Source organism: Armatimonadota bacterium (assembly GCA_016789105.1).
Taxonomy (GTDB): Bacteria; Armatimonadota; Fimbriimonadia; order Fimbriimonadales; family Fimbriimonadaceae; genus UphvI-Ar2.
On the sequence record JAEURN010000003.1, the window covers coordinates 57,672 to 115,342 of the forward strand.

Below are 57,671 nucleotides of genomic sequence, written 5' to 3' on the forward strand. Positions count from 1 at the left end.
CGGGAGCGTCCTTTTCGTCGGCACCAAAAAGCAAGCCCAATCGGCCGTTAAAGAAGCCGCTTCCAAGTCTGGCCAATACTACGTGACCGACCGCTGGCTGGGCGGCATGCTCACCAACTGGGAAACGATCAGCCAACGCATCGTCCGGCTCAAAGAACTCGACCGGATGGAAGAAGAAGGCTACCTGGCCCGGCTCCCCAAAAAGGAAGCCTTGAAACGACGGGAAGAACGCGAAAAGCTTTCCCGCTACTTTGAAGGGATCCGCGAGATGGACCAGATGCCCAAGTGCATCTTCATCGTCGACCTGAACAAAGAATCTATCGCTGTCCAAGAAGCCCGCAAGCTCCGGATCCCGGTCGTTGCCATTGTCGACACCAACTGCGACCCGGATGACGCCGACATGGTCATCCCGGGTAACGACGACGCCATCCGCTCCATCCGGCTTGTGACCAGCAAGTTCTGCGAAGCAATTTTGGAAGTCAAGCCGATCGAAAAGGAAATCGAAGACGAGTTCTTGGCCGGGGATAGCGAGGGCGAATCACAATCCGAAGTCGATGGCGAAGACTCGGCGCCCGTCCACTTTGGCGAGGTGGAGCAAGAATTCCTGAGGTCGTTCGAAGAATCGGCCAAATCCGCTTCCAAAGCCGAAGTCGCGCCGACTGAGGCGAAAGCCGCAGAGGGAGAAGTTACCGCTGCTGCAGACGTCAAAGAGGAGGCGCCTGCCGAAGCAGCCGCCGAAACCACGGAGGAAACAAACTAAATGGCTATCACCGCACAAGATGTCAAAAAGCTGCGCGATCTTACCGATGCGCCGATGATGGATTGCAAAAACGCCCTGACCGAAGCGGACGGGGACATGGATCGCGCCAAAGAAATCCTCCGCGAGAAAGGGGCGGCCGCCGGGGCCAAAAAGGCCGGCCGAGCCACCAAGGAAGGGATTGCGAAATTCGTAGTCGCTGCTGACGGCAAGACCGCCGCAGGGATCGTCGTGGAATGCGAAACCGACTTTGTGAGCCGGAACGATGACTTCAAAGCCATGGTCGACAGCCTGGTCAACGGGATGCTCCAGGCCGGCCGCGCCGGCGGTGACGTCGTCGTTGACGGCAAGAGCGTCGATGAGCATATCGCCGATGCCGTCGGCAAAATCCGGGAGAACATCCAACTCCGCGCGTCCGAATTCGTGACGGCGGAAGGGGATGCCAAACTCGCTTCTTACAACCACCACGACGGCAAATGGGCCAGCGTCGTTGCCTATACCGGAGGCGAGGAAGCTGCCAAGCAAGTGGCCGTCCATGTCGTCGCCTTCAAGCCGTCTTTCCTTTCGCGTGACGACATTTCAAAAGATGTGATCGACAAGGAATACAACTTCCAAAAGAAGCGTGCCCTTGATGAAGGCAAGCCGGAAAACATCGCCGAAAACATTGCCCAGGGGCGGATCAACAAGGAGTTCTACCAAGAGAACGTCCTGCTTGAGCAGTTGATTTACCTGGACAACAAAACCAAGGTGAGCGACTATCTGGCGCAAAACGGCGGCGGAACCATTCTGGCTTACACTCTCCTCGCCGTCGGCCTTTCCGGCGAAGGCACCGAAGAGGACTGAACCGCCATGGGCGATGGAGTCAAATACCGCCGCGTCTTGCTTAAGATCAGCGGGGAGATGTTGGGTGGCGAGTCCGGATTTGGGCTCGACACCGCAACGTTGGACTACATTGCCCAAGAAATCAAAGCCGTCCACGCCTGTGGCGCTCAAGTCGCCGTCGTCGTCGGCGGGGGAAATTTCATCCGGGGTTCCGCGTTCAGCGAAACGGGCGGCATCAACCGCACCGTGGCTGACCACATGGGGATGATGGGAACCATCATGAACGGGCTAGCCCTGCAGAGCGCCATAGAAAAAAGCGAAATCCCAACCCGGGTGCAATCCGCCCTTGGAATCAGCGAAGTCGCCGAACCGTTCATCCGGCGCCGGGCAATCCGCCACCTCGAAAAAGGGCGAGTCGTCGTTTTTGCCGGGGGCACAGGCAACCCCTACTTCACCACCGATACCGCCGCGGTTCTCCGCGCGCTCGAAATCGATGCCGACGTGTTGCTCAAAGCCACCAAAGTCGATGGCGTCTATGACAAAGACCCCCGCAAACACGCCGATGCCACAAAGTACGACTCCCTCACATTCGACGAGGCGATCAACCAAAACCTCGCCGTCATGGATCAGACCGCCTTCACCATGTGCCGCGAGCATGGGCTGCCTCTGATTGTGCTAGATTTACTCAAACCAGGAGGAATGGCCAGGACAGTTAACGGCCAAACCGAAGGAACGCTTGTCCAAGCAGGATCAACAAAACCATGAGCGAAGTGCTGAAAGACGCCGAACACAAAATGCAGAGCGCGGTGGAAGCCACCGTCCACGATTTTGGCCGGATCCGAACCGGGCGGGCCAGCGCACAGGTTCTCGAACCGATCATGGTCGACTATTACGGCACCCCAACGCCTATCACCCAATGTGCCAACGTCAGCGTGCCCGAGCCGCGACAAATCTTGATCTCGCCCTACGACAAATCCATGACGGGTGCCATCGAACGGGCTATCCAAAACAGCGACCTTGGAATCAACCCCAACAACGATGGAACTGGGATCCGGCTCAACTTCCCCCCGATGAACGAAGAACGCCGCAAAGACCTTGTCAAAGAAGTCGCAAAACGGTCTGAAGAAGGGTGCGTCGCCATCCGGAACGTGCGGCACCATGCCCTCAACGCTCTGCGCGACCAGCAGAAAAACAAGGAAATCACCGAGGACGACCTCAAAGGGCTCGAAAAGAAACTTCAAGACCTCACCGACAAGTACGTCGCCAACACGCACGAGGCTCAAAAGAAGAAAGAAGCCGAAGTGATGGAAATCTGAGGGGTTGTATACTCCCCCACCCACCGTGGCCCAAAGTAGCCTCAACCCGGTACAAGAACGCGCCCGACAAGCCGGCATCGACTTGAACGGGCTTCCCAACCACGTTGCCATCATCATGGACGGCAATGGCCGGTTTGCCCAAGGGCAGGGTCTCAAACGGCTTTGGGGCCACCGACAAGGCTACAAAACCCTCAAGAATGTTCTCCTAACCGCCGCCCAACTCGGCATCGGCTACCTCACCGTCTACGCCTTTTCAGCCGAAAATTGGCGGCGGCCTGAAGACGAAGTGGGCGGCCTCATGACCTTGATCGAAGAAGCGGCACGTCACGAGCTTAGGGGCCTCAAGGAAAACAACGTCCGCGCCCAAGCCATCGGCCGACTCAGCGAAGTCCCCATCGGGTTAAGAAACGCTTTGAGTGAAATGCGCGAAGACACCGCCGGAAACACCGGAATCGTTTTCACGCTGGCCATCAATTATGGCGGAAGGGCCGAAATCATCGATGCGGTCAAAAGGCTTTTGGAAAACCCACCCGAAATCCTCACGGAAGAATCCCTGTCCGAGGCGCTCTACGACCCTTCCCTGCCAGACCCCGACTTGATGATCCGTACGGCTGGGGAATTAAGGTGGAGCAACTTTCTGATTTGGCAGGCCGCCTATGCTGAACTCTTCGTCACGCCCGTCACCTGGCCGGAGTTTGGAGAAGTCGAGCTGCTGGAAGCCGTTCTGCAATTCCAAAAAAGGACCCGAAAATTTGGCGGGCTCGCCGACAGCAAATAGGTTCAATCTACAACTTTTGTCCCTGGCATCCCATCGTTTTCGGCCCGATTCCCGTATCATTCGAGTAGAGGGGGTTTGAAATATGGGTGCAAGCCGCCGTTCTGGGGAGCCGATGAGCCGCCCGAAGCACAGCCGCCGAACTGCCGCAAACCTGGCGAAAGCAGGGTTGATGGCGGGGTTTGTCGCGCTGACCCCCATGCTCCGGCTGACCGCTTCGGCCGAGTCTGAAATGACCCTCCCACCGGAAGAGATCCAGGCGATTCAGTTGGCCCAATCCCAATCTGGCGGTTCCTTGCAGACGCCCCGCGGGCCCGTGAAGGAGTTTTTGCAGTCGCTCGATTACAACCGGGATGAGGCGACTGAAATTGTGACGCGCAATGCCGAGTCCATCCGGGCCGACGCCAAGCTCTACAACGTCCCCGATTGGATGATCGCCACCGTCATCTATGTCGAAACCGCCCAGGGATTACCCGGGGCCTGGCGGTGGAACGACGCCGCCAGCCGCGACCTTTTCGTCAACATCGGCCGGCCAACAAGCATGGGGGTGATGCAAGTCCGCCAAGACCCCGAAGAACTGGGGCTGGAAACCCACTGGCAACGGATGATGTTTGCCAGCGATTATGAGCAAAACGAATCCTGGCAGATTGACGACGGGGCGCGGCACCTGCAGGCCGTGCTCAACCAGCAAAACCGGCTCGGTGGGCGGGATGCCACGGCTTTTCAATGGAGCACCCACAAGCTTGCCGTGGTCGCCCATGAATACAATGTCGGACCTAGCAATTGGCGCGGCACCGAATGGGAAGAAGCGATCCCGAACGACTACGGCGAGCTCTTCAACAAATACCTCCCGACGGCTTACCGGGCGCTTTACGGCGAAGACCTTTCGGCATGGCCCTTGATGGAAGTCCCGGAGGAACTGTTGACCCCGGCAAAGTCCGAGCCGGATCGCCTTTAACCGGCTTGTGGGCTGGGCGAAACCGCTGGGACTTCCGTGTTTTCGCACACCCCAGATTCTTCGGCAGCCAAAACGGCCTTTAAACTCCGGATTGCGACTTCTACATGCTTAGCTTCAGGTTCTTCGGTGGTGATGAGCTGAGTGGCCAAGCCCGGCTTGAGCAGGATTCCAACCCACTTCTGGTCCTTCATCTTGCCCGCCGCGCGAATCACTTCGTAACTGATCCCGGCGATCACCGGCATCAGAACAAAAAGCTCTAATGTTAATCGGGTGACAACGGCGGCACCGCCCGTGACTTGGTATCCGAACAAAGTTGGGTAACGCGGGATCCAAACCGACATCAAGAACCCCAGGATGACGACGATGATCGCGAAGTTGGTGCCACAACGCGGGTGGAGACGAGTTTGCGCCAAGCAGTTGGCTTCGTTCAACTCCACATTGGCTTCAATCGCATTGATGGCCTTGTGCTCGGCCCCGTGGTACTTGAACGTATCCAAAATCGCCGGGATCCGCCTGATCAACAACAGGTAGCCCACAAACATCACAACCTTCAGCGACTCGGCCACAAAGTTCGTCCAAACCCCTTGCAGATAAGTGGCATGGCCCAATGACGAAGGCCGGTACCCGGTTACAAACTCCGCCGACCCTTCTGGTACCGCTTTGAAAAGGACAAATCCAAAACCCAGGCTAAAAACCACGGCGACACCGATGGCCAGCTTCTCGTTGGTGCTCAAGGCCCGTTTTATGGGCGCCCAGAAGAGCGTGAAAACAAGACAGATTCCGGCTGCGATAGGAACCATGATTGGAGCCAACATCTTGTTGGCGTCAAACGCCTCGCCCCGGGTCAGGCCAGCCCAAAAGGGGTAGAAGACGAACGAAAGGATGGCCAACACCAGGGTTGCAACCACCAAGTTGCGGTACTCCTTGGCCGTCGGTTTCAACATCGCTTCCGACTCTTCGCGGGCCTTGGCCCGGTCATCTTCGTGCAAATAGCGTTCGTCGAGTTGGACTTGGCTCGCAAAGTTCATTGCCCGCATGCCGAGTGCCATCGTGTCCAGCAAGGCCAGTGTTCCCCGCGAAAACGGCTTCTTGAGGAATTCGAGTTTGCCAATCCACGTCTTTTCCAGCGGTTCGGTTTTGACGATGATCTCGCCATTTGGGGCCCGGCACGCCACCGCATAAAATTTCGGCGACCGCATCATCACGCCCTCGGGCACGGCCATCCCCCCGAATTGCAAATACTCCGCCTGCGGCTCCTTCGACATGCTGTTCCAGTCTACCTACGCCCTTTAGCGCGGCCCTTGATGCCATTGTCGGCAAATGGCCCCCACATACTAACCAGAGACCGCCACCTTTGGCCGGTATCCCCAGCGAACCCAAGCGGCAAAGCCTCCGGCCGCCGCCGCACCGGCCACAACCCACGCCCAACCCACGGTTTCAACCAACAGATAAACGTTCAGACCGCCGATGATCACGGCAAGCAAATAACCCAACGACTTCACCCACGGCTTGTTGACGTGCCGGCCCATCCGCCGCCGGTCGCTGGTGACCGCCACCAACGGGAAGATGGCGAACGGGAGCTGCATTGACAGGACGACTTGCGAGACGACCAGCAGGTGGACCGTTCCCTTGCCGCCGGAAAGCAGGATCACCACGACGGCCGGGACGATCGCCAAACTGCGGGTGACAAGGCGCCGGATCCACGGCTTGACCCTGATTTTCAGGAATCCTTCCATGACGATTTGGCCCGCCAAAGTCCCGGTCACCGTCGAGGACTGCCCCGAAGCCAGCAAAGCCACCGCAAAAACTGTCGCCGAAGCCCCGCCCAAAGTTGCCCGGAGGAGTTCGTGGCCCTGCTGCAGCTCTTCCACCACCGTTCCTTTTCCATGAAAGACAGAGGCCGCCAAGATCAGGATTGCCGCATTCACAAAAAAGGCAAGGCTCAGGCTGACAACGGTGTCGATCGTGTTGAACTTGATCGCCTCATCAATCCCGCTCTCGCCGGACTCGACCTTGCGCGTTTGGACGATGCTGGAATGCAAATAGAGGTTGTGCGGCATCACCGTTGCGCCCAAAATTCCAAGCGCAATCAAAAACGCCTCGTTATCCGGCATCGACGGGACAAAGGTGCCCCGGGCAACGCCCGCCCAATCCGGCTGGGCCGCAAACATCTGGAACGCAAAGCACGCAAAGATCGTCGCCACCAAAGTGAAGATCACCGCTTCGATCTTGCGGAAGCCGTAATGCATGAATGCCAACAGGAGAAGCACGTCAAAACCGGTGATCAGAACTCCCCAAACCAGCGGGATACCGAACAGAAGGTTCAGGGCGACGGCGCTCCCGACGACCTCGGCCAAATCACAAGCCACAATGGCGATCTCGCAGAGGATCCACAAGGCGAATGCTGCCGGTTTGGCGTAGTAATCCCGGCACGCCATGGCCAAATCCTTGCCCGTCACCAACCCCAAGCGAGCACAAAGGATCTGCAGAAACTGCGCCATGAAGTTGCTGAGCAAAATCACCCACAACAGCGAGTATCCGAACTTGCTCCCACCGGCAAGATCCGTGCCCCAGTTGCCGGGATCCATGTAGCCCACGCTGACTAGCAGACCGGGCCCCGCAAAGGCAAACAACTTCCGCCACCATCCCTTTGCCTGGGGCAATGGAACCGACCGGTATGCCTCGGGCAGCGATCGGAAGGAATCTGGTAGGTCAGCCGGCTTATCCATAGCCTCGGCTATTATAGCACAGGCTATGTTCTGCTAAACTAGTTCCTGTGGCAAAAGAGCGCAACCCGTTTGCCCGGACAAGGCTTGACCACCAAACCGAGGTGGCCGAAGACTATGTCGAGTTGATCTACCGGCTCGGGCAACCTGAACCCGGCGGCCCGGTCCGCACCGTGGATCTCGTCCATGCTTTGGCGGTTTCCCAACCCACGGTCACAAAAGCCCTCGACCGCCTTCAACGCGAGGGACTTGTCACGGTCATTCCCCGCCAATCCGTCGCTCTCACCACCGCCGGCATCGCCTTGGCACAGGCTAGCCATGATCGGCATGAACTTATCCTCGAGTTCCTCGTTGCCATCGGTGTCCCAAAAGCCCAGGCCGAACTCGATACCGAAGGCATTGAGCACCACGTCAGCAGCGCCACGTTGGAGGCATTCCGCAAGTTTCTGGAGAAATAGTCCCCTCCCGGAAACCTACTACTGATCCATATACGTCATTTGAGTGTAAGAGACTCATATATGAGATTCGACAAGCTGACCATCAAGGCCCAAGAAGCTTTCCAAGCTGCACAGCAGGCCGCAACCGAATTCCAACAGCAATCCATCGAACCCGAACATATGCTGGTTGGGCTTCTGACGGATCGGGAAGGTATTGCCACTTCCCTGATCGAAAAAGCGGGGGCCAGCCCCGAGTCCGTCCTGAGTGAGGCCAGGGCCGCCTTGGGCCAAGCCGCCAAGGTCAGCGGCTCGGCCAACTACGGGGCCAGCGTGGGGTCGCGCACCCAAACCGCCTTCAACGCCGCATTCGATGCCGCCGGAAAGCTCGGCGACGAATATGTTTCTACCGACCACCTCCTCCTTGCCCTGGCCGACGACAAAGGCAACGCTGGACGCATCCTCAACGGCTCTGGGGCAACCAAAGACCGCCTGGCCAAAGCCCTAGAAGAAATCCGACAAGGCCGGCGCATCAGCGATCCCAATGCCGAAAGCAGCCTCCAGGCGCTGGAGAAATACGGAATCGACCTGACCGAGCGCGCCCGGCAAGGCAAACTCGACCCCGTCATTGGCCGCAACGAGGAAATCCGCCGGGTCATCCAAGTCCTCAGCCGCCGCACCAAAAACAACCCTGTCCTCATCGGCGAACCAGGCGTTGGCAAAACCGCCGTCGCCGAAGGCCTGGCCCAGCGAATTGTGGCCGGAGACGTCCCCGAGGGGCTGCGCGGCAAATCCGTCGTCGCCTTGGACATGGGGGCGTTGGTTGCCGGCGCCAAGTTCCGGGGCGAGTTCGAAGAGCGGCTCAAAGCCGTCCTTGATGAAATCAAGCAGGCGAACGGCCAAATCATCTTGTTCATCGACGAGATGCACACCCTCGTCGGAGCCGGCAAGGCCGAAGGATCACTGGATGCCGCCAACATGCTCAAACCAATGCTGGCCCGGGGCGAACTGCGGTGCGTCGGAGCGACTACCCTTAACGAATACCGGCTCTACGTGGAAAAGGACAAAGCCCTGGAGCGGCGGTTCCAAACCGTCATCGTCGATGAACCGACGGTTGGCGAAGCCATCAGCATCTTGCGGGGTCTCAAAGAACGGTACGAAATCCACCACGGCGTCCGAATCACCGACAGCGCCATTGTCGCAGCGGCCACTTTGAGCAACCGCTACATCACCGACCGGAAACTCCCCGACAAAGCCATCGACCTGATCGACGAAGCCGCATCGCGCCTCAAAATCGAAATCGATTCGGTTCCCCATGAACTGGACGTGCTCGAACGTCAGATGCGACAGCTCGAAATCGACCGGGAAGCCCTGAAGAAGGAAGAAGACGAGGCCAGCAAATCAAGGCTTTCTGAAACCGAGTCGCAACTCAGTGACCTTAAAGAACAGGCCGATGGCATGCGGGCCCGGTGGCAAGCCGAAAAGGACAAGATCGAATCCCTCCGAGAAACTAAGGAGAAAATCGAACAACTCCGCTCCGACCTCCAAGCCGCTGAACGCGATTCTGATTGGGGGCGGGCTGCGGAAATCCAGCATGGCCAACTCCCCAAGTTAGAAGCCGAACTTGCCGAAGCCACCGAGGCCGCCCAAAACAACCTCCTCAAAGAAGAAGTCACCGAGGAAGACATCGCCGCCATTGTCAGCCGCTGGACCGGTATCCCCATAGCCAAACTCATGGAAGGCGAGTTGCAAAAACTCGTCGAGATGGAGTCGTTCTTGCAAAAGCGCGTTGTTGGGCAAGATGAGGCGCTGACGATCCTCAGCGATGCCATCCGGCGCAACCGGGCGGGAATCAGCGACCCGAACCGGCCCATCGGGTCGTTCTTGTTCCTTGGCCCAACCGGGGTTGGAAAAACCGAGACCGCCAAGGCGTTGGCCGAACTGCTGTTTGATGACGAGCGCGCCATGGTTCGCATCGACATGAGCGAATATGGCGAAAAGCACTCTGTCGCGCGGCTCATCGGAGCCCCTCCCGGCTATGTGGGATATGAAGAAGGCGGCCAGCTCACCGAGATTGTCCGCCGCCGGCCCTACAGCGTCATCCTGCTCGACGAAGTGGAAAAGGCTCACCCGGATGTGTTCAACGTGCTTTTGCAGCTGTTGGATGATGGCCGGTTGACCGATGGCCAGGGGCGCACCGTGGACTTCAAGAACGCGGTGGTGATCCTCACCAGCAACATCGGCAGCCACTATTACGGCGACGGCTTTTTAGAAGGCGACAAATTCGAGGAGATCAAGGGCAAAGTGCTCGACGAACTGCGCTTGCACTTCCGGCCGGAGTTCATCAACCGATTAGATGACATCGTGGTTTTCCGGTCATTGGGTGTGGCGCAAATCAAACAGATTGTCGAAATCCAGTTGGCCTCGCTCGCCGACCGGCTAAAGGATCGCCGGATCACATTGGAACTCACCGATGCCGCCCGGACGCAGATCGCCACCGCCGGCTACGACCCGGTTTACGGGGCGCGCCCCCTCAAGCGTGCGATCCAGAAGGAGGTCTTGAACCCCCTGGCCATGCGGGTTTTGAGCGGGGAGATCCGCGACGGCTCGCACGTCGTGGCGGATTACGCGGATGGGCGGTTCACGTTCCGGGTGGAGTGACATCGTCTGACTCAGGAATTCAATGTTGGCTGGGCTACGTGGCAACGTAGCCCGGGCGGGACGCCTAACCCACTAGGCCTCGTACCCCTCGACCGCCCCTAGCTCGAAGTCGTACAAAGACGCCATGCCGAACCCATCCAAGTCAGCGATGCCTTCGAACCGTCCGACAAACTCGGCGACATCCGCCTCTTCCGGCAACGCCAACCGACCCAAAAGGGCCCACTTGTGCCGCAAGATGTCCCCCAAGTCAGCGGAGGTATTGCGGGCGTGGCCGGCCGGATACATCACCAGGCCAGATTCTTTGCCGTCGATTGAGATCGAGGTCGGGATCCCGTCCGGATACTTGGCGTCATAGTCGGGCCCCCCGTGCTGGAAGTCGATCCGTTGCATCAGGGCCCGCACTTCCGGATTGAAAATGGCCGAATCCGACTCTTGGTAATCCCACGGGTCAAGCATCAGCGCCTTCCAAATGGCATCGTGGTCGCCCGATGACACCGGCAGCCCTTCCCCGCTATACAAATCGCACGCCTTGCGCAAAAGGGTCGCCACGATGTAGGCCATCGAGTGGTCGGCGCTTTGGCGGGTCTTGGGCTCCTTCTTCATTGGGTTGCCGATGATGCCGAATGCCGGCTCGTAGGCAAGGATCGTGATTTTGCCAATGCCGCCCAGACCCTTGGCCAAGAGGTCGGGGTGGTTGGCAATCAAGTTGATCGCCCCTTGCAACGCTCCCGCCGATTGGTGTTCGTAGAGCCCCAACTTGAAGTGCATGCCCATTACGGCAAAATCGTCGCCACTGTGTGAAAGGATCAAATCGAACGGGGAATCCCCTTGCTCCTTCCAGCGCTCGGCGCCTTGGGTCGTGGGTTCAAAGAATCGCCAAATCGCCTCGGGGTTACGGAAGATGTCCCGGGGACCGCGGAACCCAGCCATCGACCGTTTCATGCAGACAATTGCGGCTTCGGTGCTGATGGCCGCGCTTGCCCCTTTGGAGTCGCTGAGTTGCTTGCCCGCGCGGATCGCCCGCCAGGGGATGTGGTGGGCCACAAACATGCCGATGGCACTTTCGATCTGCTCGGCATCCGCCCCCATCAGCGCGCCATAAACGGCCGCGCTCGCGATGGCCCCATGAACCACGTGGTCGATCTTGTAGGTTTTGAGGCTAAACACTTCGGCCAGCCGCCCCCGGATCTCGTCGAGCAGCACCATCGCCTTGAGGGCGGTTGCCCCGTCTAGCCCCTGTTGCTGGCACGCGGCAATCACCACCGGATAAAAATCGTTGTGGCCGAACTCGCCGGCAGTGTGCCCGGTCTCCGGCCGGAACCCGAAGTTGGTGCCGTTGCTATCCCACTCGCGCACCGCCGCCGAGTTAGCGAGAATCGCTTTTTCCGGCATCACCCCTTGGTTGCTACCAAACACCATCGCCGCGTGGCCGGGGTCGGCGCTTGGGTAGCCTAACGCCTCTTGCCGGAGGACTTTGGGGGCGTTGGTACCCATCGCCAGGGCGCTCACTCCGCACAGCACCGCATCGGTGTGGAACCACCGCACCCGCTCCAATACCTTTGCGCTCGGCCCCGGGCCAAGAGTTCCGGCCAGGAAGTCGATGGCAAACTGCCCGATCCCCAGGGCCTGGTTGGTGTCTTTGGCAAGCGTGACGGAGGTCGGACTCATGCCCCTGAGTTTAGCTCAGCGGGCCGTGCAGACTGTTAAGGGCGGCGGGCCAATAGACATGTGAAGCCGCCGACCCCCAGCCCCGCATGGGGCCACTCCCGGTATCCCGGGCCAAACGGGGATTTATACGGCGCATATGGCGCAAACTCCGCCTCGGCGAACCCAGGGTTGCGGGCCAGGAACCATTCAATCAGCCGTTCGTTTTCTTGCAAAGAGTATGTGCAGGTCGAATACATCAGCCATCCGCCGGGGGCAACCATCCGCGCCGATTCGCTGAGGATGCGGCGCTGGCGCATGGCGTTGCTTTCAACAGTGCGGGGGTTGAAGCAGCCCGGGTTTTCGCCGCCTTTGACGAGCACGCTCTGCCCGCTACACGGGGCATCGACGATGACGACATCGGCCTGGCCTTCGAACTCCTCAGCCAGCCGTCCGGGGTCGAGGTTGCGGGTTTCGGCAGCAATCCCACATCGCTCCAAGTTGGATTTGAGCATGCCGAGTCGCTTGCCGATCGCCTCGTTGCAAATGAGGATTCCCGGCCTTAGGATGGCATGGGCAAGCATAGACTTCCCACCGGGCGAGGCGCAGACGTCAATGACTAAAGTTTTCCCCCTGCAAACCCTTCCCAACCCCTGCCCAAGTCTGGGGAGGGAATCTTGGCCAGATTCACCTCTTTTTGCATCGGGGTTTGCCTCTCGCGCCAAACCCTCCCTACCCTCCCCAGACTTGGGGAGGGAATCTTGGTAATCACTTTCATCTTCTGGCCAAAAGCGGGAGTCCACCGCCTGAAAGCCGGCCAGCACCCCTTGCAAAATCCCGCCTTCGAAGACCGAACTCGGGTCAAGGGAATAAACGCGCCCGTCCGTATGCTCCGGCAGATCCCCCATGCGAACCGAGGCATCCACCAACTCGCAACAATCCGGCCACCAATCCGGCCCGCGCCCACCCACGGAACCTGACCGCCCTTGCGGCCACACCACCGCCCGATGGCGCGCAGGCATTCCGGAAAGGCAATCCAAGAATGCCTGGCGTGCAACAGGGTTGGGGAAAAGTGCTTCCGCCTGCTTGAGGGCAAATCGCCCGATCCCTTTCCCCACCACGGACTACATCTTATCCAACGCCTGAGCCAAGTCGGCAATCAGGTCGTCGGCATCTTCGATCCCGATGCTCGCCCGGACAAGGTTGTCGGTGATCCCAACCGCCTCCCGGACATCCTTGGGCATTTCGAAATGGGTCATCGTCGCCGGTTGCTCGATCAGGCTTTCCACACCCCCGAGGGAGACCGCTAAGGTGAACAATTCCGTCGAAGTCAGGAAGCGCTTTGCCTGCTCAAGGTCTCCTTTCAAATAAAACGAGACCATGCCCCCGAACCCCCGCATCTGCCGCTTGGCCAACCCATGGTGGGGCGAGGAAGGCAACCCCGGATACAGCACTTTTTCGATCTTCGGATGGCTCTCCAACCAAGTTGCCACTTTAAGGGCGTTTTCGGCATGTGCCCGCATCCGAACGCCCAGCGTTTTCATGCCACGGATCGCCAAAAAGCAATCAAACGGGGAACAGGTGGCCCCTACCGCGTTCTGCACGAATTTCAGCCGCTCATAGCAATCGGTGCGGTTGGTCATTATCGCTCCCATAATCACATCGCTGTGGCCGTTGAGGTACTTGGTCATGGAGTGCATCACAAAGTCGACACCAAAGCTGAGGGGCTGCTGGAAATAGCTGCTCATAAAGGTGTTGTCGATCGCTGTCCAGGTCCCCGCTTCTTTGGCGCAACGGACGACCATCTCGATATCGACCAGGTTTAAGAGCGGGTTGGTTGGCGATTCGAACCAAACCAGTTTCGTTTTTGTACGCGAGAGGGCTTCCTTCAGATTGGCTTCGGTGAGCTTGATAAACTCGAACGTCACCCCCCTGGTGGCCGCAACATCGGTCAAGTAGCGGTAAGTGCCCCCATAGATATCGTCGCCAGTGATGACGTGGTCGCCTGCCTCCAGCAAACCAAAAATGCAATCGACGGCTGCCATTCCGCTGGCAAAGGCTAACGCGTGTTCTGCCCCCTCGGCGGCCGCGAGCATTTTCTGCAAAACAGACCGCGTCGGGTTGTCGGTCCGCGTGTAATCGAACTCACGGTACACACCTGGGGCTTCTTGGGCAAAGGTGGACGATTGATAGACCGGCGGGCAGACGGCACCGGTCAATGGGCATGGTCGCGTACCCAGATAGACAAGCTCGGTGTCAAGCGAACGGGTGGGCATTCACTTATTGTGAAGAATCACGGCCGCAAGATGGCGAATCGGCCCAAGCTTCAAAAGAATTCCATGCAGCAAACCGGCATGGGGTTCAGGATCGTTTGCAAATAGCCCAAGGCGCGTTCATCCCCGCCCACTTCTCCCCACCGCACCATCTCGGCCAGGCTCGGCGACCCCATCACGGCCTGCGCAAGTTGCAGGCGGTTTAATTCCACTTTGGAACCGGTGCCAATGGTTTCACCCATGAACTCCAAGCTGAATTGGTTGAAATCTGCTCCCATCCTCGCGAGGGTTGTTTGGGCATCCACGATGGCAAACATGGTCGGTCGGTGCCGGACCATCTCGACATTCCCGTCCAAAAACCGGCGGGCAAATCCGCTCTCGGGCGGCTCGCTCCAAACCGCGTTCGACTTGTTGATCCCAAGGGTACGCATCAGGCCGAGCAACGCCTCGTAGCCCCGGGGTGTGGACCAAGCGATCTCGCCGATTTCCAAGTCGTTCCAAAATCCGTGGGGATTGCACCACAGGTAACCCTCGACCGGGTCACCAACCGCATAAATTTGGGGCGGCTTCTTCCCCAACCGGCGAACCCAATGCGGGCCAAACCGCGCACAGCTCCCGTTGAACCGCTTGGCAAACTTGACATAACACTCTTCGACACACCGGATATCCCCCGGCGCGACCTCGCGGACTGGCAGGGTGCATTCGCACTTGGGGAGTTGGTGGATCGGGCATTTGATTTGCCAGCGCCATCCACTGGCCTCAAAGCCCGATTTGCGATAGAACGGCTCGCGAAAAGCGTATAGGGTGGCAATTTGGTAGCCGGCCTCCCGGATAAGGCCCACCGTGGCGTCCATCATCGCTTGCCCGGTTCCGGAACCGCGGAATTCCGGCAGGGTTCCCACGGCGGCGATCCCGGCGCAATCCAAAACTTGCCCCCGGACGTAAGTTGGGTAATCGCAGACCACGGCGGCAAATGCGACCTGCCCATCGACCCGGCCAATCAAAAATCGCTGGAATTCTGCCGGAGTGCCCCAGTCATCGGCAAAGACTTCGGGGCTGTAAACCTTTTGCCAGACCCGTAGGCAGTCCAGGTACTCCCCCTTTTCGGCCCACTTCAGTTCTGAGGCTTGATCCACCTAGATTGGCAAGACCTCGGATTTTTTGTTCACGTTCAAAACAAAGCAGCTATGGATTTTGCCGACGACCTTGATCGCGGTGAGATGTTCTTTTACGATCCGCTCGTAGTCGTGCATATCTTTGGCGACGATTTTTAGCATAAAGTCATAGTCACCGCTGACGTGGTAGCACTCGAGGACTTCCGGGAGGTCGGAAATCGCGGCCAAAAACTGGTCGATCGGCTGGTCTTGATGCATCGAGAGGCTCACCTGGGCGATGATCACCAAGTTGAAGCCCAATTTCTCGGCGTCCAACACGGTGCAATAGCCGCGGATAAACCCTGAATTCTCCAGCTTGCGCACCCGTTGGAGCATCGAAGGCGGGGAAAGCCCAACCTTTCGTGCCAGGTCGGCATTCGAAATCCGCCCATCTTGTTGAAGCAAACGCAGGATTTGCCGATCTGCCTTATCTAGTCGTTCTTTCACGGTCGTTCCCTGAGAAACTATCCCCCTCAGTATAGAGGGACTTCGGCGTTAGGTACAAGTCTGGCACTATTCAAGGTTCCGGTCAAAATCAACAAATGGCATCCGTTGCAAATCCTGAGTTGAAATGGGATCTGACCCCGTTCTTCCCTTCCATCACAAGCCCAGAGTACCGGGATGCCGTGTCGGCGCTGCCCGCAACCATCGGCGGCTTGGAGCAAGGCCTCGCCGAACTTGCCTCAGGATGCACCGCGTCAAAGCTCGCCCGGTTCCTGGAATCCTATGATTCGTCATACCGCTCGATCTACCTCGTCGCGGCCTATACCAACCTGTCGCTTTCGACCGATGCGAACGACCAAGACGCCCAAAAGGCGCACGGCGCGCTGCAACCGCTTATGGTTCGGCTTGGCAAATTCGGCAAATCCTTCGATGCCTTAATCGGTTCGCTCGATCCTTCGGTTTGGGAATCGGATGAGGGATTGGCCGATTTCCGATTCGTCCTCGGCCGTATCCATCAGGCGGCGGCCCACCTGCTGAGCCCGGAGATGGAGGACTTGGCCGCAGACCTTGCCGACTCGGGGAACAACGCCTGGGGCAAGCTCTATGACGATTTCTCATCCAACATCCAAGCGGAGGTCAACGGCAAATCCATGTCCGTCAGCGCCATCCGCGGATTGGCGTATTCGGAAGATGCCGATATCCGCCGCCGGGCCCACGAAGCCGAGCTTCAGGCATGGAAAGTCAACGAAATCCCCCTTGCGGCAGCCATGAACGCTATCAAGGGCGAAGGCAACACGCTTGCCCAACGCCGGAACTGGCCAGACCTCATCGACGAATCGTTGTTCCGCGCAAACATGGACCGGGCTAGTTTGGAAGCCATGCTTGAAGCTGCCCGGGAATCGTTCCCCCACTGGCGGCGCTATCTCAAGGCTAAGGCCGGATTGCTCGGCCACACTTCCGGATTGCCCTTTTATGACCTATTCGCCCCGGTCGGCGACTCCAAAGCTTGGAGCTGGACGGAAGCTGAAGATTTTGTCGAAGATGGCTTCAGGAGCTTCAGCGACAAACTCGCCGACTTTGCCCGCCACTCGTTCGACCATTCCTGGCACGACGTCTATCCCAAACAAGGCAAACGGGACGGGGCGTTTTGCGCCGGCGTAACTCCTGGGGTCAGCCGGATGCTCTACAATTTTAAAGAGTCTTTCAACGGCGCATCCACACTCGCGCACGAACTTGGGCACGCCTACCACAACTTGTGCCTCAAGGACCGTCATGCCATTCAAAAGCGGACGCCCATGACCCTGGCCGAAACTGCCAGCATCTTCTGCGAAACCATCATCAAACGCCGCGCCATCGCAGAATCATCGGGCGGCGAAAAGCTCGCCATCCTAGAAGCGTCACTCCAAGGCAGTTGCCAAACCGTTGTCGACATCACCAGCCGGTACATCTTCGAATCCGAAGTCGTCAAGCGGAGGAAGGAGCGCGCCCTCACACCGGCCGAACTGTGCTCGATCATGGAAGAAGCCCAAACTGCCACCTATGGCGATGGGCTCGACCCCCAAAAACTTCACCCGTACATGTGGGCCGCCAAGCCCCACTACTACAGCGACCGGGCGTTCTACAACTTCCCTTATATGTTCGGCTTGTTGTTCTCCTTGGGCCTCTACCGGGTTTACGAGGAGTCGCCGAATGGTTTCCACGACCGGTATGACAGCCTCTTGTCCCGGACGGGGATGGGCATGGCTGCCGACCTGACTCAAGAATTCGGGATCGACATCGGTGACAAGGCGTTTTGGCAAGGGTCGCTGGCTGTGTTGATCGAAGACATCGACATCTTCTGCTCCTTGGCGAGTCAAAGCTAGTCATTGTTTTGGGTGGCTCCCAGTCTTAACACGATCCTAACTGAACCATAAAGCACCGTTAATCAATTCGGTTCAAGTTTTAGACTTGGAGTTGTCCAAGCTATGAAACGCGCCTTCACATTGATTGAGCTTCTGGTCGTCATCGCGATCATTGCGATCCTGGCCGCCATCCTGTTCCCGGTGTTTGCCCAGGCCAAACAGTCCGCCAAGAAAACGGCCTCGTTGAGCGGCTTGAAGCAGATCAGCCTTGGATTGCAGATCTACAGTGCCGACTACGACGACAAAACGGTGTTCGAATACGGCACGGACTATTTGAACCACGACACTTGGGTTGGCGACATCTATCCTTATGTCAAGAACCGCTCGATCTTCTTCGACAAAACCATTGCGGAACCGCAAGCCTCCAACGACCCGGTTCTTGGCGAGGTTTATCCGGATCCGTTCTATCCGGGCTATTACTACCGCTGGGAGTGGATCACCAACTTCTCGCTCAACACCGATGGATATTCCCGCTACTGGGGAGGCACCAGCTGCACCAACGCTTATGCTGGTTCGAGCAATGTCCGCAGCCTGAGCGCCTTTGAGGACATCTCGAAGCGGCTCGCCGTCTCCCCGATGCGCTATGCCAACCTGCCCTACGGTTGGATGCGCTTCTACGGCTATGACGCCGCATGGCCGACCATGGACCGGTACGCCACTGGTTGGAGCTGGAACCAACTCATTTGGGATACCCGCCGCGAATATGGCAACCGCTTCTTTGGCGCTTTTGCCGACGGCCACGCCGGCAAGTACGGCAAAGAAAAGTTCGTCGCCTATTACGCCGACACGCCATCCCAAAATGAGGCGAACACCACGGCTGAGTTCTGCGCCGCGATGGACAAAAACGACCGCTGGCTGCACTGGGGCAAACCTTGGTCTGGCGACTAGTTGTTGCCGGACTGGCGGTTGCCGCCGGTTTGGCTGCGTGCGCTCCGGCCGAAGACCCGGACATGCACCTCAACGCCAAATCCATGAGCAGCCAAGAACAAAAGCAGATCGACGACAAGAGGTACGACCCTCAAACCCGCGAGATGCTCAACAACCGGCCCCGGTAAGGCCGATCAGCCACCTCCCCAACCTGGGGAGGTGGCCTTGTTTATGGCTACTTTGTGGTCACTACCAACGGTCCGGTGGTTCGGGGCAACGTCCTACCTGTCAGGAACCGTCCGTAATCGTCTACCAGCGCCAAGTTGGAGATCCCTGTGTCCGGCCCGTATTTCGTCTTCCCTGCCCGCAGCAGTACCCACTTGCCACCCCCCAGATCGACGGTCGCCAAGACTGCGCCATGGTTCAAATCAATTGAGACCCCGTTCCATTGCGCTTTGCCGCCAGAAAACTTGACACCCGCCTTAGCCCACAACTTGGCGGATTGGGGGATCTCGGCCGGCGTGCCGACGAGCATGGCGTTGCCCAGGTCTTCGGGAACCTTCTCCACCCGGTTCCGGGATTCCAGAATGTTCTTTGGATCGAACACCTGTCGGCCCCGCTCCGTCTCGGAAATCCGCTCAGCCGCCTTCGGGCGGCGTGGTTGCATCAACCGGTCATAAGGGTCGAAGGAGATCATTTGAACAGCCCCCTTTGCCGGAAGCGTGACAACGCATTCGCCTCCTGCATCCGGTAGGACATCGACCGCGCCTTGGTGCCAGCCGGAAGCGTCGGACAGGGCATACTCCAACTTCAACCGGTAGTAGGGTTGCTTTTGGCTGATCTTGATCTTCACTTGCGATCCCGCCTGCGACGGCGTTCCGACGGCCAGGACGGGCCAACCTTTGCCCCGGATCCATTGGTCAAAAAACCACTTCCACTCGGGCCCGCAGGCCCGTTCAAACTGGGGCCAACCTTCGGGTTCGCCTTCGGGGCGGTTCGCCAGCCAACTTTTCAGGATCGCCATCAGTTTCGCGGTTCCCATTTCCAATTCAAGTTGCTGCAACACATCTCCGCCCTTGCCATATCCCAGGGCGTTGGCGGCATTCCCGTTGTCGGAGCCCGTGTCCCAGGCGGCGAATTGCTGGTAGACGGGGCTGCTGTTGGCTGAGCTCACAAAGGCCAGACGCTTGGCCATTTTGTCCCCGATTGCCCCTTCCCGGCGGTAAAGGCCCTCGCTGAAAACGGCGAAACTCTCGTTCCAAAACGAATCCAGATACGTGTTGGGCAATATGCCTCCCCACCAGGTGTGGCTCGGTTCATGAGGGTCTTCGGCCGGGAGCCAACCGGTGCCGTAAGTTGCATAGCTGTAAGCTTCCAATGCGCCACCGCCGTAAAGCCTGGTGTCCACGGCGCCATAGGTCGAATACGGGTGTTTGCGCAGAGTGCTAAAGAATTGAATGATCGGCGGGATGTATTCCAGCTGGTCGTCCATCTGTTCAACGCTGAGTTCCCGGCTGGCAACAAAGTAAGTGATGTCGCCGACTTTCTTCTCCCGGTAGAGGAATTTCCCGGCGCTCAAACTCATGTAGCTCACCGGGAGGTTGTTTTCAAAGGTCACAACCCGTTCGTCGCCGATCCGGTCGGCGAGTTTTTCCCCCTGAGCAACCACCGTCCACCCTTTTGGGACGTGGGTCGTCGTCGTCAACTTCATCGGCAGCCTAGCAATGTGGGGCCACCAATAGTCGTTTGTCAGCATGACCTCGTCATCAACGATCGCGCCAGCAAACCGCGGGCGGTTCACGGTGCCTTGATAGACCAACTGATAGGTGAATTGGGAATCTCCGGGGGTTGGCAGGCTAATGATGCCTCCGGCCTGCCGGAAAGGAACCCGTTCCCCTTTCGCATCAAACACCGAAGCGACGGTGTAGTTGTCGCCCAACCGGATGAAGAAGGCTTTGCCCGCCGACGCAGATTTTTCGCATTCGACACGGGCAGCGATGCTCGCCGATTTTTGGGGGATGTCGAACCGGATTTCCAAAGTGGCCTTGCGGATTTTCACGCCGCGGGCATCCCGCTCGTGAACCAGTGAAACCAAAGTTTCTCCATCCCATTCAAAGACCTGCTCCCCAATGTCCTGCGTGGTCAGCGCACTTGAAAAGACGATGTATTTCTTACCGGTTTCCGGTTCATTTAGTTCAAGGGCGTGCCAGCCCGTCCGCCCCACACCGAATGCGCCGGATCCCTTGAGGAAGCTGAACTTGCCGGCCAAGGCCGGCGACGCATGCGCCTCGATAGCGGCAGAATCCCGGGCTTGGGCCCATGCATCGAATTCGGCCGGCCCAACCGCGAGGAAGGACAGATAGGCAGCGAAAAGGCCAGTCATCGACGCATTGTACGGCACGACCCATGCGGTTGCGCGACGTCTCGCCAAATCCGCCATAATAACAACCCGTAGCGTGGCGACGTAGCTCAGTTGGTTAGAGCGAACGGTTCATACCCGTTAGGTCCCCAGTTCAAGTCTGGGCGTCGCTACCATCCACTGCTTTTCAATTCCCAGGTGGGTAATTTTCTAAAAAAGTGTTTGGCCAGTGCCCGGATTTGCCCTATACTCTGGGGGATCGTTCCTCCAAACCGATCACCCGTACATCAAGTGCCATTCAACACCCCGGCTCCGGCCGGGGTTTTTTGCTATTGAGATCGAACTGGCTTTCCCCAAACCCGAAACGGAACCCGCCGGCAATCCTTGATCTTTGCCAGCGGGATCCTCCCGTTCAGGGCCCTACCGGATCGCCACGTCTTGTTCGAACTTCTTGCCGCCGACTTCCAGCACCAACTTGTAATCTCCCTTGGCCACATATTGAGCCCGGCGGGCCGCGTAGGGGTCGTTGAGTGCGGTTTTGGGGTCGTTCGGGTCGCCGTTGACGGGCGGGGCCTTCGGGTCGCCCGCTTTAAGCAACAAGTTCACATTCATGAAGTTGTAGCCTTTAACCACATCGACCCGTTTGGAAACCACGTCCTTGCCGTCTTTGTCCACCAGCCGCAAAACGCCAGGGCCCGAAACCGTCGTCCACACCTCGGTTGACACCAGTTGATCTTGGTATGTGTCGTCGGCATACTCCGGCGATCGGCGGTAAGGCCAGCGATCCCGGCCAGAAGGCACGGACAGGTCAAAGGAATGGAATTCCTTCTCCATGATCTCCTTGGTCAGTTTGTGGATCGGCTTGGTGCTCACCGCCCAGACAGACCGGGCGTGACTGGCCACGACGATCTCTTCGGCCTTGTCTTGGACCGCGATGTCATGAACGGGGGTATTCGGGATCCCCGACCCGTAGGCCATCCAACTCGACCCTCGATCCAGAGAGACATAGACGCCCATATCCGTGCCCACATAAAGGACATCTTCGTTCCGCGGATCCTCCCGAATCGTGTTCACCGGTTCGAACGGCAGGTTTGCCGCGATGGAGCGCCAGGTATGGCCGTTGTCTTCGCTCACCCAGACATAAGGTGTCCATTCATCTTGGCGGTAACCGTTTTGGGTGCAATAGATCCGGTTGTCTTTGTGAACGCTGGCGATCACACGGGTCACCCAGCGATCCGGGGCCGGAGTTGAGATGTCTTCCCAAGTCAAGCCGGTATCGGGCGTGAACTTCAACGAACCGTCATCCGCGCCGGCATAGATCTTCCCAAACCGGAACGGGCTCTCGGCGATTGAGGTCAACGTGCTGAATGGCACGTCGCCATTCGGCAGATTTTTCGTCAGGTCGCCGCTGATCGCTTCCCAAGTTTTGCCCTGGTCAAACGAGCGGTGGAGTCGCTGGCTCCCCACATAGATAATGTCTGGCTGGAACTTGCTGATCAGGATCGGCGCAAGCCAGTTGAACCGGAGCGGGTCTTGGCCCTGGACATCCCTGGGACGGATTCCCCGGCGTGCCCCGGAAACGAGGTCGAAGAAGTAGAACGCACCGAATTGGCTCGCACCATATCCCGAATCCCCATCGCCACGGGGGTCGATCGCCACCGCGCTGCCGTCGCCGCCCCCGATGTCCGTCCACGAATCCGGGTCGCTGAAACCAGGTCGATAGCTGCTTGGCCCTTTCATCGTCCCGTTGTCTTGCAGGCCGCCAAAAATGTTATAAGGAGTCTTGTTGTCCACGGCAATCGTCGTGAACTGGCCCACCGGGATGTTGTTCCAATGGGTCCAGGTTTTGGCACCGTCGAAGCTGGCATAGATCCCGCCATCATTGCCGTTGAGCATGAAGTCGGGATTTTCGGGGTCGATCCACAACGCGTGGTGGTCAACGTGGTTTCGCCTTCCCACTGATTCCCACGAATCGCCGCCATGCGCAGACTTCAGCAAGAGCAGGCCCAAGGTGTAAACCTCCATCGGGTCTTTGGGACTCACCACCACTTCGTTCCAGTAGTAGCCCCCATGATCGCCCAGGTCTTGCCGAGTTTCTATCCAATGTTTGCCGGCATCGTCGCTCCGCCACACTTGAGCCTGGTTCACATCTTGGTCAAAAACGTTGGGATCTCGTTTAAGCATCAAGTCGGCGAGTCCCTCTTTGGAGAGTTCCCCCTGCACCACCGCTTTGGCGACGTCATCGGGCTTTGAATCTTGTGGCAAATACGGCCTCAAAAACCGGCTGAGCTCCTTTTCATCCAGCTTGCGGATCGCTTCCGCCGACATCCGGCGGAACCGGTTCAAGGTCAAGGTGGCGTCCGGTTGGTATTCGTCCTTGTCGCCTGTGCCTTCATCTCCCCCTTGGTTGTCGATGAAGACATAAACCGTGTCGGGGCGGCTCGGAGCGACCGCCAACGCCGCCCGGCCCATGGCCTCGCCATTTGGGAGCCCGGCCATCTTGGTCCAGGTCTTTCCGCTATCCGCCGATTTGTAGACCGCGCTTCCCGGGCCAGATTCAAGCATGTTCCAAGCGCGGCGGTCGCGTTCCCACATCGAAGCGTAAATCACCCCGTTGCCCCGGGGGTCGAGGACAACATCTTTGCAGCCCGTACGGTCATCGCCTTTCAAGATACACGTCCACGATTTTCCGCCGTCGGTAGTTCGGTAAAGCCCGCGTTCCCCTCCTTGGCTGTAAAGCGGCCCAAGCGCCGCTACGTAAACGGTGTCCGGATTTTTGGGGTCGATGACCACCCGGCCGATGTGGTGGCTCTCGGTGAGGCCGACGTTTTTCCACGAATTGCCGCCGTCCCGGCTGACAAAGACCCCGGTGCCCGCATAACTGGTTCGCTGGCTGTTGGCTTCGCCGCTCCCGACCCAAATCGTTTTTCCATCGGGGCTGATGTCGAAATCGCCGATCCCATAGGCACTCTGGTTGTCAAAGATCGGCGTCCACGATTGCCCGAGGTTCTCGGTTGTCCACAGGCCCCCGGTGGCAAAGGCGACAAAAATCTTCTTCTTCGCCTTTTGCGCCACCGCGATATCGACCACTCGGCCCCCTTGGACTTCCGGCCCGACGTTGCGCCAGGAGATTTGCTGGAAAATGGACGACCCCAGCATTTGGACTCGCTGGTCGAATGCGCTCAAGCGAACCGACATTGGCATCGCATGGACATCGGGTTTGTGGAACCGATCCCTTTCGTCCGTTTTTGGGGGCAAGGGCCGGAATCCCATCGGATCCTGCTGGATATGGTTGAGCGCGATGAAAAACGCGGCGGCAAGAGCCATAACGCCCATTATCCCACTGGCCGGACTCCGGAATGCAAAGCCGGCGTCCTAGTCAAGCGCAATCATCCTAGTCAACAGCCGACTCGGAGCGATCAGATTTCCGTTGGTTTCAGTTCAAATTGCCAGCAAAATGGTCAACAGGCCGTCAAGTTTCCCATCGGGACATTCACCGCCGAAACTCAACATGAATTCATGCGGCGCGCATTCACCCTGATCGAACTCCTTGTTGCCATCGCGATCATTGCGATCCTGGCGGCCATCCTCTTCCCGGTCTTCGCCCAGGCCAAACGTGCCGCGAAGAAGACGGCGAGTCTGAGCAACGTCAAACAAATCGGAACGGCGGCTCAGCTTTACATGGGTGACTACGACGATATGACCCCGCCCGTCTTTTGGTACGATCCGAACGCTGCAGATTTTCCCAGCAGCTACGGGTTCCACTATTATCCGCTTTTGATGCTTCCCTACACCAAGAGCGAAAGACTCTTCCTTTGCCCGGCCGACACCGCGTCCGATCCGACGATGGCGGACTCCAAAGGCCGGGGGAGATTTGACCCCGAAAACGACCTCTACGACTATTTCTTGGGGGCCAACCCCAGCTATGGCTACAACTACCGGTATTTGAACACCTACCTGGGTACTGCCACGATTCAAGGAATGCCGACCCGCATGTTCAGCGGAGTGTCTGCCACATCCATTGGCGACACCGCCCAAACCGTGATGTTTGCCGAAGCGACTATGAAAAACCTGCGGGGCGTGACGGCCCCGGTCGGCTATGCCCTCATCGAACCGCCTTTTGCGATCGCCCAGGTCGGATATCCGGGCTGGACGGGCAGTTTCCCCGACGCCCGATCACAGGGCCAGCTCTGGGGGAGGTTCGACAAAAACGCGGTGCTCGTCGCTTGGTTGGACGGCCACGCCAAAAACACCCGGATCGCCACCCTGAAAGCGCCCGGAGACAACGAGGAATCCGTCAACAAGTTCTGGAACGGCAAAGCAGGCGGATAGCCATAACCTTCATTTGAACTTCTTTGTAATGCCCAGGGGCGTACCCCCGTCAATCCCCTTGAGGACAGACATGGGACGCTCTGGGATCTGCCACCTGATTTGTTGTTGCACAGTAATGGCGGGGGCCGCCGCTGCCCCCGCGGCCGACTTCTATACTGAGGTCGTCGATCAGATGAACCGGATGTTCGGGGGTCTTGGCGGGCTCAAAGAAAACGGGACGTTCCTGAACCCGCTACGGGTAGGACAACTCCGCGTCTTCAAACGCGAAGGGGGAACGCTGATCCCATTGCAAAGGAACCCCAACGACTTCCGCACCGCCGAACTCCAGGCCGACCCGCTCAGTTGGGTCTCGCCACCGAACCTCCCCGCCGTCCGCGCCGAACTCGTCCGCGAACAACGCCTGGGGCCGGGCAAAGTCGATTTCTGCCGGGAGAACACCAACGAACGGCGGCTTGACGGAATCCTCCAGTCCCTGGCCCGGATCTTGGACATCGATATCGCCTCCAAAAACACCTCCGGTTTTAAATTGGCCGTGTCATGGGATGACATGGTCTTGGAGGAATTTGTCCCCAATTTTTTGACCCGGGTCACAGAAGACCTCCGACGCCAGGGGCAAGACCCTTATCAATACTTCCGGGGAGTCGATTCCACCCACGAAAGCTGGATGGTGACAAAAACCCTGACCGTCACCGGGCTCACCGTCAAAGTCGCATCGGACAACCCGTCCAACCACGTCGACTTGCATTTCCGCAACATCGTGAGTTTCGGCCGGACTCATTCGACCGACGGGGCCTTCTGTTTCGAATTCTCAACCCCGGTGACCGTCGCCAGCTCAGCGGTTAACGTGTCGCGGGGGAGCATTTACAAATACGCCGGGTTGCCCATGCCCCAGCGGTAAGGCGCATCGCCCGGTTCAAACCCCGCCCCGGTAATCGACAGGGCGCAGGTAGTACTCGTTGATCGAAGTTGTGCTTACCATGGCAACGGTTGAGAGTTTGCGCTTCCAGTGGGTGCCGGCCACTTTGGCAGAGACCAGTTCGATGTCCCGCCGAGAATAGCCCATGCGTTCCAGCCGGTCGGCCGGAACGCGGCGCATCAAAAGCACCAATATCTCGTCCGCAAGGGCATAAGTGATCCCAAAATCGCCTTCGTCGGTCTGCCCCGCAATCAAATCGGCCGTTGGGGCCTTTTCGCAAATGGCCGCGGGCACGCCCAAATACCTCGCCAGTTCGAACACTTGCGACTTGTAAAGGTCGCCCAAGGGGTTGATGGGGGGCGCATCGTCACCATGCCACGTGAAATAGCCGAACATGCGTTCGGTTTTGTTGCCGGTTCCGAGCGGGATCGCGCCCAGCCTCGCCCCTTGGTCATAAAGGATCGTCATTCGGGCGCGGGCGCAGACATTCCCCAACCGGTGAGGGGTCATTTCCACTCCATCGGCCAATGCGTACCCATCGACCATCGCCGTGATCCCGATTGTTTGGGCGGGAACCCCCAATTGATCGATCACCGCTTGGGCGTCGTCCAAGGAGGATTGGGAACTGATCTTGTAAGGCATGCGCACCACATGCACGTTTTCCGCCCCCAACGCCCGGACGGCAAGGAACGTGGTCACTGCAGAATCCACGCCGCCGCTCAGGCCGACCACCGCTTTGTGCGCCTTGCGCTGGCAAACCAACTCCTCCCGGAGGAAACCGGTGAGGAACTCGGCCAACAGGGCCGGATTAACATCCAAAAGGGCACGGGCCGGACTGATCCCCTCCCCGCGCACAACCGGCAAAGGCATTGCAGAATTTTACTGCTGAAATCGAGGGGGGCCCGATGCAGGGCAGTTCTGGGCCGAGCTTTGGCGGGACTGAGCGGTCGGCCGGCGCTTCCAAAGGCACCGTCGGACACCGCCCTCTGAATGTAGGCAAACTCCTGCAACGCGTCCAAAACTCCAAAGATCCGCAAGCCGCAAGGAGTCCCAAACCCGCAACCCCCCTCCTGCCTCAACCGTCTCTGCCCATACAGGGGTCGCACCATGAACAGAAACTCCGTCGCCAAAACCATTTTCATCGCAATCGCCGTGGTCATCGGGGCATTCATCGGCATCAAGTTGGTCGGCGGGCTTGCCCTGGGTTTGCTGGGGTTGTTGGTGAAGTTGGCCATCCCCGCGGCCGTCGTTTTGGGCATCCTCTACGTGGTTTACCGGTTCACCGGAGGTGACAAATCGTTGCCCGGTTCAAACCGCCGCCTCCCGTGAATGCTCGCGGCTGGTAAAACCCAGGCATGCTTGCGCTGGGAATCGCCGCATTCGCCTTCCAATCCGCAACGGTCATCCGGGACGGTTTCGGCGTCCCCATGATCCATGCGGGATCGACGGTGGACGCTTTTCGATTGATGGGGAGGGCAGTTGCCGAAGACCGCCTATGGCAGCTGGAAATGTCCCGCCGAACCAGCCTCGGCCAAATGGCGGAGGTGCTCGGACCCGCCTATGAAGCCAGTGACCGGGCCACGCTGGCCAAACAGTACACCGCCGATGAATACGATGTGATGGTCGGTTCCGTCCCGCAGCCCATCCAGGAAGCTTGGCGGGCCTATGTTGCCGGTATCAACGACACGATCGACAAGCGGACAGCCGAAGGCACCCTCCCAGAGGGTTACCAAGCGAACGGGTTCCAACCCAGGCCATGGACCATGACCGACACCGCCGCGATCATGGTCAACCTAAGCCGCCAGTTTGGCCAGGGTGGTGCGGGTGAACTGCGCAACTACGCCATGGTCCAATATCTAAGAACCCGTCCTGCCATCAAAGACCGCGTTTTGGATGCCCTGGACGACCTAGCTTGGGCCAACAACCCCGACTCCCCTACCACGGTTGCCAAGCGGGACGACCTTGTCGCCTTCCCGCCAAAGATTTTCGATTTCTCACGAGAGGAGAGCGAAGCGCACCTGAAGGCACTGCCCCCCACCAACCTCCTCGAATTGGCCGGGGCTATCCGCCTTGCCAGCATGGAAGACCAAAAAATTGTCGCCGAAGCGAACTCTGTCCCGTTCAAATCCGGAAGCTACGCTGTCGTTGTCAGCCCCCGTCGGTCGTTGACGGGACAAGCGATGATCATGTCGGCACCCCAAATGGGCCACGCCACCCCGAGCATCGTCCACGAAGTCGCCATCGACACCCCCGACCTCAAAGTTGCCGGGATGGACGTGCCCGGAATTCCCGGGGTCATCATCGGATACTCGCCCAACGCCGCATGGGGCTTCACTTCTGGGGTCGCCGATTTGGAAGACATCTTTGTCTCCCCCCTGGCAAATGCCGACACCTACACCCACAACGGGCAAGAAACCCCATTCGAAAAAGTCAGTTTCACGCTCAAGGTCAAGGGCCAACCCGACAAAGAAGTCACCCAACTGCGGACAGTTTTTGGGCCCGTCCTCCTTAAATCCACGGGAAGCAAAGCGGTCTATTCGCTCAACTCGGCGTTTTGGAAGCGCGAAATCCAGGCGACGTCGGCCGTGTTCGACCTTTACACCGCCAAGGAACCGGCCGATTTCACCGCCTTCGCTGCCACGGTCCCCGTGAGTTTCAACCTGTTCTTCGCCACCGCCAAAGGGGATATCGGTTACCGATATTGCGGCCGGGTGCCGATCCGGGCCAAGGGGGTTGACCCCCGGCTGCCGACCATCGACACGCCGGCAAACCAGTGGCAAGGGTTTGTTGAGCCTTACCAAATGCCCAGGTGCGACAATCCCGAATCTGGGCTAATAACCAATTGGAACAACAAACCGGTAGCCTGGTGGCCCAACGGCGACACTCCCGTTTGGGGCAAATACTTCCGGGTCACCAACATCCGTCAAAACCTCGGTCAGGAGAAACTATCGGCCCAAGATGTGGCGAACATCGTCAAATCCAACGCCACGCAAGACGAGATGACCGCCGACGCCTTTGCCGAGCGGTTCAAGTCTGTGATCACCGGCCCCGACATGAACGATGCCCCCGGATTGCGGCAGTTGGCCGGATACAAAGGCAAAAACCTTGAGGGGGAAATCCCGCCGACGGTGTTTTACGCAGCGGTGGACCAACTCCGGCGTGAGCTCTTCCTCGACATATTCGGGAACTTCACATCGGACGCCCTGTTCAACCAAATCCTCCAGCCGGATGTGATGGTCGCGGCTTTGGACGGCAAAACCAAGATCGACTATCTAGCTGGTCGCCAAAAATCGGCCGTAATCTTCACCGCCCTTGGCAAAGCTCTGGATTCCCTCAACGAATCCCGGGGCAAAGACCTTTCGGCATGGGCTTACCGGGCACCGGTGTTGCGGTACGGAGGTTCTGAAACGGTGCCCTATAGCAACCGTGGAACATATATCCAGCTCACAGAATTCGGTCGCCTGTGGCCGTCGGCACGCTCAGTCGCGGCGCCCGGGGTCGCGGAATCGGGACCCAATGCCTTCAACCAAGTTCCTCTTGCACGCGGATTCACGTTCAAGCCGATGTGGGGATGGAAATGAGCCCCGATCCCTGACCCGCCACAATAGGAGGCCATGGTTCACATCGTCGGCGCCGGAATGGCCGGTTCGGAATGCGCGTTTGTTTGCGCCCAGGCCGGGCTTGATGTGACTCTCTACGAAATGCGCGGCGTGCAAAGCACGCCGGCCCACAAGTCGGATCAGTTTGCCGAGTTGGTTTGCAGCAACAGCTTCAAATCCCAAGACCCTTCCACTCCCGCCGGCCAACTCAAAGCGGAGATGCGCGCCCTCGGGTCGCTGCTGATCCCCTTGGCCGAAGAACATTCGGTGCCCGGAGGGTCGGCCCTTTGCGTGGATCGAGAAAAATTTGCCCAAGCGGTCACCCAAACAATTGAGCGCCATCCCAAGATCACGGTCAAACGCGAGGTTTTTTTGCCGGAGATGGCAGAAAGCACCTTGGCTAAAGGAGAACCTTTGGTGATCGCCACCGGACCCCTCACCAGTGAGGGGTTGGGCCGGTGGATCGCCGACTTGACGGGCCGCGAACACCTGTACTTTTACGATGCCGTCGCCCCCACGGTCGATGCCTCCACCCTCGACCGCGACATCGTCTTTGCCCAGAGCCGGTATGACAAAGGCGGCGGCGACGACTACCTCAACTGCCCTTTCAACAAAGAAGAATACGACGCCTTTGTCACCGCCCTCGTTGCGGCCGAACGGGTTCCCCTCAAGGATTTCGAAGACCCGAAATACTTTGAGGGGTGCAAGCCCATCGAGGAGATCGCCAGCAAGGGCCATGATTCCCTGCGATTCGGCAACTTCAAACCAGTAGGACTCCGCGATCCCCGAACCGGGCGGCGCCCGTGGGCTGCCCTGCAATTACGGCCAGAAAATCGTGAAAAGACACTTTATTCGCTGGTGGCTTGCCAAACCCGGATGAAGTGGGGGCCCCAGCTCGAAGTCCTGCGCATGGTGCCTGGGCTTCAAAACGCCGAGTTCGTCCGCATGGGCGTGATCCATCGCAACACCTACGTCGATTCGCCGCAGACCCTGACCCCCTGGCTCGAGTTCAAGGATCGCCCAGGGCTATTCTTGGCCGGGCAGATCACAGGCGTTGAAGGATACGTCGAATCGGCGGCAATGGGGATCTTTGTCGCCCACACGTTGATCCGCCGCGCCCATGGCTTGGAACCATTGCTCCCACCCCGTGCCTGTGCCTACGGATCACTGATCGATCATCTCAGCGATGCCGATACCGAACGGGAGTTCGCCCCAATGAACATCAACTGGGGACTCTTCCCTGACCCCGTCCCGGCAATCAAGAACAAAGGGGATCGGAAACTCGCAAAAATTGCCGCGGCCCAAGCAGGATCCTCTGTATGGATGGCCGATTTGGGGCTCTAGTCCGGCTCGCTGTCCCGGAAAACATAAAAGAGAGTCGCCGCCAACAACGCCGAAAGCAGGCTCCCACCTATCACCCCGACTTTGGCCAGTTCCTTCGTGTGCTCATCCGAATAGGCCAACCCGCCGATGAAGAGGCTCATCGTGAACCCGACCCCCGTCAGCGCACTAATCCCATAAAATTGCCCCCAACTCACATGTTGGGGCAACTCCGCAACTTTGGCTTTAATCAGAGCCCAACACAGGGCAAACACGCCCACCTGCTTGCCAACGAACAGCCCCAACAAAACCCCCAGGGTGACCGGCTCCTGAAAGTCCGCCGGACGCAGCCCGGTCACCGGCACCCCAGAATTGAAAAACGCGAAAATCGGCAAAACCCCATAGGCCACGGGAGTGTGGAGCGCATGTTCCAACTGGACCAGAGGCGAATCTTCATCGTCATTCCGGCTTCGGAGCGGAATGACCATGGCCAGCAGTACGCCGGCAATCGTGGCATGGACCCCCGATTGGTAAACCAGATACAGCAATGGCAATCCGGGTAGCAGGAACACCCACAAGCTTTTCACTCCCCGGTAAGCCAAAAACGCCAGTACGCCCAAAATCAAGAACGCGAGCCCCAAATGAATCCATGAAATCTGGGATGTGTAGAACGCGGCAATCGCCAAGACCGCCAAAAGGTCATCGATGATGGCCAACGCCGTCAAGAAGATCTTCAAGGAAATCGGCACCTTGTTGCCAAACAACGAAAGGATCCCCAGGCTGAACGCGATGTCGGTTGCCGTCGGAACCGCCCATCCCCTGATGTAGCCGCCTTCACCAAGGTTGAAAGCAACATAGATCAATGCGGGGACAAGCATCCCCCCGACGGCCGCCAAACCCGGCAGGAGGGCCCTTTTCATACTGGAGAGCTCCCCCTCGAAAATTTCACGCTTGATCTCTAAGCCAACGACCAGGAAGAAAATGGCCATCAGCCCATCGTTGACCAGCAGATGGAGGTCGATGGGGCCCACATGGGCATGTGTGAGCCCCTTATACCAACCGACAAGTGGCGAATTGGCCGCGACCATCGCCAAAAAAGCCGCGGCCATCAAAAAGACGCCCGAGCCTGCTTCGACCCGGACGTACTCGGCGGCTTGCATCAGCCGCTTGACCATTCGCTTGCCTATCAATAATCCGTTCCTACCCTAAGAAAATACTGCATTTCCGGACAAAAATCGTCAGCGTCCCAGTCATTCATGCGCTGGCGAGGGGCTTTGCAGGCATTCCAAGTGGAGTTCTTCGCCCTCAAACCGTCCACATTCGCCCCCGCCGACGGCTTCCTCGAGTTCGGCGACAGTGCCATCCATGCGCAAACAGGGGTGGTAAAAGCGGCTGACTTCGGTTGCCTCCGCTGTCACATAGTGCCCAATCAAGCACCTCCGGAACCGGTCGTGCGTGCGGTTCGGAAGGCTCCCATGGATCAATTGGCCGTGAAAAAACAGCACATCGCCCGGCGACATCACCACCGGCACGGCCTCCATCCCGGGAGGGATTGGCACCGTGACATCCGTGAAGCTTTCCCCTTGATCCGCTTCAACCGTGCAAAGGTTGGGCAGCACATGGCTTCCGGGAACCACCTGCAAACACCCGTTTGCCTCGTCGCAAGGATCCACCGCCATCCAGGCGGCGCAACAGCTGCCCGGCTGCGCAAGGAGGTAGAAGTTATCTTGGTGCAAGGCCTGGCCCCGCGCCCCCGGCGGCTTGTAATAGAACATGGTCTGGACAGCAATCGGCGATGCCCCGAGGATGTCCCGGAAAACCCGGTCTAACCGGGGATCCAAAAGCCAACCCAAACTCCGCTCATCCCACCGGTGCGGCATCATCTGCCGCGGGAACCTTTGCAATGGGTCGTCGTTGTGGCCGTCAGCCTCCCGGTAACCCGATTGCTGGGCATTCATTTCCATAAAATGGTTGCCCAGCAAAGCCACCTCGTCCCCGCCGAACAATCCCGGGGCCACCCAGTACCCGTTCTCGGAATAAAAATCTGCCGCCGCCACGCATCCATCGTACTCGGACTGTGCCAAATTAGCTCCATGGACTTTTTTGACATCGTGCGGGATTTGGACCAACCCGACCCCAAGCACTTGCGTGCCACGGTGGAGATGCTGGCCGCGTTCCCCACCCGTAATTCGGTATCCGATGGGCTCCGGCCAGCCTGTGAGGCCCTTGCCAACAAACTGGAGCCCTACAAAAGCCTGGATGTCCAACTTTGGGAATACACGCTCCCCAAAGGGCGGCGCGTGCCAGAAGACATGCCTGGCACCCAAGTTCTCGCCACCCTGACCGGTCGGCGAGAAAACCGGATCTTGATCGGAGGGCATATCGATAGCCTTAACCTGCAAATCAAGCCGGGCGAAGGGCCGGCACCGGGGGCCAACGACGACGCCAGTGGGGTGGCCGTCGCCGCCGAACTGGCAAGAGTTTTCGCCAACTCAACTTATCTGAACACGCTCTGCTTCATTGCCTTTTCCGGCGAAGAGCAAGGCCTACTGGGATCGGCGGACATGGCCGCCCGGGCCAAGAAGGACGGTTGGAAAATCGATGCCGTCCTCAACAACGACACCGTGGGATCCTCGTCCAACCTCAGCGGTCAAAAGGATGAGGGACGGGTACGCATCTTTAGCGAAGAAGCCGACACCCACAATTCGCGTGAGCTTGCCCGGTTTGCCGAACTCGTTATCCGGGAAACCCAAAAGGATTTCCGCGCCAAACTCGTCTTCCGGCGCGACCGGTTTGGCCGCGGGGGCGACCACACACCATTCGCCTCTAATGGGTTCAGCGCCGTCCGATTCATCGAAGTCCACGAAGAATTCACACGTCAACACACGCCCGATGACCGGGTCGAATTCATGGACTTTGAATATCTGGCACGAGTTGCGTCCGCCAATCTCGCCGTCATGGCTTCGCTGGCCAATGCCAATGACCCCCCCGCCGAACCCATGGTCAAGCGAGATCAAACCCACGACACGACCATCACGTGGAAAGCATCTCCCGGGGTGAAGTACGTCGTTTACCACCGCGAAACTACTTCCCCGGTGTGGGAGGGCGTGATCCCGGTGGGTGAAGCCGATTCCCATACCGTCAAGCTCGTCAACAAGGACGACCACATTTTTGCCGTCGGAGCTGAGTACGGCATCCCGATTGAAGCCAAGTGACCGCATCTGAACGACTCCGGGCATTCAGGTCGGCTTTGCAAGGCTTGGATGGATACTCCATGGCCGAGAGCGCTGCCGCCGCCGAACCCCACCTCATCCAACAAGGCTGGATTCGGGGCGTCGGGTCATGCACCCCCTATTTTCATTTCAGGAGTCGGGCCGGTCTTTCACGCACGCAGACCGACCAGGCGGTCTCCAACCTTGAGATCCTGGAACTCCCCGCCGCCCGCGCCTGCACCTACATCGTCCCCCGCCCGCACTTCGCCATCGCCTTGGCTCTTGCGCAACACCCGGCGGACGAACCCAAAATGGAAACTGGCGAAAGAAAGCTCGGCTTTACCTGGGAGCAGATCGAATCGCTCAAAGCAGCAGTGCTGGACGCCCTCGCCGACGGACCTGCCGATCCCCGCCAGCTCAAAGAAGCCCTTGGCGGCCGAGTGAAAAGCTACACTCCCGAAGGCAAAAGATACGGCATCACCACGGATCTCCCTGGAGCAATCCGACGCCTCCAGATCGAAGGCAAAATCCGGCGCATCCCCGCCGATGGCCGTCTCGATAACGATCGGTATTCCTACGCACTGTGGGAAGAAAACCCCCTCGCTGGTTTCGATCTCGACAAACGTGGGCTCCAAGCCAAAGTCGCAAGCCTCTACTTTGATTGGATCGGCCCCGCCACACTTGAAGAATTCGCCTGGTTCACCGGCTTTTCAAAGCGGGATGCCAAAGCGGCGATGGAATCCAACAACTTGGTGGAATGGCAGCCCGGATACTTCGCCTTTCAAACCCATCTTGACGCGATGGGCCAGCTCGAGGCTAGCTCGCACTCAAACCCCCATTTCCTCACCAGTCTCGACAATCTGATCCTGCTCACGCGGAACTTGACCCTGCACTTGGACCAAGAAGACAAGAACCGCGACATGATGGGCGACGGCAAGCCGGTTTCCGGCGGCAGTTTGACCGATCTGAGCAACCACGGCATTTTCGACCGGGGACGGCTGATCGGCGAGTGGGCTTATGACGAACCCAACCAGGAAGTCGTCTACACCGCGTGGGCGGGGGACAAAGACTTGATTGCACGGCGCGCCGCCGAAACCCAGGCGTTCATCCAAGGGCAACTCGGCGACGCGCGGTCGTTCACATTGGATTCGCCTAAATCCCGGCAAGCCCGGATCAACTGGCTCCGGCAGCAGTCAAACTAGCCGCCGGAAGTCGTTGTCCAGGTTTTGGCGGAGTTCCAGGCGGTGTTCATCGCGATTTCCGCATTCATGCTGCTGCCACTACCCGATCCTCCCCCGCCGCCAGACTGCTCGAACCCCGTAGACCCGATCCCCCACTCCGTCAAAGCCGCTTCGAACTGTTGGGCCATGGCGTACCGGGTTTCCAAGCTCCCTGCCGCCCATTTTTGACGCAAACCGGCGTATATCTTGGGTGCGTTGGCAATCAGCATTTGAAGCTGTGGATCCATCGTCGCCAGGTTCTGCAGGATCATCCCGCGGATCGCCATAACATTTTCCGCCGTCACTTCCTCCGTCGGTCTGCCTGCCCCCACCCACATGAATATCAGCATCTCCATTGTCGCGTCGATGTCGCCCTCGCTGATTTCGCGATCCCAGCCGTCTTTGGCCGGCTGACCCTTGGCTTGCGCAATGGCGTTCGACCGGCGGGAGATGGCATCCCACATCACTTGGGCGTAGCCGATTCCCATTTCGGCTCCGTTTTTGAACGCGTTTTCAAACACGGCCTTGCCTTCTTGGCGGCTCTGTTCGCGCTCCTCTGCCGTCCCGGTGGTCAACGTCTTTAGCAGGCTGGCCCCCTGCTCGGCCAGAATCCTTTTTCCTTCCCCATCGGCCAAATTGTAGTATTCGATGAACCGTTGCTGAGTTGCGGCAAACTCCGATTCCGTCAACTGGATGTCAAAGAGGATCTCGATCACCGTCACAAAATTGGCGACGCTCCCGTAGGTGAGGGGTGGTTCGCCTTGCGCAATCACGGTGCCCATCGGTTTCCGGGCGAAATTCGACTTCATTTGGCCCGTGGCTGCCGCCAGTGAATCCTTGTTGAACAAGCCGGATCCCCCACTTCCCGGGGTCTTTGATTCGATTTTAACTGTCGATTCCAGCCCTATGGCCAGGGCTTTGCCCTTGTCGTCGCCATTCCGCCACGAGGTGATTACAGCAACGGCATTGCGTTTCCCGATAGCGACAGTGATCCGGCCCGTCAACTTGACTCCTTCGTCGTCGGTAAAACCCAAGTCCATGAGCGCGCACTTGCGCCCGTCGAACGTTACTTCCGACCGCTTTTGGTTGGTCACCGTCCCCTCTCCTTGCAACGATTCGACGATAAATCCTAAAAACGCGTCGTTCACCGCCGCATATTGGCTGGATGGGATGTCGCCCCCCGCGCTTTGGACGAAGACGGTAACGTTCGCGGACTTCTCGTCGTTATGGTCGGCGAACTCGGTCAGGGCAAGGCCGTCGCCGAGATCGGTACGCTGAGCCGTCCACCCCTGCGGAACCGCGCAGGCAAACGCCCCTCCCGGATCGACATAGGAACCCGGCAACGAGGCCGACAGCAAGGCGGTTACAAGGAGTTTCGCGACCATGACGAAGAAATCTTACAGACTTTTGCCAAATATTTCAACCTAAATGTCTGTTCTTTACCACTCTTGTCTTTTTCCACCCACCAACAGTCCGGACTCCCACGTCTCCCTGCAACTTCCTTGCCCATCCTGGGATAAAATCGCCTTGCCGGTACCCGCAAGACAATGGCCAAAAAACCCTCCCCCTATTCCGACCAGCGCAAGAACATGGTCCTCATCGCCTATTGGTTCCTCATCCCTATTATCGGGCTGGGTTTGGCTTGTCCCCTGATCAACCAGGCCGTTGGGAGCAAGGCGCCTGATCTCACCCTCCCGCTCTTCCTCTTCGGGGCATCGGTGGTGTTCATAGGCCTCGGCGCCGCCATTGGCATCAAGCCGCTCATCGGGAGCCTTCAAGACCACAACGACTTCAAATCCGACGATGTGAAAGGCAAAATCCTCTTGACGGGGGCCCTGTTCGACATGTCCGCCCTGGCCGGCGTGGCCGCCTGGGCCATCTCCGGGGCTTGGTGGGTCTATGCGATCGGGACAGTGGCGTTGGCCTGCGTCGTCTTCTTTGCCCTGGTGCCCCATGTCAACAAACTGTACGACTTCTTGGAACTTCAACTTCAACGTCAAGAAGACGGCGGCACGGTTGCCGTGGCCAAAAAGACCAAGTACGAGCTTTAAGGCGTGAAACCGCCTGTAACCGTGATCGGTGGAGGGGCCGCCGGGATCCTGGCCGCATACCGCGCCGCCACACTTGGCGCCAAGGTGACCCTCTTCGAAAAAACCGATCGTCTCGGCACCAAAATCACGATCTCCGGCGGCGGCAAATGCAACATCACCCACGATGGGCCCATAACCCAAGTGCTTAAGGCTTTCCGCAATAACGAGGCGGAATTCATCCGGACGGCATGCCACCGCTTTCCCAACACCAAAATTGTCGGCATGCTGACCCACCGCGGGCTCCGGGTTTACACTCGTGAAGACGGACGGATCTTCCCCGTTGACCAGAACGCAAAGGACGTTGTCCGCATCTTGACCAGTTACCTCCAAGACGCCGAAGTCGAAGTGAGGCTCGAAACCCCGATCTCAGCGATCCTTGCCCAAAATGGAGTGGCGACGGGGATCCAGACGGCGGATGGGCCGATAGAATCCTCTCATGTCATCCTGTGCACCGGCGGCAGCAGCTATCCCAAATCTGGGACGACCGGCGACGGCTATAGTTGGGCGGCCACCCTCGGCCACACGGTTGTCCCCATCCGCGCCGCGCTCGCTCCAATGGATCTGCGGCCCGGAAGGGTTCAGGCAACTCCAGGCGTCGCCCTGAGGGATGTTGTGACAAGGGCCGCGCTGGCCAATGGAAAAATCATCGCCAAGTGGAGGGGGGACTTGTTATTCACCCACCACGGCGTGAGTGGCCCTTGTGCCCTGGGAATCAGCCGCGAAGTCGCGGACAACTGGGCGCACGGCCCCATCCGCATCGAAGTCGACCTTCTTCCCGACTCCCACCTCGACCAGGTCCAATCCAGCCTCGCCGACATCAAGTCCCGGCATTCTAACCGGTTGGTCGCCGCGTATCTCGAAACGCTTGCGCCCAAATCGGTGGTTCCCTTCTTGCTCCAATCGGCTGGGATCGATGATCAGGCCAAGTTCCAATCCACGGCCAAAAAACAACTCAACATCTTGGCCATCGTCCTCAAAAGCTGGCGGATCGGAGAAGTGGCCGATGTCGTGCTGGACAAGGGCGAAGTCGTCTCCGGAGGGGTCAGCCTCGACGAGGTGGATCCGGCGACGATGAGGTCTCATGTCGTCGCGGGGCTTTACCTGGCTGGCGAAGTCTTGGACATCGCGGGGCCAGTGGGAGGCTACAACCTCCAAGCAGCGTGGGCGACCGGCTGGGTCGCCGGGGAATCCGCGGCAACCGATTGGCTCAGTTAGTCTAGTTCCATAGGAATCACCACGGATTGGGCGTATTCCCAGGCGGCAAGGATTTCTGGCCGGCCGGCGACGGCCATACTCGGTGCCTTGCCTTGCCGCCAAGCGCCGGCACATGCCGAGACTTCCCGGTACAGATCCGGTTCCAGGATCGATTCCGCTCCTCGGGCCAGCGCCTGCGGCTGGCCGCCCAGCTGCCAAACGACGCCGAACCGCCAGCTCCACAAAACCTCTTCCGTAAGCCCCAAATGGTCGCCGGCCACCACAATAAAGGCTTGGACAGCATCGATCTCTGACCGGTTTGGCGATGCCGCAGCCAACTCCCGCAAGAGCTCAGCTTTCGGATTCGCCAAGCACATCGCCTTCTAGGTTGCTGACATCGGGCTCGGGTTGGGGGACAACCGCGATCAGCGCCGCCATGACCTCATCGGAAAAGGGCAATTCCTTGAGATTGCCCATCCGATCCAACGCCTCGTCGGCCGGGATCCGTTCTTGTTCCATCAACTCATCGAGCAGGAGCACGGCTTCGTGGGCGTCCAGAAGTTCGTCTTTTCCCCGCGCCATCCAGTCCCTCAAATAGGCTTTTGCCTGCTCCTCCAGTTCCCGGTCGGCGGGTTCCGGGTCGCCCGGAAATGCCTCCATGACTAAGACAAAGGTGGCCCAGCCAGATTCTTCTTCCGGTGCGGCCCCCATGGCCTTCCCCAGTTTGAGCGTCCAATCGCGGATCCGGACATACCGCAGCCAAACGGGGTTTTCGGCACCCAGCGATTTCATCCGTTCGCCCTCGGCCCGTTCGATGTCAAAGGTCATGCCCCATTCTCCCGGATTGCTGCGAGAATCCGTCGGGCCTCGGCAGTTTCGCGTTTGTTGGCGGTGCGAGGATCCAGCCAGATCTGCCCGCATTCTATTCGGCCAACCAATCCTCGACCCCTGAGCTTTGCCGCTAGTGCGGCGTCCCCCGTCCCCAACCCGAGCCGCCAGGTTGGGATCCCCACACCGGGGAACGAACCCCCGCCGAGTTCGGTGACGCCTTCTCGCACCTCCCCCACCCCCCATGCGCTTTTCAGCCTCTGGCAGTCCCGCCTGATGGAAGCCAATTCTCGGCTGCAGCTCTCCCAGACCGGGATCTCATGCTCGCTTCCCTCAAAATAGAGCCTGAGCGTTGCTTCAAGCCCGGCCAGGGTCAGCTTGTCGACGCGGAACGCCCGCGCCAAAGGGTGCCGCTTGCATTGCGCCACAAAATCGCTCTTGCCGACGATCAGCCCGGCTTGTGGCCCGCCCAAGAGTTTGTCCCCGCTGGCCAAGACAAGGTCCGCTCCGTCGGCGACGGCCTCGCGAATTGTCCGCTCTTTGGGCAACCCGTAGCGCGTCGTGTCCACCAGACATCCGCTGCCAAGGTCGTCTATGAACTGCCAACCGGCTTGGTGCGCCAAATCTGCGAGGTCTTTGGCTTCAGGCTGCGAGACAAACCCGATTTGGGCGAAATTGCTTTGGTGGCAGCGCAGGATGGCGCCCGACCCTTCCCCCATCGCCCGGGCAAAATCGGACAGGTGTGTGCGGTTGGTGCAACCCACGCCTTCCAACCGGCATCCGCTCATTTCAATGATGTCCGGCATCCGGAACTGCCCGCCGATTTCCACCATCTGTCCTCGCGAAAGCAAAACGGGCGAACCAGCGCAAACCGCCGCGAGGGCAAGGACGACCGACGCCGCACAGTTGTTGACGACCAAGGCGTCCTCAGCCCCCGTCAACTCTTGCAAAAGCCATTTGACATGGTCTTGCCGATCCCCTCGCTCGCCCGATTCCAGGTTGAATTCAACTGCCGCATGCGCACCGGCAACCGCCAGAGCCGCTTCAACCGCCCGTTTGGCGAGCCGGGCCCTCCCGAGTCCGGTGTGCAGAACCACGCCGCTCATGTTGATGACCGGTTTGAGGCTCGGCCCAACCCCATCGGCAAAGTGGCTCGATGCCGTCTCTTGGGCTCCGCCACCGGCAATTGCCAGACGTGCGGCGCGCACCGCGTAGGGGTGCAGGGCGGGGTCGTTGTTCACCGTCCGCGCCAATGCATCCACCGAAGGCGGTCGCCCCCCCTCAGACCCTCTTTCAGAGCTTGCCATTGCAACCCGAGTCTAGCCTAAGCCGGTATAGTCCATTACCATGACGTATGCGGCCCCTCCCGGTATGGCCCCCCGTAGGCAAGGCACCAACCCCCTAGTCTGGATTCTGGTCGCCTTCGCCGCTTTCTGCTGCGTGGGGATCATTGCATTCGGTGCCATGACATTTGCCGTGATGGGTCAGGTCAAGGATCTCACCCCCTGCATCTTCACCCTCGACACGCTTGATCGGAGCCTGAAAGACTATGTCGCCGACAAAGGGACCTACCCCAGCGCAGACAAGTGGCAAGACGATTTAGCACCCTACTATGAAAAGCATTACAAGGATCATGTCAAAGATATGCAAGATGTCCCTGGACCGATGAAGGGCTTTGCCGACATGGCCGACATCAAAGCGGAGTTGTCTTGCAATTCAAAGACCAGCCCAAAAACCAACATCGCCTTCAACCCAGATGTCGCGGGCAAAAAACGCACAGATTTCTCTGATCCCAGCAAGGTCATCGTGTTCTTTGAAACCACCTCCACCGGCCGCAACATCACAGAAAAGTTCGTCGCCCGGGACTTCAAAGACTCTCCCCGCATGATGGGAGAGCCGCGCGGATGGTATGAGATGGACCTTGAGGGACAAATGGTCGTGACCGATAAAAGAGGCAAAACCAAGCGCGTAAACATCGAGACCAACAATTGATGGCGAACTTCTAAGGGGGCCCAACGTCAAGAACCATGGACAAACCGCCGTATAATTAACAGGCGGCGGCAAAAATCACAATGACCATCCTCCTCAACAGCCTGGCCTTCTTGGGAACCCAAGAACTGATCATCATCGGGGTCATCATCTTGATCTTCTTTGGTGGAGCCAAAATCCCGAGCCTGATGCGCGGACTCGGCCGGGGTATGGGTGAGTTCAAAAAAGGAATTGACGAAGGTAAACGCAGCTTTGAAGAAATGGGCAACGACGACGAGCCCAGCACTAAAGCCAACTGAACCAAGAAAGTCTTGAAAAGGTGCCCCCTGGCGCAAAACCGGGGGGCACCTGCTTTTTTGCCAGAGCGATTCAGGCACAATAAGGCGTTTATGCGCCGCGTATTCGCCTTCGCCATCCTCCTCACCCTGGCTGCCGCACCCATCCCTTCCTTTGCCCAGGAAGAAAAGCCCGCCGAAAAGCCGGCCCAAGAAAAGCAGCTGACCGAAGAAGAGAAGGAAATCAAGAAGTACGAGGAGAAAATCAAAGACCTCCCCAAATTTGAAGGCGATTTCACCATCTATCAGCGGAAGCAAGAACTCCTGATCGAACTGCCCGAAGACAAGTTGGACAAGCTCTTTTGCCTCCAGGCCACGGTCAACCGGGGGATCGGATCCGACGGTTTGCAAGCCGGCGACCCGATCAACCAAGAACACCTAGATGTCTTTAGGTTCCGCAAAGGCCCACAAGGCGACATCCAACTCGTCAAGCCGAACCTCGGCTACCGGTTTGACCCGGCAGATCCGCTCGGCATCGCCAGCGGCCGGGCGTTCACCGATGCGATCATCGACAACTACTCGATCGAGGCCACCCACCCAGTCAAACACTTGATCCTGATCAACGCCACCGAGTTGTTCCAAGGTGAGGTGGTCGGGCTCAAGCAGGCGATTTCCGCGACCGTTGGGGCGGGCTACAGCCCCGATAAGCAGAATTACTCCGTGGAAAGGGTCGCTTGCTTTCCGGAAAACTCGGTTGTCGAATACAACGTCCACTACAAGAGTTCGGGGATCGGCGGCGACGAAGGGCTCCAGGCCCTCCTTGCGGCCCTTCTGGGGAGTTCGGGCCCGCCACTCGCCGACAAACGCAGCCTTCCCCTCACAGTCAGCACCAACATCTGGTTCCGTAAGGAGCACGGATACCAACCCCGGCTTGCTGACCCCCGGGTCGGATACTTCACTACTGACTATTTCGACGTCGACAAATTCAACGGCACGGACCGCACCACCCGCCTGATCCAACGGTTCCATTTGGAGAAGAAGGATCCCAAGGCCGCGGTCAGCGAACCCGTCAAACCAATCGTCTGGATCCTCGACCCGTCGATTCCCGAGGAGTACCGACCTGGCGTCCGCGATGGGATCCTCTATTGGAACAAGGCCTTTGAAGCGATTGGGTTCAAAAACGCGATCCAAGTCCAAGACGCGCCAAAAGATGCCACCTACGACCATGCCGACGGACGGTACAACCTGGTCCGCTGGATCATGAGCGAGAGCAGCGCCTATGCCGTCGCCTGGTTCCGACCTGACCCGATCACCGGCGAAATCATGAACGCCGCCGTGACCGTCGACGCCAACTACCCGGCCAGCGCCTTCACTGAATTCAAAGAAGAAGTTGCAGGCCGCACAATGCGCCAGCCTTGGTTCGACGAAGACGGGAGGCAAACCCTGTTACGCCAATTCATCGACAAGCCGATGGCGACAAACGGGTTTAGGCGAATCGGTTGCGACCACGCCAGCGGACTCGCGGAACGGGCGGCTTACGGATATGCCCTGATGGAAGCCAAAGGCATCCCTGTCGACGCCCACGAATATGTCCGCATTATGGTTGCCGACCTCGTCGCCCATGAAGTCGGGCACTGCCTGGGATTGCGTCACAACTTTGCCGCTTCGACCTACAAAACACAAGCAGAACTCGCCGATTACGACTCCATCGCCAAAACCGGGGTGGCGGCAAGCGTGATGGATTATGTTGGCCTCAACACCCAGGCGGTGTTGGCCGGCCACAAAGGCTATTACAACCCTACCGTCGGGCCGTACGACCTTTGGGCGATCCAATACGGGTATTCCCCGCTGGGTGTCGCAACCAAACAAGAGCCGTATTTCCTGAACCAAATCGCCAACCGGTATGGCGAGCCCGGGTTGCTCTACCTGACCGATGAAGATGCCGACGGGATGAACCCGCTCAGCGTCCGCTGGGATCTCGGTTCGGATATCTTGGAGTACCTCAAGGTTCAGCAGAAGGGCGATGCCCTGCTCCGCCGCTATGCGATCAATTCGGCCACCCAGACCGGAGAGTCGTATTCCCGCCGCAACTCCCTGATTCTCAGGACGATCCGGGCCGGTTTCCGCGATGCCGCGATGGCGGCCCGGGTGGTTGGGGGCTTCGAATTCAGGCGGAACCTCAAAGGGGATATCGATGAAAAGCCGACGTTGATCCCAGTTGCACCAGCCCGGCAAGTCGATGCCATGAGGACGATTTGCTCCACCACCTTGGCAATGACATCGATGGATCTGCCTCAAGACGTGCTGTTCAGCTTCAACCAAGACCCCAATGCTGGGGGAGCAGACTACAACGCGCCCCTGCGGGAGTACGTCGCGCGCCAGCAGATGATCATGGCGGCAATGCTGCTTGCCCCCGATAAACTGGATGCAATTGCGGAAAATGACTTCAAAACGCTCGGCAACCGCCCCCGGTACACACTCTCTCAGCACTTCGACATCCTGTGCCAGTCGGTGTTTGCCAAGGTGTTTGCCTCCACCAACGTCCCCGCGCTGCAGCGAGACCTCCAGCGGTACGTTTTGGCGAACCTTGTTTCCCTGGCCAATGCCAAGCCGGGTTCCGTGAACACAGACGCCAACCTGATTGCCGGGGACTGGCTGGAAAGGCTCAAAGCGCAAATCGCCAAAGCCCAACAGAACCCCAACCTCGATCCCATCACCATGCTCCACCTCAAACAAATGGCCAAGGAGATCAAAGAGGCCTCTGAAACCAAGAGCGGCAAAACCAGCTAACATAAACGGGGACATGGAGGCGACGGCGCAGGAAATCCTTGCCGGGGTACGGGGGGCGATCAAACGGGCCAACCCGTCGGGCATCCCGGTGCCCGCGGTCGATCCCGGGCACCGGAAACCGTTCCGTTGGCCGCCGCACACCGTCAGCCGCGATTTTCACGTCCTCCCCGATGATTGGAAGGAGATCTCCCACCACGACTTCCGGGGGGAAACCTACGAAGTTCAATGGGCCGAAACCGACCAGGGGATCTTTGGGCGGGTTATTGGGCTTTGGAACGAGGCCAGGGGCCAATCGCGGCAATCCGTCCTCGGAGAACTGGAACAGGGGGCGGGACCCTGGCTCGACCGGATGGACGTCATCACCGAGGCTCTGGGGTTGCCTTCCCGGTTCCACGGCTATATCAATGAGCTCTCCAGCCCGGATCTGGCCGCTTTGCTATTTGCCCGCGACCGTGACGTGGCCTACCACGCGCTCACAGAAATCGAAAAAAGAGCCAGCCAACTGCAATTTGCCGACGCCTTCGTCGAAATCCTTTCCGATACGTGCCATCCATACCGCCGAACGGCACAGTGGTGTGTGCTCGACATGCTTGAAGACTACCGGGCCTTTTGCCGGAGCGAAGGTGAAGTGCAAGCCGTTGTCGATGCCATCGCCCAATTCATGGGAGAAGCCGGCGACGACTATTGCCGCGCCGTCTATAAGGCCGGGGTTGTCCTTGGCGGGCACTTTTGCAACGAACCGGCCGCCCGGGCGCTCATCCACCTGCTTACCGCACCCAGCAAAATCGGCCGGCGGAGCGCCATGCATGCCGTTTTTCACCTGGTGGAATGGCTACCCGACCACCGAATCGAGGTGGTCGATGCCCTCCGCAAAGCCGCCGAAACCGAAGCCGAACCCCTCCTCAAAGAGTTTGCCTTGAGTCAAGCCAAGGACATCGAAGCCGGGGCAACCGAACACAAAGAAGAACCGGTCTTTCCAGAAGAAATCACGGCCTAGGTGGCGGATTCCCTTCCGGCGGCTTTGCATCCGTTGTCGGCGGCTCGGGGTTTTTCACCCACTTGTTCAGCCAGGCCACCCATCGCGCCCACATGTCCAAGCGCGTCTCTAGGCCGATTTGGCCGTGATCCTCGTAGGGGTACATGTACATCGCAGACGGTTTGCCCAATGCTTCCAACGCGGCGAACATCCGTTCCGAATTGATCGGGTTCGTGCCGACATTTTGGTCTTCCATCCCGTGGTACATCAGCAATGCCCCGTTGATCTGGTTGGCAAACAGCATCGCCGACATGTTCACATACACTTCCCGGCCGCGCCACAAGTCGCGCCCTTCGCGTTGGAAACCAAAGGGCGTCAACGTCCGGTTATAGTTCCCGTCTCCGGCGATTCCAGCCCGGAAAAACGACGTGTGAACTAGGGCATTTGCCGTCCCGAATGCTCCATAGCTATGCCCGCCGATCGACATGCGCTTGCGGTCAACCCCGCATTGCTCCGCTAGGGCGTCCACAATCGCCGTAAAGTTCATCCGCAGCTGGTGCGGGAACGTGTTGTTTGCCTCGCTGATCTCCCCGGTGATGGGGAAATCCGCATCGACCACGACATACCCTTCCAACACCAAAAGCTGGACAGTCGACGTTGCGGTTCGGCGGAACAGGTTTTTGTTGTACGTCCTCCCACTTTCATCGTATGTCTTCTGATCCGTGTACTCCGTCGGATAGAACCAAATGAATGCCGGAAGGTTTTCGGCCGGGATGCCACGCGGGAAAGTCGCCTCGATCCAAAATTCAACACCGTCATCCCGCTTGACCTTGATCCGCTTGCGTTCGGCCAGGGTGACATCCGGGACAAAATTCTGATTGTTGGTGAGGGTGGTTTCCGTGCCAGCGGACAACCAGATCAATTGGTTGACCAGCGTCGGGCTCTGGCGGTTGATCAGCCAAGATTTTCCGTCATCCAGCAAATCAGCAGTCTCATAAACGTCGCTCGAACTCTGCCAAATCCTCTCCGGTTTCATGGAGCCGTCCAGGGCGAGCCGGTCTACAAACGGCCTCGGGGCCTCTTCCAACGGGTTCTTGAAGTATTGCGTCCCGGCCAGGAAGACCGATCCGCCATCGCTGGATTGCCGGACCAAGCGGCCAATCCCAGGCCTTGAATCGAACATCAGGCTTCCGGGCTGACTGTAGAAATCGGCATCGGCATTTGTTTCCCAGAACTTTTTGGGGTCTCCTTGCGTGCCCATCTGAAAGACGAGATAATCCGTCTTCTTGCCAGCCGGCTTGCTGATGAACACCGACTTGCCGTCCGACCCGTAACCAACCAAATTGAAGGCGTCGGCCGATTGGAAGACAACCTCGATGTCATCTTTTCCAAATGGTGCCTTCCACAACACGAGCTGCTTTTTGGGCTTGTCTTTGGAATCTTTGGGGAGTTCTTCGTCCCGAACGTAGCTCAATCCTGCGCCGTCGGGCCGCCAAGCCAGGCCGCTCCGCTGAGGAGGCTGGTCATCCTTTTTGATGGGTGACGCCCGGTTGCCTGAGTAGGAAATCACGGCGACTTCCTTTCCAGCGGCATCCAGCAGAACTTGCTTTTGAGCGCCGGACGAAGCCGGGCGGATGTAGGAAAACTCCCCTTCGTACTTGCGGACGAGGAATCCCTTGGCTCCCGGACCCGCATCGAGATCGGCAATCATCATCGGCTCTCCAACCCTTTGGACCGACCCGCGATCCGTGTCAACCACCCCGATCTGCGCAGTCAGGTAGTACTTGAGCAAAGTGATCTCGTCAGGATCGTTCAACAAATCGGGATAGGTCGGGAACTGGTCGGGTTTTGAGTCGCTGAGCCTGACCCTTGGGCCGGTGGCTATGGCCGGGGCAGTTGGCATCTTGACCCCGTTCACAGCTAACGGCACAACGATCCGCTTCGAATCGGCCAACCAATCGAATGAAGTCACTTCAGTCAGGCGCAGTCCGTCGCATACTTTTTTGCTTTTTCCCGAGGCAGCCTCCACGACGTATAGTGACGATTTGCTAGTTTCCAGGCCGATAAAAGCGACCTTGCTCCCGTCCGGCGACCACCGGGCCCCGCTCACCCGGACGCCCTTGGGCAACGAGACATCGACCCTCTTTTGCGTTGCCAGTTCAATCAGGGCCAGTCCCGAAGAGGATCGCATGGTCAGGCTGCGATCCCGCTCGGCAACCGTGTCGATCTGGGTTCCGCCCAGGTTGACGTGGGGTGTGCCGACGCGCTCGATCGGCGGCATGCCGTCGCCAACCGTCACCAACAACCACGTGTTTTGCGGATTCAACGATCCCCCGCCGATGTTGTTGTGCCACGGTGCCAAAACCGCTTGCTCAATCATCTTGGGCGGCCGGATGTACCCTTCGGCCCTTAAGGCGGCGTCATCAGCCGCATCGCCCCAACCGGCGGCGCAACAAAGAACAGCGGCAATACTCCACGCAATTCGCGATCGCATCAAGCGGAACCCTACCCGCTCACGCCGTCAGAATTTCAACTTTCGCGCGCCGAGCATCCGCCCCGTGAACCGGGCAAAATATTTGCGGCTGTCCCACGGCCCAGGGGCCGCTTCAGGATGGTATTGAATCGAAGACGCTTCGACGCCTTTGATCCTGATCCCTTCCACGGTGCCGTCGTTGACATTCAGCTGGGTGACCTCCGCCAATTGAGGATCAAGGGAATCGGGGTCAACGGCATAACCGTGGTTCTGGCTCGTGATCGTCACTGTCCCGTCTTCCAAATCCTTGACCGGGTGGTTGCTCCCCCGGTGCCCGAATTTGAGTTTGAACGTCGTCCCACCGACGGCTTGGCAAAGGATCTGGTTCCCCAGGCAAATCCCAAACATCGGCCTCTGACCCAAAAGGGACTTGGCGGTGGCCACCACGTTGCCGAGCTTGGCGGGGTCGCCCGGGCCTGGGCTAAGCAGGATGCCATCGGGATTGCAGGCCATCACTTCGTCCGCCGATGCGGTGCAGGGGAAGACCTGGCTCCGGATTCCCAAAGCGGCAAACCTCCGCAAAATGTTGAACTTCAATCCGCAATCCAGGACGGCCAGGGTCGCCTTGTACCCGTCGGCTGGCTCGCCAAACGGCTCTTTACCGGCGAAACCCCACCCGTAAGGCTGAACCGTCGTGACTTCCCCGACAAACTCGCAGTCGCCGTAATCCGGTGCCGCGGCCAGGCGTTCGGCCGCACCGGAAGCCTGGTCGGTCACGAGCCCCATGGTCACGCCAGCCGACCGGATCTTCTTTGTGAGGGCCCTGGTATCCACCCCTTGGATTGCCGGAATTCCCCGCTCGGCCAAAAGCTCGCCCAATGATCGGCGGCTCCGCCAGTTGCTTGGCCGGTCGCAGGCTTCCTTCACAACGATCCCAGCAACTTGGATCCGATCCGACTCAAAATCGTCTTCGTTGATCCCATAGTTCCCGATCAGTGGGTAAGTGAAGACGACGATTTGCCCGGCGTAGCTAGGATCCGTCAAGATTTCCTGGTAGCCGGTCATCCCGGTGTTGAAAACAACTTCCCCGACCGCGTCGCCGGTTGCCCCGAGCCTCCGCCCGGCCATCACCGTCCCGTCCCCCAAAATCAGCCGCGATTCCATTCCGCTTCTGAGGTTCCACTCTACCTGCAGACCGGCAATCGGCGGGGGTCGCCTGGTCAGGCAACGGATTGGGATGACTTTAAACGGGTGAGGCGGCCCCCGACCACGGCATAGCCGCGGCGCACCAACTCCATCCTCAGCATCTTCCGCCGGGCATCCCCCAAACTTTCAAAATCAAAATCGAGACCCATTTCGAACTCGCGGGAAACTTGGTCGGCAGTTGCCGTAGCCCAAGCCTGCAAAGGCCCAAAAGCTCCCGCCACCAGAACTTTGTCTACTTGCTGCACAATTTAGTAGACGCACTAGTAGACGGTTTGGTTCCGGGCACCACATCAAATTTTTGTCGATAGATCCCACACCCCCAAAAAGATAATGGACGCCGCACCATCCATGGCACGACGCCCGTCGGCGAATCGGCCCTCCAGCCCAGAGGGTGATCCGGTTTTCCCAGCAGTTATCGCGGAGTAGAGTCGTTGGCTGTGTCGATCACAGCAGCCGTAGCCGCTTGGGCTTGAGCCTGGGTCGGCAGGTTCAGCGCGTCTTTGTTGTCACGAACCGTGCTGAACAAGCAGGCAACCGCCCGGCGGGTTTTGATTTCCACCGCATCCAGGTCGTTGGCATAAGCCATCCGGTGGGTGCGGGCGGCAATATCCTTCAAGGCAACCAGCGATTGGTCCAACTTGTCTTGGATCGACTCATCTTCACCGTGGTTTTCCGTCAGGTATTGGACGAACATCTCGCGCATCGACCGGGCGACCTCGTCGGTCGTCTCCTTGTCTTGCCCGGCCAGGATGATGGTTTTGAAATCATCTTCCTTTTCAGACAGGAATGCATCGAGAGCTCGGTCCAGTTCGCCGCTGCTTTGGTCGGCCAGTTTGGAAATTTCGCCTTCCAACTGGTCTTCCAAGTTTTCGCGCATGGTCGGCAACTGTTGCTTGGCCATATCGGGCACGCCCTTGATCAGCGTCGGGATCTCCTTCTTCAGATACTCACTGACCTGGGGTTGGAATTCATCCAAACGCTGGGAAACCAACCCTTTTGTGATCTTGGCCGCCGTTTTGGGTTCCAAGTTGCTGGAAAACCCGTTGGCGATCGAGAACAGCGAACACATCACCACGAACACGAAAGCCGAGCCAAAGATCTGCGTTTGTTGCAGGGCCTTTTTGGTGGCCGCCAATTCTTGTTCGACATAGCCGATCGCCATTTCGGCGTTTGCGTCGGTTTTGGTCTTCTTGGTGCTCATTTTTTGTCTCCTTTCGGGGTGGCTTTCACCGTCTGGGCCGACGTGAAGGCGCTGGACTTGCTGGCCATTTGGGCCGGTTTGTCCGGTCGGTTCTTTTCCAAGTCCTGCCGCAAGACGTCCAGGACCGCAAGGCCCATTTCCCAGCTCGGGTCGACGCCTTCCAAGTTCTTAGCTTCTTTGTTGGAAATGACTTCCAGATCCTTGTGGATGGCGATCAGGGTGTCGTGGTGCTTGCCGAAGAGTTCGACAGCCGCTTCCCCAGCTTCTTTGCCCGCACTTTCGGCCAGGTTGGTCAGCAACCGTTCGATTTGCTCATCCGTGGCTTCGGGGAACATCTCGTGCAGCTTTGCTTCCTTTTTCATCAGCATCGCCACAAAGGCTTCGCGCAAAACCTTTTCGCTGCGCTTCGGCAGGTTTTGCTGCAGTTGGTCGATTTCACCCAAAGCCGCTTCCGCAAGAACCGGCATTTGGTTGTTCACGTCGTGAAATGCGGCCGTGATTTCCGGCTGCACTTCGTGGATAGTCTGTTGCGTCATATCTTCCACCATCGGCCGGACGTCGCGGTCCAACTCGGCGGTCAGGGTTTTGACGAACTCTTCCTGCTTCGGCCCCTTGTCAACCAGACCGTGGAACGCTGAGTTCACGGTGCCGATCGACGAGACGACGATCAGGACGGTAATGCCAAACAGCCCCCATCTCCAGCCTTGAAGCTGGGTGCGTAGCTCTTGAATCTCCTTGATCTGCTGTTCTTGTTTGCCCATTTCCATGCGGGCCCTCCTTGGCGGGCCAAGGCATCCGCCCTCGCAATTGCCCTGGCCCGGTTAACTTATCGGCCCGCGCTCTTGCCAGCCGTTAGCACTACGGGCAAAACCCGGTAATCCACCCAGGGCCTCAACCGGGATCTCATTAGCGCGTACGCAGCGCAGTGGGTCGGGCGGGGGCTCGCCAAATCCGCAATAATAGGGTCATGGCTCCCGTGCCGACCACGCACCCCCACCGTCGCCCAATCAATCAAGTCGATCCGGCAATCGAATCCCTCATCCACGAAGAGGAATTGAGGCAGGAAACAAACCTCGAACTCATTGCCAGCGAAAACATCGCCTCACTTGCAGTGAGGCAGGCCATGATGTCGGTCTTCACGGACAAATATGCCGAGGGGTACCCCGGCAAGCGGTACTACGGGGGATGCGACGTCGTCGACAAGGTCGAAAACCTCTGCATCGAACGGGTCTGCGCCCTCTATGGCGCCGAGGCGGCCAACGTGCAGCCCCATAGCGGGGCATCCGCCAATATGGCGGTCTATTTCACGTTCCTCAAACCAGGTGACACCCTCATGGCCATGAACCTGGCCCACGGTGGGCACCTCACCCATGGGTCGCCCGTCAATTTCAGCGGGCAACTCTATAACGTCGCGGCCTATGGCGTCGATGACTCCGAGTTCATCGACTATGACGAAATGCACCGGATCGCCCGGGATTCGCAGCCGAAAATCATCGTCTCCGGGGCAACCGCCTACTCCAGGGCCTTCGACTTTGCCCGGATCCGTCAAATCGCCGACGAGGTCGGCGCGATCCACATGTGCGACATGTCCCACTACAGCGGGCTCATCGCCGCCGGCGAATACCCCAACCCCATCCCCCATTGCCAAGTGGTCACCAGCACCACCCACAAGTCGATCCGGGGCCCGCGCGGGGGCATGATCCTCGGTGAAGCAGAATTCATTAAGAAGATCAACAAAACCGTCTTCCCTGGCCTGCAAGGCGGGCCCTTGTGCCATGTGATCGCAGCAAAAGCCGTCGCCTTCCTGGAAGCCGCCCAGCCGGAATTCAAGACTTATGCGGCTCAAGTCCGGAAGAATGCGACCGCGCTTGCCGAGGCCCTCACCGGGGAGGGGTTCCGTATCGTCAGCGGGGGCACCGACAGCCACCTGATGCTTGTGGATTTGCAACCATTCGGCGTGACGGGCAAACTCGCCCAAGAAGCACTCGAATACGCCAACATCACGACGAACAAAAACAGCATCCCCAACGACCCAGAATCCCCGTTCGTCACCAGTGGCATCCGCCTGGGCACCCCCGCCGTCACAACCCGCGGGATGAAAGAGGGCGAAATGAAGCAAATCGCCGCCTGGTTTGCCGAAGTCCTCCGCCACCACACCAACGAATCCGTGGTCAGCCGCGTGAAAGGTGAGGTCGCCTCCCTTTGTCGATCCTTCCCGATTCATTTTGTTTGAAACTAAGAATTGGTGATCACGGCGATCCGGAACTGAGAGCAACCTGACGGTTCTGGCCAAGAGGAAGGGTTAACGCCATAAAACCGGCGCAAAAAAAAGGGGGCCGGAACTCATCCCGGCCCCCAACCACGTGCGCTCTGCCCTATTTCCCCTCGGATTTATCGGGCCTTGCCGCTGCCCCGCGGTTCGGCTGGGCAGCTGTCGAAGCCTCAGCAGATGTTCCGCTTTGGTCTCCGGCAGCTGCTTTACCCGTGTCGCTTTTGGGCGTTCCTGGGTCGCAACCCGCCAACAGCCCAAAGCTCCCCAAGGCTAATGCCATGGTCACGATGCGGACTAGTTGTTGCAAAGCTTGTTGTCCCCGGTTGTGCCAAAGTCATACGCCTTGTTGGTGTCGGGCCGGAACATGCTGAGGTAGTGCGGAGCCCCAACGCCCGAGACGCACCGCATCGGGTCGTTGACGTTCCCTGCGGGATACCCGCCACCCGGCCCAAAGTACGTGTAGCCAGGCTCGAAGTATTTCCGAACGCCTTGGCCCGCCGGAGTCGGCGAATCCGAACCCATTGGGATGTACTTGGCGGACGAATCGCAGAACACCAAGATGTTTCCTCGCCCAAAAACCCGAACCGTGTCGTTGGCCGCCTCGAAGGTTAATTCATAGGTGTCTTCCCGGGTACGCGGGGTAATCCCGGCTTGAACGGCCCCCGAAGGATTGAACCGGCATGGGGGTGCCGGATTGGCCGGCGTGCCGACCACCGTACACCGCAGATAAGGCGACGTGTAGGAGTAACCCTTATAGCTCTCCTTGCCGTTGCCAAACCAGAACAGCGGGATCACGCTGACCCCCTCGACCGCGGTGGCGTTGTACCCATTCAACAGGCCGTTTCCAGACAACCCGATGATTGGTAGGTTTTGCGGGGCCGTAGCATAGTTGAACCCGGACGTGTACAAGTTGAGCGACCCGCTGCCGCTGTAAATATCGTTGTTCTTGGTGTACGGGTAGATCGAGTTGGTCCAGGCTACGGCGTCGGCTTGGGCGGCCGCCGCGTTCACGCCCCATCCCGCCGGCACAGCGGCCAACCGGTAAGGGCCAAGTCCCGAGGCACTCACATTGGTGTGGAGGTAAGTGCCCGTTGCCGGGTCGATCGGGTGCATCAGCATAAAGGTGTCGTCGTAGTCGGCGATGTAAATCTGGGCGGCAGTCCCCGTTTGTTTGGTCTCCGCCAGGGTCTTGGATTTCTTCGCCGCCTCTTTGGCTTGGGCGAAAACGGGGAAAAGAATGGCGGCGAGGATCGCGATGATCGCAATCACCACCAGCAGCTCGATTAGGGTGAAACCCCTATTCTGACGGTTCGTTGTCATAATTCCAAATCCCGCCGATGCAGCAAGGAGCATCGGCACGCATTAGAGTACATCAATTGTTTCGCAACTGTTACCACAATTTGAAAAAAGGTGTTCCAGCCAATTTAGACCCCCTTGGCGCCGGCCGGTTTTTGAACGCAACGCTCCGCAAGCAATGCGGCTCCGGGAAAAAAAAGGGTAGCCCTCGTTCAAAATCGAGGGCCACCCTTCTGAATGAGACTATCTGCGGCGTCGCAAAGCAGCAAAGCCGGCCGCGCCCAAAAGGGCGAGTGTGGCCGGTTCAGGGATTGAATCGGTCTGGGAAAAAATCAGTTCCCGACCGCCCGTGTGCCAGGCATTGTTCCAAGTCAAAGTCACCGTCTGGGCGACCACATTGGGGAAAACGATTAAGGTATTGGTGTTCGTATCCGGGATGCCGGTCCACGAAAACAGCTCATTGTTGTTGCCGTCCAATGCCCGCAATGTCGTTTGGTCGGAGGTTGAGCCACTCCAATCTGCCAACCGGATCGAGCGCAATTGCACGAACCAACCAGGGTCTGCGGAAAGCGTCATCGAGACCGGGTGGTCGTTTGGCGCTCCACTGCTGGCGGCTTGGACTCCCCACATCGCCGTCGGCAAGTCGCCGTATCCAGATCCCCAAGGGCCGCTATCTGGTGTGTAACTCGCTGAGATGTTGGGTGTAAACCCACCTTCGGAGCCGTATTGGTAGTTGCCCATCACAGTCGATGTGACCCGGTGTCCATATCCTCCAGCAACAAAGTCCGTCTGAGACAGGCTGCCTCCAGCAACATCCATCCACAAAAGGTTTGTTGCTGATGACACAGAGGCTATTCCCGCAGCGGCCACCACGCTAACTAAATGCTTCCTTTTCATCTCTCTGCATCCCATTACCCGTGAATTTCACAGGATTTGAATCTAGATTATCAGGATTCTGACGCAATTGCAACGGTCACAAAAACATATTGATTTCAAATCCCACAACCGAATGTGTAGGGGGAAACACGACACCGGACTGCGTCTTCTGGTTAAATCCACCCATGCTTGCCGTCGCGGCCTGTTTGGCCGCCATTGCCCCAAAACCCAACATCATCTATATCCTGGCCGACGACCTGGGATATGGCGAGCTCGGTTGCTATGGCCAAAAGGTGATCCAGACCCCCAATATCGACCAGATGGCCCGGGAGGGGATGAAGTTTACCGACCATTACAGCGGGTCGCCGGTGTGCGCCCCGGCCCGGTCGACTTTCTTGGAAGGCAAATCCACCCGCACGAACACAATCCGCGAGAACAAGGAGTTCGGGGACTTCACGGCCACCGGCACCGAGGGACAGTTCCCTTTAGGTCGCGGCACCAAAACCTTGGCGTGGGCCATGAAAAATGCCGGCTACGCCACCGGCGCAGTTGGGAAGTGGGGGCTTGGCGGCCCAGATTCCACCGGCCAACCCAACAAGCAAGGCTTTGACTACTACTTCGGCTATCTCTGCCAACGCCAAGCTCACAACTATTACCCAGACCACCTTTGGGAGAACGAAGCGAAGTATCCGCTCAACAACCCGACCTTTAATGCCCACCAGCAGTTCCCCAAAAATGCCGACCCGAATGATCCGGCATCCTTTGACCGGTACCGGGGCCAGGTCTATTCCAATGATGTGATGCGGGACAAGGCTTTGGACTTCATCGACAAAAACAAGGGAGGGCCGTTTTTCCTCTATGTGCCTTTCACAATCCCCCACGTCTCGCTGCAGGTGCCCGGGGATTCCGAAACCCCGTATTTGGGAAAGCTCGATGAGAAGCCCTATTTGGGCGACAAAGGCTATCTGCCCAATCAACACCCACTGAGCGCCTATGCGGGGATGATCAGCCGGTTAGACGGCTATGTCGGCCAGATCCTTCAAAAACTCAAATCCGATGGGATCGATGACAACACGCTGGTCATCTTCACATCGGACAACGGTCCGACATGGGTCAGCGGCATCACGCCAGACATTTTCGACAGCACTCACGGGCTGCGGGGACGCAAAGCCCAACTTTGGGAAGGCGGCATCAGGGTGCCGTTCGTCGCCAGGTGGCCGGGCAGGATCTCCCCCGGATCCGTCAGCCACGTGCCCTCGGTCATGTACGACATGTTCCCCACTTTTGCCTCGCTTGCCGGTGCGTCGGTACCTGATGGGATCGAGGGGATTTCGCTCGTTCCCGCCCTTACCGGGCAAGGGGAAACCGCCAAGCGGGATTACATCTATTGGGAGTTCTTTCCCCACGATTGGGGCCAAGCGGTGCGCATCGGCAACCTCAAGGCCATCCGGTTCCTCAACCCCAAAAGCAAAGATGCCGGCCACATGTTCGTCTACGACCTGGCCCGGGATCCCGGCGAAACAGCCGATGTCGCCTCGCGCCATCCAGATTTCGTCAAGCGGGCGGTATCCATCATGGCAAGCCGCCGGGATTCGCCCTACGAACCCTGGAACAAGCCGTACGTTTCGGTCACAACCCACTAGCGGGTAGACGGCTGACGGCTTCCGCAACAACCCCGCCACTTGATAGATTTGTCATGGTTTCATGTCAATGCGATTGTTTCAACGCGGATTCACGTTGATTGAGCTCCTCGTCGTCATCGCCGTCATCGCCATCCTCGCCGCCATATTGTTCCCGGTGTTTGCCCGGGCCAAAGATTCCGCCAAGCAAACCGTCGACCTGGCCCACATTAAACAGGTTGGGATTTCAAACATCATTTACAACGCCGACTATGACCAGTCCTACTTGGTCTTCCCTTACGCGGACACCTGGTCAAGCCCTAGCTATTCCCACGGGGAAAAGGGGCCCTTTTGGACCGACCGGTTGATGCCCTACATGAAATCTGGGGAGATTTTTGCCACGGCCGGTAACACCGACCCCGTTTTCTATCCACGCGGATATTGGCAGCCGGGTTCTGGGGGTTCTGGCCAGCCACGAAAATACCGCGTCACCTACGCGCTCAACCACTTGATCTCGCATGCTGATTTCCACCCAGATAACCCCGGGTCGGCCAAAGAATCCGCGATCAACGACCAAGCCGCGACAGTTCTGGCCGGGCCACAGCAACAGCCGTTCACCTTCTCCAGCTGCCAGCCTTCTGCACCCGGGAGTCTGACGATGGATCTGGTTTGGGACATCAGCGACCCGGCGGCGGGTTACGGCTTTGAACTTTGGGGTCAAAAGGGCCTTGAAGGAGGATTCCACGGCGGGGCCAACTTCTCGTTCGTCGACGGCCACGCCAAGTTCGCCCGGGCCGTCAATGCCGGGACCGCCAACGGCGACCTCTACCCCGACCACAGCCGCGACCTGTTTTTGGGATTCTTTGCCGGAGTGAAGACCCATCCGGAGGTCAGCA

The 57,671-nt window shown here is 58.6% G+C and carries 51 protein-coding genes and 1 tRNA gene (2 of these 52 cut by a window edge); 28 read left to right on the forward strand and 24 right to left on the reverse strand.

Annotation, left to right across the window (positions count from 1 at the left end):
- The 6 genes from rpsB to JNM28_02310 all read left to right on the forward strand — a co-directional run.
- On the forward strand, positions 1-760 hold the 3' portion of the coding sequence (gene rpsB / locus JNM28_02285) for a 30S ribosomal protein S2 (protein MBL8067252.1). The gene continues 191 nt to the left of window position 1, outside the view; the window shows 760 of its 951 coding nt (coding positions 192-951); the start codon falls outside the window, past its left edge; its stop codon occupies positions 758-760.
- Positions 761-1,600 (forward strand): translation elongation factor Ts, encoded by an 840-nt coding sequence (tsf, locus tag JNM28_02290; protein MBL8067253.1) that lies wholly within the window; start codon positions 761-763, stop codon positions 1,598-1,600.
- Between the two features lie 6 nt (positions 1,601-1,606).
- Positions 1,607-2,344 carry a UMP kinase gene (locus JNM28_02295; protein MBL8067254.1) on the forward strand — a complete coding sequence of 246 codons (738 nt, stop codon included), beginning with the start codon at positions 1,607-1,609 and terminating at the stop codon, positions 2,342-2,344.
- The gene (gene frr / locus JNM28_02300) at positions 2,341-2,895 is read left to right on the forward strand and encodes a ribosome recycling factor (GenBank protein ID MBL8067255.1); all 555 of its coding nucleotides are present in this window, start codon (positions 2,341-2,343) and stop codon (positions 2,893-2,895) included. The genes JNM28_02295 and frr overlap by 4 nt, the downstream gene beginning before the upstream one ends.
- A gap of 115 nt (positions 2,896-3,010) precedes the next feature.
- Positions 3,011-3,673: a di-trans,poly-cis-decaprenylcistransferase gene (gene uppS, locus JNM28_02305; GenBank protein MBL8067256.1), complete on the forward strand. Its 663-nt coding sequence runs from the start codon at positions 3,011-3,013 to the stop codon at positions 3,671-3,673.
- A gap of 112 nt (positions 3,674-3,785) precedes the next feature.
- Positions 3,786-4,628 carry a hypothetical protein gene (locus JNM28_02310; GenBank protein ID MBL8067257.1) on the forward strand — a complete coding sequence of 281 codons (843 nt, stop codon included), beginning with the start codon at positions 3,786-3,788 and terminating at the stop codon, positions 4,626-4,628.
- Here the strand turns inward: JNM28_02310 and JNM28_02315 are convergent.
- Entirely contained in the window at positions 4,625-5,893 is a 1,269-nt protein-coding gene (locus JNM28_02315) for a DUF1385 domain-containing protein (GenBank protein MBL8067258.1), read from the reverse strand. The two genes, JNM28_02310 and JNM28_02315, sit on opposite strands and share 4 nt — an antisense overlap.
- Positions 5,894-5,962: 69 nt before the next feature.
- Positions 5,963-7,357: an Nramp family divalent metal transporter gene (locus JNM28_02320; protein ID MBL8067259.1), complete on the reverse strand. Its 1,395-nt coding sequence runs from the start codon at positions 7,355-7,357 to the stop codon at positions 5,963-5,965.
- 47 nt (positions 7,358-7,404) lie between these two features.
- Here JNM28_02320 and mntR point away from each other — a divergent pair, with 47 nt between their 5' ends.
- Positions 7,405-7,812, forward strand: a complete 408-nt coding sequence (gene mntR, locus JNM28_02325) for a manganese-binding transcriptional regulator MntR (protein ID MBL8067260.1) — start codon at positions 7,405-7,407, stop codon at positions 7,810-7,812.
- 60 nt (positions 7,813-7,872) lie between these two features.
- The gene (gene clpB / locus JNM28_02330; GenBank protein ID MBL8067261.1) at positions 7,873-10,449 is read left to right on the forward strand and encodes an ATP-dependent chaperone ClpB; all 2,577 of its coding nucleotides are present in this window, start codon (positions 7,873-7,875) and stop codon (positions 10,447-10,449) included.
- A gap of 72 nt (positions 10,450-10,521) precedes the next feature.
- Here the strand turns inward: clpB and JNM28_02335 are convergent, their stop codons facing one another.
- The 5 genes from JNM28_02335 to JNM28_02355 are packed head-to-tail and all read right to left on the reverse strand — an operon-like array spanning position 10,522 to position 15,967.
- Positions 10,522-12,117: an MmgE/PrpD family protein gene (locus JNM28_02335; protein ID MBL8067262.1), complete on the reverse strand. Its 1,596-nt coding sequence runs from the start codon at positions 12,115-12,117 to the stop codon at positions 10,522-10,524.
- Positions 12,118-12,152: 35 nt separating this feature from the next.
- On the reverse strand, positions 12,153-13,214 hold the full coding sequence (locus JNM28_02340; GenBank protein ID MBL8067263.1) for an RsmB/NOP family class I SAM-dependent RNA methyltransferase: 1,062 nt from the start codon (positions 13,212-13,214) through the stop codon (positions 12,153-12,155).
- A gap of 3 nt (positions 13,215-13,217) precedes the next feature.
- Entirely contained in the window at positions 13,218-14,369 is a 1,152-nt protein-coding gene (locus JNM28_02345; GenBank protein ID MBL8067264.1) for a PLP-dependent transferase, read from the reverse strand.
- Between the two features lie 50 nt (positions 14,370-14,419).
- The gene (locus JNM28_02350; GenBank protein MBL8067265.1) at positions 14,420-15,502 is read right to left on the reverse strand and encodes a GNAT family N-acetyltransferase; all 1,083 of its coding nucleotides are present in this window, start codon (positions 15,500-15,502) and stop codon (positions 14,420-14,422) included.
- Positions 15,503-15,967 (reverse strand): Lrp/AsnC family transcriptional regulator, encoded by a 465-nt coding sequence (locus tag JNM28_02355; protein ID MBL8067266.1) that lies wholly within the window; start codon positions 15,965-15,967, stop codon positions 15,503-15,505. It lies immediately after the preceding gene.
- 95 nt (positions 15,968-16,062) lie between these two features.
- Here JNM28_02355 and JNM28_02360 point away from each other — a divergent pair, with 95 nt between their 5' ends.
- The 3 genes from JNM28_02360 (at position 16,063) to JNM28_02370 (ending at position 18,920) form a co-directional block, all read left to right on the forward strand.
- The gene (locus JNM28_02360; GenBank protein ID MBL8067267.1) at positions 16,063-17,826 is read left to right on the forward strand and encodes a M3 family oligoendopeptidase; all 1,764 of its coding nucleotides are present in this window, start codon (positions 16,063-16,065) and stop codon (positions 17,824-17,826) included.
- Positions 17,827-17,928: 102 nt separating this feature from the next.
- On the forward strand, positions 17,929-18,753 hold the full coding sequence (locus tag JNM28_02365; protein MBL8067268.1) for a prepilin-type N-terminal cleavage/methylation domain-containing protein: 825 nt from the start codon (positions 17,929-17,931) through the stop codon (positions 18,751-18,753).
- Entirely contained in the window at positions 18,738-18,920 is a 183-nt protein-coding gene (locus JNM28_02370; protein ID MBL8067269.1) for a hypothetical protein, read from the forward strand. The genes JNM28_02365 and JNM28_02370 overlap by 16 nt, the downstream gene beginning before the upstream one ends.
- Before the next feature lie 47 nt (positions 18,921-18,967).
- Here the strand turns inward: JNM28_02370 and JNM28_02375 are convergent, their stop codons facing one another.
- On the reverse strand, positions 18,968-21,115 hold the full coding sequence (locus JNM28_02375) for a hypothetical protein (protein MBL8067270.1): 2,148 nt from the start codon (positions 21,113-21,115) through the stop codon (positions 18,968-18,970).
- Between the two features lie 75 nt (positions 21,116-21,190).
- On the opposite strand from JNM28_02375, the gene JNM28_02380 reads away from it, so the two are divergent.
- Positions 21,191-21,267 (forward strand) — tRNA-Met (locus tag JNM28_02380).
- A gap of 244 nt (positions 21,268-21,511) precedes the next feature.
- On the opposite strand, the gene JNM28_02385 is transcribed toward JNM28_02380, so the two are convergent.
- Entirely contained in the window at positions 21,512-24,418 is a 2,907-nt protein-coding gene (locus JNM28_02385) for a glycosyl hydrolase (GenBank protein ID MBL8067271.1), read from the reverse strand.
- A 192-nt stretch (positions 24,419-24,610) separates the two neighbouring features.
- Between JNM28_02385 and JNM28_02390 the strand changes: the two genes are divergently transcribed.
- Both JNM28_02390 and JNM28_02395 read left to right on the forward strand, forming a co-directional pair.
- A complete protein-coding gene (locus JNM28_02390; protein MBL8067272.1) occupies positions 24,611-25,423 on the forward strand; it encodes a prepilin-type N-terminal cleavage/methylation domain-containing protein in 813 nt (270 codons plus the stop codon).
- Between the two features lie 115 nt (positions 25,424-25,538).
- Positions 25,539-26,321, forward strand: coding sequence for a hypothetical protein (locus tag JNM28_02395; GenBank protein ID MBL8067273.1), 783 nt, complete (start codon positions 25,539-25,541; stop codon positions 26,319-26,321).
- 15 nt (positions 26,322-26,336) lie between these two features.
- Here JNM28_02395 and JNM28_02400 read toward each other — a convergent pair whose 3' ends face one another.
- The gene (locus JNM28_02400) at positions 26,337-27,209 is read right to left on the reverse strand and encodes an NAD+ synthase (GenBank protein MBL8067274.1); all 873 of its coding nucleotides are present in this window, start codon (positions 27,207-27,209) and stop codon (positions 26,337-26,339) included.
- 237 nt (positions 27,210-27,446) lie between these two features.
- On the opposite strand from JNM28_02400, the gene JNM28_02405 reads away from it, so the two are divergent.
- Genes JNM28_02405 through trmFO form a run of 3 tightly spaced genes read left to right on the forward strand, consistent with a single transcriptional unit; the run spans position 27,447 to position 31,282 of the window.
- Positions 27,447-27,668 carry a hypothetical protein gene (locus JNM28_02405; GenBank protein MBL8067275.1) on the forward strand — a complete coding sequence of 74 codons (222 nt, stop codon included), beginning with the start codon at positions 27,447-27,449 and terminating at the stop codon, positions 27,666-27,668.
- Between the two features lie 26 nt (positions 27,669-27,694).
- The gene (locus JNM28_02410; protein MBL8067276.1) at positions 27,695-29,920 is read left to right on the forward strand and encodes a penicillin acylase family protein; all 2,226 of its coding nucleotides are present in this window, start codon (positions 27,695-27,697) and stop codon (positions 29,918-29,920) included.
- 33 nt (positions 29,921-29,953) lie between these two features.
- Positions 29,954-31,282: a methylenetetrahydrofolate--tRNA-(uracil(54)-C(5))-methyltransferase (FADH(2)-oxidizing) TrmFO gene (gene trmFO, locus JNM28_02415; protein ID MBL8067277.1), complete on the forward strand. Its 1,329-nt coding sequence runs from the start codon at positions 29,954-29,956 to the stop codon at positions 31,280-31,282.
- On the opposite strand, the gene nhaA is transcribed toward trmFO, so the two are convergent.
- On the reverse strand, positions 31,279-32,433 hold the full coding sequence (gene nhaA, locus JNM28_02420; GenBank protein MBL8067278.1) for a Na+/H+ antiporter NhaA: 1,155 nt from the start codon (positions 32,431-32,433) through the stop codon (positions 31,279-31,281). The genes trmFO and nhaA overlap by 4 nt on opposite strands.
- Before the next feature lie 75 nt (positions 32,434-32,508).
- A complete protein-coding gene (locus JNM28_02425) occupies positions 32,509-33,639 on the reverse strand; it encodes a phytanoyl-CoA dioxygenase family protein (protein ID MBL8067279.1) in 1,131 nt (376 codons plus the stop codon).
- Here JNM28_02425 and JNM28_02430 point away from each other — a divergent pair.
- Both JNM28_02430 and JNM28_02435 read left to right on the forward strand, forming a co-directional pair.
- On the forward strand, positions 33,625-34,473 hold the full coding sequence (locus JNM28_02430) for a M20/M25/M40 family metallo-hydrolase (GenBank protein MBL8067280.1): 849 nt from the start codon (positions 33,625-33,627) through the stop codon (positions 34,471-34,473). The two genes, JNM28_02425 and JNM28_02430, sit on opposite strands and share 15 nt — an antisense overlap.
- Before the next feature lie 59 nt (positions 34,474-34,532).
- Positions 34,533-35,672 carry a winged helix DNA-binding domain-containing protein gene (locus JNM28_02435; GenBank protein MBL8067281.1) on the forward strand — a complete coding sequence of 380 codons (1,140 nt, stop codon included), beginning with the start codon at positions 34,533-34,535 and terminating at the stop codon, positions 35,670-35,672.
- Here JNM28_02435 and JNM28_02440 read toward each other — a convergent pair.
- The gene (locus JNM28_02440) at positions 35,669-37,075 is read right to left on the reverse strand and encodes a hypothetical protein (protein MBL8067282.1); all 1,407 of its coding nucleotides are present in this window, start codon (positions 37,073-37,075) and stop codon (positions 35,669-35,671) included. The genes JNM28_02435 and JNM28_02440 overlap by 4 nt on opposite strands.
- A gap of 162 nt (positions 37,076-37,237) precedes the next feature.
- Between JNM28_02440 and JNM28_02445 the strand changes: the two genes are divergently transcribed.
- Together JNM28_02445 and JNM28_02450 are read left to right on the forward strand one after the other, a co-directional pair.
- Entirely contained in the window at positions 37,238-37,741 is a 504-nt protein-coding gene (locus tag JNM28_02445) for a hypothetical protein (GenBank protein MBL8067283.1), read from the forward strand.
- Positions 37,742-37,744: 3 nt separating this feature from the next.
- Positions 37,745-38,995, forward strand: coding sequence for an aminoacetone oxidase family FAD-binding enzyme (locus JNM28_02450; GenBank protein MBL8067284.1), 1,251 nt, complete (start codon positions 37,745-37,747; stop codon positions 38,993-38,995).
- Here the strand turns inward: JNM28_02450 and JNM28_02455 are convergent.
- From JNM28_02455 to selA, 3 genes are read right to left on the reverse strand one after another with little or no spacing between them, the layout of a single operon-like run.
- Positions 38,992-39,345 carry a hypothetical protein gene (locus tag JNM28_02455; protein ID MBL8067285.1) on the reverse strand — a complete coding sequence of 118 codons (354 nt, stop codon included), beginning with the start codon at positions 39,343-39,345 and terminating at the stop codon, positions 38,992-38,994. The genes JNM28_02450 and JNM28_02455 overlap by 4 nt on opposite strands.
- Positions 39,326-39,802: a hypothetical protein gene (locus JNM28_02460; protein MBL8067286.1), complete on the reverse strand. Its 477-nt coding sequence runs from the start codon at positions 39,800-39,802 to the stop codon at positions 39,326-39,328. The genes JNM28_02455 and JNM28_02460 overlap by 20 nt, the downstream gene beginning before the upstream one ends.
- Positions 39,799-41,109 carry an L-seryl-tRNA(Sec) selenium transferase gene (gene selA, locus JNM28_02465; protein ID MBL8067287.1) on the reverse strand — a complete coding sequence of 437 codons (1,311 nt, stop codon included), beginning with the start codon at positions 41,107-41,109 and terminating at the stop codon, positions 39,799-39,801. Before selA ends, JNM28_02460 begins: the two co-directional genes overlap by 4 nt.
- 40 nt (positions 41,110-41,149) lie before the next feature.
- Between selA and JNM28_02470 the strand changes: the two genes are divergently transcribed.
- The 4 genes from JNM28_02470 to JNM28_02485 all read left to right on the forward strand — a co-directional run bounded on the left by JNM28_02470 (position 41,150) and on the right by JNM28_02485 (position 45,853).
- On the forward strand, positions 41,150-41,794 hold the full coding sequence (locus JNM28_02470; protein ID MBL8067288.1) for a hypothetical protein: 645 nt from the start codon (positions 41,150-41,152) through the stop codon (positions 41,792-41,794).
- A gap of 80 nt (positions 41,795-41,874) precedes the next feature.
- Complete coding sequence (locus JNM28_02475) at positions 41,875-42,090, forward strand: twin-arginine translocase TatA/TatE family subunit (GenBank protein MBL8067289.1); 216 nt, start codon at positions 41,875-41,877, stop codon at positions 42,088-42,090.
- 90 nt (positions 42,091-42,180) lie between these two features.
- Positions 42,181-44,856 (forward strand): zinc-dependent metalloprotease, encoded by a 2,676-nt coding sequence (locus JNM28_02480; protein MBL8067290.1) that lies wholly within the window; start codon positions 42,181-42,183, stop codon positions 44,854-44,856.
- A 13-nt stretch (positions 44,857-44,869) separates the two neighbouring features.
- A complete protein-coding gene (locus JNM28_02485; protein ID MBL8067291.1) occupies positions 44,870-45,853 on the forward strand; it encodes a hypothetical protein in 984 nt (327 codons plus the stop codon).
- Here the strand turns inward: JNM28_02485 and JNM28_02490 are convergent.
- The 5 genes from JNM28_02490 to JNM28_02510 all read right to left on the reverse strand — a co-directional run bounded on the left by JNM28_02490 (position 45,843) and on the right by JNM28_02510 (position 51,479).
- Positions 45,843-48,326, reverse strand: a complete 2,484-nt coding sequence (locus JNM28_02490) for a S9 family peptidase (GenBank protein MBL8067292.1) — start codon at positions 48,324-48,326, stop codon at positions 45,843-45,845. The two genes, JNM28_02485 and JNM28_02490, sit on opposite strands and share 11 nt — an antisense overlap.
- A 27-nt stretch (positions 48,327-48,353) precedes the next feature.
- Positions 48,354-49,469 (reverse strand): glutamine-hydrolyzing carbamoyl-phosphate synthase small subunit, encoded by a 1,116-nt coding sequence (carA, locus tag JNM28_02495; GenBank protein MBL8067293.1) that lies wholly within the window; start codon positions 49,467-49,469, stop codon positions 48,354-48,356.
- A gap of 56 nt (positions 49,470-49,525) precedes the next feature.
- Positions 49,526-49,732 carry a hypothetical protein gene (locus JNM28_02500; GenBank protein MBL8067294.1) on the reverse strand — a complete coding sequence of 69 codons (207 nt, stop codon included), beginning with the start codon at positions 49,730-49,732 and terminating at the stop codon, positions 49,526-49,528.
- Positions 49,733-49,923: 191 nt separating this feature from the next.
- Positions 49,924-50,712 (reverse strand): hypothetical protein, encoded by a 789-nt coding sequence (locus tag JNM28_02505; GenBank protein MBL8067295.1) that lies wholly within the window; start codon positions 50,710-50,712, stop codon positions 49,924-49,926.
- Positions 50,709-51,479 (reverse strand): hypothetical protein, encoded by a 771-nt coding sequence (locus JNM28_02510; GenBank protein ID MBL8067296.1) that lies wholly within the window; start codon positions 51,477-51,479, stop codon positions 50,709-50,711. The genes JNM28_02505 and JNM28_02510 overlap by 4 nt, the downstream gene beginning before the upstream one ends.
- 200 nt (positions 51,480-51,679) lie before the next feature.
- On the opposite strand from JNM28_02510, the gene JNM28_02515 reads away from it, so the two are divergent.
- Entirely contained in the window at positions 51,680-52,945 is a 1,266-nt protein-coding gene (locus JNM28_02515) for a serine hydroxymethyltransferase (GenBank protein MBL8067297.1), read from the forward strand.
- A gap of 142 nt (positions 52,946-53,087) precedes the next feature.
- Here JNM28_02515 and JNM28_02520 read toward each other — a convergent pair whose 3' ends face one another.
- From JNM28_02520 to JNM28_02530, 3 genes are all read right to left on the reverse strand, one after another.
- Positions 53,088-53,264, reverse strand: coding sequence for a hypothetical protein (locus JNM28_02520; GenBank protein ID MBL8067298.1), 177 nt, complete (start codon positions 53,262-53,264; stop codon positions 53,088-53,090).
- A gap of 14 nt (positions 53,265-53,278) precedes the next feature.
- Positions 53,279-54,304 (reverse strand): prepilin-type N-terminal cleavage/methylation domain-containing protein, encoded by a 1,026-nt coding sequence (locus JNM28_02525; protein MBL8067299.1) that lies wholly within the window; start codon positions 54,302-54,304, stop codon positions 53,279-53,281.
- Positions 54,305-54,523: 219 nt separating this feature from the next.
- Positions 54,524-55,177 (reverse strand): PEP-CTERM sorting domain-containing protein, encoded by a 654-nt coding sequence (locus tag JNM28_02530; GenBank protein MBL8067300.1) that lies wholly within the window; start codon positions 55,175-55,177, stop codon positions 54,524-54,526.
- A 164-nt stretch (positions 55,178-55,341) separates the two neighbouring features.
- Here JNM28_02530 and JNM28_02535 point away from each other — a divergent pair, with 164 nt between their 5' ends.
- Entirely contained in the window at positions 55,342-56,799 is a 1,458-nt protein-coding gene (locus JNM28_02535; protein MBL8067301.1) for an arylsulfatase, read from the forward strand.
- 61 nt (positions 56,800-56,860) lie between these two features.
- Positions 56,861-57,671, forward strand: the 5' portion of a protein-coding gene (locus JNM28_02540; protein ID MBL8067302.1) for a prepilin-type N-terminal cleavage/methylation domain-containing protein. 44 nt of this gene lie beyond the right edge of the window; the window shows 811 of its 855 coding nt (coding positions 1-811); the start codon lies at positions 56,861-56,863; its stop codon lies off the right edge, out of view.

Bases quoted from the DNA above. Each gene is read 5' to 3' on its own strand.
- JNM28_02315 (MBL8067258.1), bottom strand. From the start codon at position 5,893: ATGTCGAAGGAGCCGCAGGCGGAGTATTTGCAATTCGGGGGGATGGCC.
- JNM28_02345 (MBL8067264.1), bottom strand. From the start codon at position 14,369: ATGCCCACCCGTTCGCTTGACACCGAGCTTGTCTATCTGGGTACGCGA.
- JNM28_02295 (MBL8067254.1), top strand. From the start codon at position 1,607: ATGGGCGATGGAGTCAAATACCGCCGCGTCTTGCTTAAGATCAGCGGG.
- JNM28_02400 (MBL8067274.1), bottom strand. From the start codon at position 27,209: ATGCCTTTGCCGGTTGTGCGCGGGGAGGGGATCAGTCCGGCCCGTGCC.
- JNM28_02520 (MBL8067298.1), bottom strand. From the start codon at position 53,264: ATGGCATTAGCCTTGGGGAGCTTTGGGCTGTTGGCGGGTTGCGACCCA.
- JNM28_02475 (MBL8067289.1), top strand. From the start codon at position 41,875: ATGACCATCCTCCTCAACAGCCTGGCCTTCTTGGGAACCCAAGAACTG.
- JNM28_02365 (MBL8067268.1), top strand. From the start codon at position 17,929: ATGAAACGCGCCTTCACATTGATTGAGCTTCTGGTCGTCATCGCGATC.
- JNM28_02535 (MBL8067301.1), top strand. From the start codon at position 55,342: ATGCTTGCCGTCGCGGCCTGTTTGGCCGCCATTGCCCCAAAACCCAAC.
- frr (MBL8067255.1), top strand. From the start codon at position 2,341: ATGAGCGAAGTGCTGAAAGACGCCGAACACAAAATGCAGAGCGCGGTG.
- uppS (MBL8067256.1), top strand. From the start codon at position 3,011: ATGGACGGCAATGGCCGGTTTGCCCAAGGGCAGGGTCTCAAACGGCTT.
- JNM28_02530 (MBL8067300.1), bottom strand. From the start codon at position 55,177: ATGAAAAGGAAGCATTTAGTTAGCGTGGTGGCCGCTGCGGGAATAGCC.
- JNM28_02445 (MBL8067283.1), top strand. From the start codon at position 37,238: ATGGCCAAAAAACCCTCCCCCTATTCCGACCAGCGCAAGAACATGGTC.
- JNM28_02390 (MBL8067272.1), top strand. From the start codon at position 24,611: ATGCGGCGCGCATTCACCCTGATCGAACTCCTTGTTGCCATCGCGATC.
- JNM28_02485 (MBL8067291.1), top strand. From the start codon at position 44,870: ATGGAGGCGACGGCGCAGGAAATCCTTGCCGGGGTACGGGGGGCGATC.
- JNM28_02375 (MBL8067270.1), bottom strand. From the start codon at position 21,115: ATGACTGGCCTTTTCGCTGCCTATCTGTCCTTCCTCGCGGTTGGGCCG.
- JNM28_02425 (MBL8067279.1), bottom strand. From the start codon at position 33,639: ATGCCCTCCGATCAAGATCCGGTTTTCTCGCCGACCGGTCAGGGTGGC.
- nhaA (MBL8067278.1), bottom strand. From the start codon at position 32,433: ATGGTCAAGCGGCTGATGCAAGCCGCCGAGTACGTCCGGGTCGAAGCA.
- JNM28_02335 (MBL8067262.1), bottom strand. From the start codon at position 12,117: ATGAGTCCGACCTCCGTCACGCTTGCCAAAGACACCAACCAGGCCCTG.
- JNM28_02440 (MBL8067282.1), bottom strand. From the start codon at position 37,075: ATGGTCGCGAAACTCCTTGTAACCGCCTTGCTGTCGGCCTCGTTGCCG.
- JNM28_02525 (MBL8067299.1), bottom strand. From the start codon at position 54,304: ATGACAACGAACCGTCAGAATAGGGGTTTCACCCTAATCGAGCTGCTG.
- JNM28_02435 (MBL8067281.1), top strand. From the start codon at position 34,533: ATGGCCGAGAGCGCTGCCGCCGCCGAACCCCACCTCATCCAACAAGGC.
- JNM28_02360 (MBL8067267.1), top strand. From the start codon at position 16,063: ATGGCATCCGTTGCAAATCCTGAGTTGAAATGGGATCTGACCCCGTTC.
- JNM28_02395 (MBL8067273.1), top strand. From the start codon at position 25,539: ATGGCGGGGGCCGCCGCTGCCCCCGCGGCCGACTTCTATACTGAGGTC.
- JNM28_02310 (MBL8067257.1), top strand. From the start codon at position 3,786: ATGAGCCGCCCGAAGCACAGCCGCCGAACTGCCGCAAACCTGGCGAAA.
- JNM28_02480 (MBL8067290.1), top strand. From the start codon at position 42,181: ATGCGCCGCGTATTCGCCTTCGCCATCCTCCTCACCCTGGCTGCCGCA.
- carA (MBL8067293.1), bottom strand. From the start codon at position 49,469: ATGGAATCGCGGCTGATTTTGGGGGACGGGACGGTGATGGCCGGGCGG.
- JNM28_02460 (MBL8067286.1), bottom strand. From the start codon at position 39,802: ATGACCTTTGACATCGAACGGGCCGAGGGCGAACGGATGAAATCGCTG.
- JNM28_02515 (MBL8067297.1), top strand. From the start codon at position 51,680: ATGGCTCCCGTGCCGACCACGCACCCCCACCGTCGCCCAATCAATCAA.
- JNM28_02385 (MBL8067271.1), bottom strand. From the start codon at position 24,418: ATGGCTCTTGCCGCCGCGTTTTTCATCGCGCTCAACCATATCCAGCAG.
- clpB (MBL8067261.1), top strand. From the start codon at position 7,873: ATGAGATTCGACAAGCTGACCATCAAGGCCCAAGAAGCTTTCCAAGCT.
- JNM28_02320 (MBL8067259.1), bottom strand. From the start codon at position 7,357: ATGGATAAGCCGGCTGACCTACCAGATTCCTTCCGATCGCTGCCCGAG.
- JNM28_02470 (MBL8067288.1), top strand. From the start codon at position 41,150: ATGACGTATGCGGCCCCTCCCGGTATGGCCCCCCGTAGGCAAGGCACC.
- selA (MBL8067287.1), bottom strand. From the start codon at position 41,109: ATGGCAAGCTCTGAAAGAGGGTCTGAGGGGGGGCGACCGCCTTCGGTG.
- trmFO (MBL8067277.1), top strand. From the start codon at position 29,954: ATGGTTCACATCGTCGGCGCCGGAATGGCCGGTTCGGAATGCGCGTTT.
- JNM28_02505 (MBL8067295.1), bottom strand. From the start codon at position 50,712: ATGAGCACCAAGAAGACCAAAACCGACGCAAACGCCGAAATGGCGATC.
- JNM28_02405 (MBL8067275.1), top strand. From the start codon at position 27,447: ATGAACAGAAACTCCGTCGCCAAAACCATTTTCATCGCAATCGCCGTG.
- JNM28_02410 (MBL8067276.1), top strand. From the start codon at position 27,695: ATGCTTGCGCTGGGAATCGCCGCATTCGCCTTCCAATCCGCAACGGTC.
- JNM28_02510 (MBL8067296.1), bottom strand. From the start codon at position 51,479: ATGGAAATGGGCAAACAAGAACAGCAGATCAAGGAGATTCAAGAGCTA.
- tsf (MBL8067253.1), top strand. From the start codon at position 761: ATGGCTATCACCGCACAAGATGTCAAAAAGCTGCGCGATCTTACCGAT.
- JNM28_02490 (MBL8067292.1), bottom strand. From the start codon at position 48,326: ATGCGATCGCGAATTGCGTGGAGTATTGCCGCTGTTCTTTGTTGCGCC.